The following is a 54937-nucleotide window of genomic DNA, read 5'->3' as shown; positions in this document are numbered from 1 at the left end:
GCGGTACAGCGCCGCTGCCGCGTCGTCGAAGCGGTAGGCGTCAAGGGCGGCATCCACCTCGGCGCGCACGCGGGCGGTCTCGCCGATGATCCAAAGGTTCACCGTCGCGGTGGCCTTGGGGATCCCGGCGCCTGGTGCGCGGGCCTCGAACACGCCGTTCATCTCGGCAAAGCGCGTCGCGTTCCAGAGCTTGGTTCCGAAGTTCCGGTAGCCGGCAAGCCGCTGCATGTCGAGTTTCAGCACACCGCCAAGCGACGCCATCGCCGCATTGGTGAAGCGCAGCGCATCCGCGCCGTATTCGTCAATGATCTCAAGGGGATCAACGACATTTCCCAAGGATTTGGACATCTTCTTGCCCTTGGCGTCACGCACCAGCCCGTGCAGGTAGACGTCCTGGAACGGCACCTGATCGACCACGGCAAGCTGCATCATCATCATCCGCGCAACCCAGAAGAACAGGATGTCCTGACCCGTCACCAGAACGCTGGTCGGGAAGTATTTCTGCAATTCCGGCGTGTCCTCGGGCCAGCCCAGCGTCCCGATCGGCCAGAGGCCGGACGAGAACCAGGTGTCGAGGACATCGGGGTCACGCCAGACCGGGTAGACCAGCCGTGTCGGATCCTGGTCATGCGCCTCGTAGTCGGCAAGGCTGGTCGCCAGCAGGTGCCGCGCCTCGGCGCGATCGGACACCTCGACCAGCCGCGCATGGTTCAGCGGGGTCGGCAGGGTCGACAGCACATCGCCGAACGCGTCCTGCAATTCTTCAAAGCTTGCAGCGGCGTGATGCGTCTCGGCGCCGCGCGCCAGCTTCTGCTCCAGCAGCAGGCGCCCCATCTCGACCTGGTCAAGCGCACCGTCGCCCTCGTCATCCACGAACCCGTCGCCGGACAGGTCGAACCCGTACCACACCGGGATCTGATGTCCCCACCAGAGCTGGCGCGAGATGCACCAGGGTTCGATGTTTTCCAGCCAGTGATAATAGGTCCGCTCGCCCGACTCGGGCACGATCCTGACGTCGCCCTTGCGCACCGCGTCGAGCGCCGGGCCGACGATCTTTTCGGCGTCCACGAACCACTGGTCGGTCAGCATCGGCTCGATCACCACCTTGGAGCGGTCGCCGAAGGGCTGCATGATCGGCTTGGCCTCGACCAGCGGAACCAGCGTGTCGTCGCGCGCTTCGCCGCCCTCTTCCGGGGCCACGGGTGCCTTCGGGGACCCCAGCCGCGGATCGGTCGGCGGCACCATGACGGCCAGACCTTCGGCGGTGATTTCCTCGACCACGCGCGTGCGCGCCTCGAACCGGTCCAGCCCGCGCAGGTGATCGGGAACGAGGTTCAGGCCATCGACCTCGATCTCGTCCAGCGTGCGTTCGCCGCGCGCGACGCTTCCCGCGACCTCGGCCGCGTCGGCATAAGGCGCGCCGTCGTCGCGCATATGCGCCTTGGTGTCCATCAGCCGGTAGCACGGAATGCCGCCCCGCTTGGCGACGCCATAGTCGTTGAAGTCATGCGCACCGGTGATCTTGACCGCCCCCGAGCCGAACTCGGGATCGGGATACTCGTCGGTGATGATCGGGATCAGGCGGCGGTGCTCTTTCGGCCCAACCGGAATCTCGCAAAGCTTTCCGACGATTGGGGCGTACCGTTCATCCGACGGATGAACCGCAACCGCGCCGTCGCCCAGCATGGTTTCGGGCCGCGTCGTCGCGATGGAAATATAGTCGCGCTGTTCTTCCAGCACGACGTTCCCGTCTTCGTCTTTCTCGATATAGGTATAGGTCGCCCCGCCGGCGAGCGGGTACTTGAAGTGCCACATGTGGCCCGGCACCTCGGTGTTCTCGACCTCGAGATCGGAAATCGCGGTCTCGAAATGCGGGTCCCAGTTGACCAGCCGCTTGCCGCGATAGATCAGGCCCTTGTTGTACATGTCGACGAAGACCTTGATCACCGCGTCATGGAAATTGGGCGCGCCGCTGTCCTTGTCGGGATCGCCAGATGCACCCCCCATGGTGAAGGCCTCGCGCGACCAGTCGGCCGACGCGCCAAGCCGCTTGAGCTGCCCGATGATCGTGCCGCGCGACTTGACCTTCTGTTCCCAGACGCGGGTCAGAAACGCCTCGCGCCCCATCTCGCGCCGCGTCGGCTCGCCATTGGCGGCCATCTCGCGCTCGGTCACCATCTGCGTGGCGATGCCCGCATGGTCGGTGCCCGGCTGCCAGAGCGTGTCGAAACCACGCATCCGGTGCCAGCGGACCAGAATGTCCTGCAGCGTGTTGTTGAAGGCGTGACCCATGTGCAGGCTGCCCGTGACGTTGGGCGGCGGGATCATCACGCAGAACGTGTCATCGCGCGAGGCATTGGCCCCCGCCTTGAAGGCGCCACTGTCTTCCCACGCCTGGTAGAGCCGCGCTTCGGCGGCCTGCGCGTCGAATGTCTTGTCCATAGCCATGGGGTCTCGTCCCGATCCTGATGCCGCCCGAGGGGCCGCAGATAAAGTGCTGCGCCTCATCTAGCGAATGGACAGGGAAAGGAAAACCCGGGCGGTGTCGGAAAATCGCGTCGGCCGGGCGAAGGTCCTTCGAAGGACCTTGCGCACGGGATTTCGAAATCCCGTTCCGCGCGTGGCTGTCCTCCGGACAAAGAAAAACGGTGGTGCCAAGGGAGGAGAGGCACCACCGCTTCCAGTTCACGACATCCAGGGAGGAGGAGAGGATGCCGAGCACGTTCGGGTCCGAAGACCCAGATAGGGTGACGGTGACACCAGGGAGGAGGAGAGGTGCCACCGTCTTATTCGGAGCGCCCAGGGAGGAGGAGAGGGCGTCCGATCCTGTGTGGCAAGGGGCCCGGTCGGGGCCATGCTCGCCGGAATTTCGTCAGCTTTCGTAAGCTGCCTGGTATGCAACGCGCCGAATCTCGGATTTGTTCATTCCGAGATCCTGCAGATCGCGGTGCGACAGCGCGTCGAGTTCGCGCAGCGTGTTGCGATAGACCTTGCGACGCGCGACATTGGCGCGATACTCGGTGACCAGCGTGGACAGCCGAGCCATGAGGCCGGTGCCTACGCCGCTGATGCTGGTTGTTTCATATGCCATTGTGTCTGCTCTGTTCGAATTTGTGTGTTTCCGTTCGCTTGAGACAAAGATAGGCGAATGCTGCACGTGCACAATCCTTTTTTCGCTCAACGCTGCTATGCAGCAAATGCATAGATTCAAAGATTCATTTTTGTGCGATCTTTACATGCGCCGCTAATATTCGGGCAGATGGTTGAAGGTTTTCGCGCGCGCTGCCATCTCCGTTACACAATGATGAAAGGTTGAGCATGTCGGTAACTTCCGAAGAGATTCGCGCCGCCCTGTCCCGCGTGGCGATTCCCGACGGGAAGGACCTGATCTCGGGCGATCTGGTGCGGGCGGTCCAGGTGGACGGATCACGGGTGCGATTCGTCATCGAGGCGCCATCGCCCGAAATCGCCCGCCTGATGGAGCCCGTGCGCAAGGCCGCCGAGGCGGTGGTGCGCGATCTGCCCGGCGTGTCGGATGTGTCTGTCGCGCTGACCGCGCACGGGCCGGCGAAAGAGCCGCCCAAGGGGCTGAAGATCGGCGGACATCCGAAACCGCAGGCGGGATCGCTGAAACCGGCGGGGGTCCGGCACATCCTCGCCATCGGGTCGGGCAAGGGGGGTGTCGGCAAATCCACCGTGTCGTCGAACCTTGCCGTGGCGCTGGCCCGGGCCGGGCGGCGCGTCGGGCTGCTCGATGCCGATATCTACGGCCCCAGCCAGCCGCGCATGATGGGCGTGTCGCAGAAACCCGAAAGCCCGGACGGCCAGACGATCATCCCGCTGAAGGCGCATGGCGTGACGGTCATGTCCATCGGCCTGATGCTGCCCGCGGAAAAGGCCGTCGTCTGGCGCGGTCCGATGCTCATGGGCGCGTTGCAGCAGATGCTGTCGCAGGTCGCCTGGGGTGATCTGGACGTGCTGCTGGTCGACCTGCCGCCGGGCACCGGCGATGTGGCGATGACGCTCTGTCAAAAGGCCAACGTGTCCGGGGCGCTGGTGGTCTCGACGCCGCAGGACGTGGCGCTTCTGGACGCGCGCAAGGCGCTCGACATGTTCGAGACGCTCAAGACGCCGGTGCTGGGCCTGATCGAGAACATGGCGGTCTTCACTTGTCCCCATTGCGGCGGGCAAAGCCACATCTTCGGCGCGGGCGGCATGGTGGCCGAAGCCTCGGCGCGGGACATTCCGCTGCTGGCGCAACTGCCGCTCGATCTCGACACGCGGTTGGCGGGCGATGGCGGCGCGCCGGTGGCGGCGGGCGAGGGTCCGATGGCCGAGGCCTATGCCCAACTGGCCGAGAGGCTGATCAAGGACGGTGTGGCCTGAGCCGGGCGACGATGCGTCGACGCATCGACACGCTCGGTCGACCGAGCGTTCACCGCGCGACGGTCAACCGTTGGCTGAACCGGTAGCTGGATTTCGTCAGTCCCTCGGGCGCCCTTGGAAACCGCGCCCGTCTGACTGCGGCCAGCGCCGCCTGGTCCAGCCGTGGATTGCCCGATGACGCCGCCAGCGACACGCCAGTGACCTGTCCCGCCGGGGCGACGGCGATCACCAGTTGCACCGTTCCCTGCAACCCGCGCGGCGGTCGATGCGCGCGACGCAGGGCCGAGGTGATCTGAGCGCCCCATTGCTGTTCCAGCCGGGCCAGTTGCGCACCGGATGGTCCGCGCGGCGCGGGGGCTTCGACGGATTGCCTGGGGCTGGACGAAGAAGCGGATCCCGATCCCTGCGCCGTTTGTTTGGGCTGCGCCGCGCCTTGCGCGGGCTGTGGTTCGGGAGCGGTACGCGGCGCGGGTCTGTCGGGGCGCGGTTGCGGACGCAGCGACGCGACGGGCGCAGCCCGGCGGGCGGGTGGTGTCGTGTCGATCTCCGGGGCAGCCCGGACGGTCTCGGCCAGTGTCGGTCGCGCAGGCGCGGCGGGACGCGGCGTGTCTTGCGGTGCGGGCAGGTCGGGTGCGTCGTCTGCCCTCTGTGTGAGGGGCAGCGGCAAGGCCTCGGGCATGGTCTGGGCCAGGGGGATCGGCGGCGCCGGCAGGCGCGTTTCGGCCTGTGGCAGGCTCGGCGCCGGGCCGGGGGCGGCAAGGGCCGTCATGGCTGGGCGTCGGGCCAAGGGCGTGTCCTGCTTCGGGCGGACGGGCGCTGCGGCCGCATCGGGCTCTGTCAGCCTCGGCGCATCGCTCACCTCCGGCGCGCGGTCCCAGTCCTGCACCATAGCGGCCAGCGTGGGCGTTGCGGCCTGCAGGGTCATTTCTGCAGTGCCGCCTTCGACACCGCTGCTGCCGCCGGGTTGCAAGGGGGCGATGGCCAGCGTTGCGGCGTGAAGCGCGCCGGAGAGGGCGATGAACGCGATGACTTCGAAAACCCGCATCAGCCGCCCTCCGTCACGATCTCGACGCGTGTTGCGCCAAGTGCCGTCAGCTGCGCGAGGATTTGCGCAAGGGTCGCGGCGGGCAGGGTGGCATCGGCGTGCAGGCGCAAAGGCGCGTCTTCCGTCGCGGCAACAGCTTGGGCCAGAGCCGCGTCACCGCGCGCCGTGTCGAAAGCGATCTCTCCCTCCGCACTTATGTAAAGGGCGGCCTGGCCCGTGTCCTCGTCGCCGCTGGCGTTCGGCAGGGTCAGGTCGAAGGGCGCGGGGGGGACGATCTGCGCGGTCATCAGGAAGAAGATCAGCAGCAGGAACACCACGTTGATCATCGGCACGACGGGTTCACGTGCGGCGCGACGGGGGCGCGGCGATATGAGCGCGCGGCGTGTCATTCCAGCACCACGAGGTTGGACCAGCCCGCCGCGCGCAGCAGGCCCATCGTGTCCAGCAGGTGTTGCACCGACGCACCGTCGCGCGGGCGCAACAGGATGATGTCATCGTCGCTCTTCATCAGCGGGGACAATGCCGCGACCGGGTCGGTTGTTTCAATGCCGTTGATGCGCAGACCGTCCGGCAGGACGCTGAGCAGTCGGGGTGGGCCGTCATAGGGCTGTGCCGCGCCGCCAGAGAGTGTGACCGGGATCGCGTCGGTCACACCGAACCGTGCGGCAAGCATGAAGAAGACCAGCAGCAGGAACACGACGTCGATCATCGGGGTCAACCCGATGCGGCGGCGGCGTGTCTGGTGGCTCAGGTCAAGCATGTCAGTCCCGTCTGCTCCGGGTCAGAACGCGGGTGGCGAGATCGTCGAAATCATGTGCGAGGCGGTCGTTGATGCTGTCGAACCAGCTGAGCGCCATGGAGGCCGGGATTGCCACGGCCATGCCTGCGGCGGTGGTCAGAAGCGCCTCCCAGATGCCGCCGGCGAGGGCCGAGGGGTCGGCGCGGGCACCGCTGTCCTGAAGCGCCTGAAACGCGTCGATCATGCCCAGAACGGTGCCGAGCAGGCCGACCAGCGGCGCGATGGTGGCAATGAGGTCCAGTGCGCGCAACCCGCTTCCCGCGTCCATCAGCGCGCCACGCGCGACGCGGGCGGTCTCGTCGCGGGCATCTTCGATGGGCAGGGTGCGCGCGGCCTGCATGGCGGTTTTGACCACGCGGGCGCGCAGGCCGGTGCGATTGTGCAAATTGGCAAGGGCATTGTCATATTGGCCAATCTGCCACTGACCCACGGCAGCCTCGGTCGCGTCGCGCCGCCATGCGCCCATCAGCGTCAGCCGCCAAAGCTTCCACAGGATCAGGCCCAGCGTCACCACGCTCAGCCCGGCGATGACCCAGAGGGCGGGGCCGCCGATGTTCAGGAAATCGGTGATCCGGGTCAGCATGGCGGAACGTCCTTGGGGAAGATGGCGGCGATCATGGCGTCAAGCCCGTCGCTGAGGGCGGCGGGGCCGGGTTGCAGGATCAGCGGCGATTTGATTTCGACGATGCGGCCCTGCGCGACAGCCGGGATCATGCCCCAGCCGGGGCGCGCGGCGATCTTTTCCGGTCTCACCTTCTTGCCACACCATGAGGCGACAATGATATCCGGTGCGGCGGCGATCACGTCTTCAGACGTCACAATGCGGTCTTTTGCCGACGCCTCATGGCGCAGATGGGCGAAGCAATCGGTGCCGCCCGCGATCTCGATCAGGTCGGAGGCCCAGCCGATGCTGGTGATCATCGGGTCGTCCCATTCCTCGAAATAGACGCGCGGGCGGTGGTCGGGCGCGTTGGCGCGCAGGGTGGCGATGCGGGTTTCGAAGCCTTGGGCCAGTGCCTCGGCGCGGTCGGTGCAATCGGTCAGCCGGCCCAGCATGCGGATCATGCGCAGGATGCCCGCCACATCGCGCTGGTTGAAGGCCATGACCTCGATCCCGGCGCGGATCAGCTCGGCGGCGATGTCGGCTTGCAGGTCCGAGAAGGTGAGCACCAGATCGGGGCGCAGCGCGAGGATCTTGGGGATGTCGGCAGAGGTGAAGGCGCCGACGCGCGGCTTTTCCTGCCGCACGCGCTTGGGGCGCACGGCATAGCCGGTGACGCCGACGATCCGGTCTTCCTGCCCCAGCAGGTAGAGCGTTTCGACCGTTTCCTCGGTCAGGCAGACGATGCGCTGCGGGGCACTCATTGGATCACTCCCAAAGGTTGGACCAGCGGGCCGTTTGGCGTGGGCACGATATTGGCGCGCAGGTGGAACACCTCTTCCAGACGGGCGGCCGTCAGGATCTCGTCCGGCGTGCCATCGGCCACGATGCGGCCTGCGCCCATCATGATGAGCCGGGTGCAGTAGCGCCCGGCCAGCGACAGGTCATGCAGAGAGGTCAGCACGGCGCGGCCTTCCTGGGCCAGGGTCTCGAACACCTGAAGCGTGGCGATCTGGGCGGCGGGATCAAGCCCGGCGATCGGTTCGTCCGCCATCAGGAGCGGCGTGTCCTGCGCCAGCGTGCGCGCGATCAGCACGCGCGCCTGTTCGCCACCCGAGAGCGCTGTGGCCAGACGGGTGCGGAAATTCTGCAGCCCCATGCGGGTGAGGGCGGCATCGACCGCGTTTTGATCCGTAGGGCTGAGCCGTGCGCCGCGTGCAAGGTAGGGCAGGCGGCCAAGGGCGACGATCCTCTCGACGCTCATCGGCCACGCGATTTCGCGGGTCTGCGGCAACCAAGCGGCCTGCCCCGCGCGCTGTCGCGGAGGCAGGGCGGCAAGGCTGCTGGTCCCCTCGAACGGCAAGAGGCCCAGAGCGCCGCGCAGAAGCGAGGTCTTGCCCGCGCCGTTGGGGCCGATCAGGCCGACACATTCGCCGGGGCCGATGCTGAACGAAGCCGCATCCACCACGGGGCATTCGCCGCGCCGCACAGTGAGGTTTTGCACCGACAGGAGCGTCATGCAAACTCCCTCCGTGTCTTGTATATAAGGTGCAGGAAGAGCGGTGCGCCGATCAGGGCCATCACGACGCCGAGTTTGAGGTCGCGCTCCGGCAGCACCAGCCGAGTCACCAGATCGGCGGCAAGGACCATCGCAGCGCCGCCTAGGGCCGAAGCCCAGAGCAAGGTGGACGGACGGCCATGGGCAAAACGGCGCAGGATATGCGGCACCACCAGCCCGACAAAACCGACAGCGCCAGCCACAGCGGTGGCGGCGCCGACCGCAGCGGCGGTGCCGAAGAGCAGTTGCACGCGCAGGCGCGAGAGCGAGATGCCCATCGCCTCGGCGGCGTCTTCGCCCAGCGTCAGCGCATCGAGGCCACGCCCCAGACCGGCCAGCGCGACCCAGCCAAGCGCCATGATCGGCAGCGCCAGCCAGACATGGCTCATCGCGCGGTTGGCGACGGAGCCCATCATCCAGAACATGATCTCGGACGCGGCATAGGGGTTGGGCGACAGGTTCAACGTCAATGAGGTGAGGGCTGCGGCAAAGGCCGACACGGCGATGCCCGCAAGGATCAGGGTGAGCGACGATCCGCGCGGACCGGCGAGCAGCAGGATCAGCGCGACCGCCACCCCGGCAAAGCCAAGCGCGGTGATCGGCAAGGCAAGGAAAAACGCAGCGGCAAACCCGGTTTGCAGTGCGATCACGGCACCCAGCGCGGCAGAGCCGGAGACCCCGATCAGCCCCGGTTCGGCCAGCGGGTTGCGCAGGAAGCCCTGCATCGCGGCACCGGACAGGCCCAGCGACACGCCGATCATGGCGGCAAGCAGGGTGCGGGGCAGGCGGATCTCCTGCATGACGGTCACGTAAAGCGGATTGCCCCGCCCGAAGAGCGCCGTCAGACCGTCGGGAATTGAGATCGCCGCATAGCCGACGAACAGCGATGCCAGAAACATCGCCCCCGTCAAAACCATCAGCGCACCAAAGAGCTTCACCGCCCTGCCTCCCGCGCATCGAACATATCAAGCCTGAGGGCTGCGCCCAAAGACGGTGACTGTCACCACACCGGAGTACCGTCACATCCCGCGCGCCCCGCGCGGGTGTAGGGTGATCTGTCACGGCAGGTCTCCTGACTTGCGGGTCTTTGCGTGGCTCGGGCCTTCCCGGTTTCCCAGTGGCATATGCCGAACACGCTCGCCGCTTACAGTTGCGGGGGCAGTCGTGGGATTTCACCACGTTCCCTTTTCACCGGGTTTGGCCCGGACCATGACGGATTTCGGCGTACAACCGGCGGGTCTTCATTGCAAGCGTTGCCGTCCAGAGGCATGGCATGGGAAATGATGGGACAATCGGTGCGTACGAGCCTGGTGTCGGCGAATCAAATCCGTGATTCCCAGCGAATTAAAAGGAAATTCGGGTGGGTTGCGGCTTTTCAAAAGCTGCCATTTGCGGATGTTCTTGGTTTGTTTGTTCTGCGTTCGGGAAATTATGGGCAAACGTGATTGGTGTCAGAAGTTACCATATATTGTATCCTGTTGAGAGCTTTGTGGTGCATATCGTTTCGGATCGGCGAATTTGATACCAAATCCAGTGCTGAAAAGGCTGTAGTGCCAGCGTCTGGTGCCGGTTTCCCATAAAAAACTGTTGCGACCCATGAATTCCCATGGCATCCATGTTTCACGAGATGAGAGCAGGAACGGCAGACGAGGCAGCAAGACCTCACCGCGGTATCCAAACAATAAAAAAAGCAGGTTTCATACAGGCACCCGCTTTCATCGAACACAGAGATCCGGCGCGCGGGCGAGCAGACATCCCCCCAGGTGGCGCGCGCAGTCGGACATTCCCGGAAACGGGACACGGGCGGCGGGTTGATCAGTGGCAGCAGATCAACCCGCCGTTTCCGTTTCCAGGGATCAGAGCAATGAAGGGACCGGTAGGGCAGTGACCCGAAAGCTGAGGTTCAGAGGTGAAAGCCATCACAAGGTCGATGGCAAGGGCAGGGTGTCCATCCCGGCCTCGTTTCGCCGTGTCCTCGAGGCGGGCGATCCTGCCTATACTGAAGGTCTGAACCCCGAACTGGTCATTGTCTACGGCGACAAGCGCCGCAAATACCTTGAATGTTACACGATCACTGCCATCGAAGAGGTGGACGAGAAGATCGAGGCGCTCCCGCGTGGGTCGGTCGAGCGCAAGATGCTGCAGCGCCTGTTCAACGGGCAGTCCCATGCGACCAGCGTCGACGAGACCGGACGGCTGGTGCTGCCGGCAAAGCTGCGCCAGAAGATCGGGCTGAGCGCCGAGGCGTTCTTCATCGGCGCCGGCGACACGTTCCAGATCTGGGAACCCGGAACCTTCGAGGCCGAGGAACAGGCCGCGACCGACGAGTGGCTCGAAGAGCTGCCGGACGATGTCGACCCGCTCATCTACCTGGACAAGCAGCCGGGGAGCTGATCGGACATGTCTGCTGCCGCTGCGACGCCCCCTCGAGACCCCCACATTCCCGTCCTGCTTGCGCCGCTGTTGCGAACGGTTGCGCCAGTCGGCGGCGTTTGGGTCGATGGCACCTTCGGCGCGGGCGGTTATGCGCGTGGGCTGATCGAGGCAGGGGCCGACAAGGTCATCGGCATCGACCGCGATCCGCTGGCGCTCGAGATGGCGGCGGCCTGGTTGCCCGAATATGACGGCCGGATCGAACTGCACCAGGCAAACTTTGCCGAGATGGACCAGATCGCGTCGGACGTGGACGGGGTTGTGCTGGACCTTGGCGTGTCGTCGATGCAGCTTGACCAGGCCGAGCGCGGGTTTTCCTTCATGAAGGACGGCCCGTTGGACATGCGGATGGGGCAGGACGGACCGTCGGCGGCGGATATCGTGAACAATGCGGATGCCTTTGATATCGCGGACATTCTCTATACCTACGGCGAAGAGCGCGCGTCGCGCCGGATTGCCAAGGCGATCGTGGCGGCACGCAAGGTGGCGCCGATCACGCGGACATTGCAGCTGGCCGGGATCATCGAGACCTGCCTGCCACGCCCCAAGCCGAACCAGAGCCATCCCGCCACGCGCAGTTTCCAGGCGCTGCGGATCGCGGTGAACGACGAATACGGCGCGCTGATGCTGGGGCTGATGGCGGCCGAACGCGCGCTCAGGCCCGGTGGCCTGCTTGCCGTGGTCAGCTTTCATTCCGTCGAGGACCGGATGGTCAAGCGGTTCATGCAGGCGCGCGGCGGGCAGGCGGGGCGCGCCAACCGCTATGCGCCCGAACTCGAAGCCGAAACACCTGCATTCGAGATCGTGACCCGCAAGGCGGTGGGTCCGGATGATGATGAACTGGCGGTCAATCCGCGTGCCCGGTCGGCCAAGCTGCGGGTGGCGCGGCGCACCGAGGCCCCGGCGGGCGAGATCGACGCGGGCCAGATCGCCTTGCCGCAACTGAAGGAAGACCGTTGATGCGTTCGCTACTTTATGTCCTGACGTTCATGACCGTCATCGGGGCCGCGTTCTGGGCCTATCACGAGAACTACAAGACGCAGGCGGCGCTGGGCGAGGCGCAGGCGGTGCGCGCCGACCTGCGCGATGCACGGGCGCGGTTGGCCGTTCTGAAGGCGGAATGGGCCTATCTGAATCGCCCGGATCGTCTGCGGGACCTCGCCGAGGTGAATTTCGAGCGTCTGGGCCTGATGCCGTTCGAGCCGGACCAGTTCGGGCGCGTCGACCAGGTCGCCTATCCGCAGCCTCCCGAATTGCCGATCACCGATCCGGTCGAGGTGTCCAGCGCCGGAGCAGGAGAGCAAGAGCCATGATTCGCACACCGCTGCGTCCGCTGGCGCGCATTCTGGACGCGCGCCGCAAGGGCGAGAACCCCGACGCCATCGAACGCGAAAACCTGCGCATCCGGCATGAACAGATGCGCGACAAGGCGCGGTCGCGGGCCGAGGGGCGGCTTCTGGTCATGGCGGTGATGTTCTTTTGCGCCTTCGGCGTGATCGGCGCGCGCATGGGCACGCTGGCTGCCTCCGAAGCTGAAGAGCCGCGCGCGCAGGCCACGGGGGCGTCGATCATCGCCAGCCGGGCCGATATCGTCGACCGGCAGGGGCGGATCCTCGCAACCAACATGGAGACGTTTTCGCTTTATGCCCATCCGCAGCAGATGATCGACCCGATCAAGGCGGCACGGGAATTGGTCGCGATATTTCCGGAACTTGACGAAGACCGTTTGCGCAAGGACTTCACCGGCAAGCGCAAGTTCATGTGGGTGCGCAAGAAACTCAGCCCCGAGCAGAAGCAGCGGGTGCATGACATCGGCGAGCCGGGCCTGTTGTTCGGCCCGCGCGAGATGCGGCTTTATCCCAATGGCGCGCTGGCGGCGCATATCCTTGGCGGCGCGAGCTTTGGCCGCGAAGGCGTTCATTCCGCTGAAGTCATCGGGACCGCGGGCATCGAGAAATTCTTCGACGACGCGCTGCGCGACCCGGCCCGCGAGGGCGCACCACTCGAACTATCGCTGGACCTGACCATCCAGGCGGCGACCGAACGGGTGCTTCAGGGCGGCATGAGCCTGATGAATGCCAAGGGCGCGGCCAGCGTGCTGATGGATGTCCATACCGGCGAGGTGATCGCGATCGCGTCGCTGCCGGATTTCGACCCCAATGACCGCCCGCGTCCGTTGACCCAGGGCGAGGCGGCGGACAGCCCGCTGTTCAACCGCGCGGTGCAGGGCGTATACGAGCTTGGCTCCACCTTCAAGGTGTTCGCCTCGGCCCAGGCGCTCGAGTTGGGGTTGGTCAATCCCGAGACGGTGATCGACACGAGTGGACCGCTGAAGGTGGGCGGATTCCGGATCGGGGAATTCCAGAACAAGAATTACGGACCGCTGTCGGTGTCGGACATCATCGTCAAGAGTTCGAACCGGGGCACAGGCCGCCTGGCCCTGGCGATCGGCGCGCAGCGGCAGCAGGAGTTTCTCAAGGGGCTCGGCTTTTTCGAGCCGACGCCGCTGGAAATCGTCGAGGCCAAGGGGGGTCAGCCGCTCTTGCCGCAACGCTGGACCGACCTGTCGAGCGTGACGATCTCTTATGGCCACGGGTTGTCGTCGAGCCCGCTGCACCTGGCGGCCGGATACGCGGCGATCGCCAATGGCGGCTACAGGGTCGAGCCGACGCTGCTCAGGCAGAACGGCCCAAGGCTTGGATCGCGCCTGATGTCCGAGAGGACCGCGCGGCAATCGCTGGACATGCTGCGCAAGGTGGTCACCGAAGGCACGGCGAGCTTTGGCGAGGTGCCGGGCTATTCGGTGGGCGGCAAGACCGGCACGGCCGACAAGCCAAAGGCGCGGGGCGGCGGTTATTACGATGACAAGGTTATCAACACCTTTGCATCGGTCTTTCCCACGCATGATCCGAAATACGTGCTGATCGTGACGCTTGATGAACCGGTCGAGACCAGTGGCACCAAGCCGCGCCGCACCGCCGGCTGGACGGCTGTGCCGGTCGCGGCTGAAATGATCCGTCGCGTCGCACCGCTTCTGGGCTTGCGCCCCGAGGTGGAAACGCGGCATCTGACAGGCATCATCAACACCTCGAACTGAGGGCATCCGCCCTTTGCGAGGCCAGGAAAACAGGGAGAGCGTCATGGGGGCAGACGCCAAGAGCCTGACCGAGCTGGGTCTGACGGGGCGCGGCGGTGCCGACGCCTTTGTCACCGGTCTGGCCGTGGACAGCCGCGATGTCAGGGAGGGCTATCTTTTTGCCGCGCTGCCGGGCACGCGCATGCATGGCGGCGAGTTCATCCAATATGCGTTGCGCATGGGGGCCGCGGCCATCCTCACCGATGTCGAGGGGGCCCGGATCGCCAAGGACGTGCTGGACGGGTCATCGGCCGCATTGGTGATCGCCGCGGATCCGCGGCAGACGCTGGCCTTCACGGCGGCGCTGTGGTTCGGCAACCAGCCCGACACGATGGTCGCCGTCACCGGCACCAACGGCAAGACCAGCGTCGCCAGTTTCGTGCGGCGGATCTGGCAATTGCTGGGCCATCCGGCGGTCAACCTGGGCACCACGGGTGTCGAAGGCGACTGGCAGGCGCCGCTGGCCCATACCACGCCGGAACCGATCACGCTGCACCGGGCGCTTGCGGGCGCGGCGGAGGCCGGGATCGAACATGCGGCGATGGAGGCGTCGTCGCACGGGCTGGCGCAGCGGCGACTGGACGGCGTGAACCTGCGCGCGGCGGGGTTCACCAATTTCACCCAGGATCACCTGGACTACCACGAAAGCTTCGAGGCCTATTTCGACGCCAAGGCGGGGCTGTTCGCGCGCGTGTTGCCGGAAGACGGCATCGCGGTGATCAATATCGACGACGCGCGCGGCGTGGACATGCTCGCCATCGCGCGGGCGCGCGGGCAGGAGGTCATGACCGTGGGCCGTGACAGCGCCGCCGACATGGCATTGCTGGCGCAGCGGTTCGACGCCACCGGGCAGGACGTGCGAATCAGGTTCGGCGGCGAGGCCTTCCAGACCCGGCTGAACCTCGTCGGCGGCTTCCAGGCCGAGAACGTGATGGTGGCGGCCGGGCTGGTGATCGCCAGCGGCGCGGCGCCCGACCGGGTGTTCGCGGTGCTGCCGGAACTGGAAACCGTGCGCGGGCGGATGCAGCTCGCGGCGACGCGCGCCAATGGGGCCGCGGTCTATGTCGATTATGCCCATACGCCGGCAGCGGTGGCGACCGCCTGCCAGGCGCTCCGCCCGCACGTGATGGGGCGGCTGGTGGCCATCGTCGGCGCGGGCGGCGACCGCGATCCGGGCAAGCGGCCCCTGATGGGGGCGGCGGCGGCAGAGTTCGCCGACCACGTGATCGTCACCGACGACAATCCGCGCACCGAAGACCCGGCGACGATCCGGGCGGCGGTGCTGGACGGCGCGCCGGACGCGATCGAGGTCGCGGACCGCGCCGAAGCGATCCTGCGCGGCGTCGATGCGGTCGGGCCGGGGGACGCGTTGCTGATCTGCGGCAAGGGACACGAGACCGGGCAGATCGTGGGAACGACGATCTATCCGTTCGACGATGTGGAACAGGCCAGCGTGGCGGTCGCGGCCCTTGACGGAAAACTGGCATGACCCTTTGGACATCGGCAGAGGCGGCCGCAGCCACCGGCGGCACCGTGACAGCCGAATGGCAGGCGCAGGGCGTGTCCATCGACACGCGGACGCTCCGGCCCGGCGATCTGTTCGTGGCCCTGACAGCGGCGCGGGACGGGCATGATTTTGTTGCACAGGCGCTGGACAAGGGCGCGGCGGCGGCTTTGGTCAGCCGGGTGCCCGACGGCGTGGCGGGTGATGCGCCGCTGCTGATCGTCGACGACGTGCAGGCCGGGTTGGAGGCGTTGGGGCGTGCCGCGCGGAGCCGGACAGGGGCCAGGGTGGTCGGTGTCACCGGGTCGGTGGGCAAGACCTCGACCAAGGAGATGCTGCGCACGGTGCTGGGCGCGCATGGTCAGGTGCATGCCGCCGAAGCCAGTTACAACAATCATTGGGGTGTGCCGCTGACCCTTGCGCGGATGCCGCGTGACGCCGATTTCGCGGTGATCGAGATCGGCATGAACCATCCCGGCGAGATCGCCCCCCTGAGCAAGCTCGCCCGCCCGCATGTGGCGCTGGTGACGATTGTCGCGCCGGCGCATCTCGAGGCGTTCGAAGACATCGACGGGATCGCGCATGAGAAGGCGTCGATCTTTGACGGGCTGGAACCGGGCGGGGTGGCGATCTGGAATGGCGATCTGCCGACCAGCCCGATCCTCAAGGCGCGGGCCGCAGAGAGGGCGGCCGTCAGCCTGTCCTTCGGCACGACCGAGGGCTGCGACATGCGCATCACCTCGATACGGGACACCGAGGGCTACAGCGTCGCGCAGGCCGCGTTCGAGGGCGCTCAGCTGCTCTACAAGATCGACGCGCCGGGGCGGCATTTCGCGATCAACGGCGCCGCGGTGCTGGCGGTCTGCGAGGTGCTGGGCCTCGACCGCGCGCTGTCACTGGCGGCGATCGGGCGCTGGCATCCGGGGGCGGGGCGCGGGGCGCATGTCACGATCCGGCTTGATGTCGCCGATCCCGATGCGACCCTGGCGCTGTTCGACGACGCCTACAACGCCAACCCGGCCTCGGTTGCCGCGGCGCTGGCGGTTCTGGCGGCAGCACCCGTTCAACATGATACAGGCCGGGTTCAGAAGGGCCGCCGGATCGCGGTTCTGGGCGACATGAAGGAGCTTGGCCCGACCGGACCGGCGCTGCATGCCGCGCTGGCCGATCTGGACGCGCTGCGGGGGCTTGACCGGGTGCATTGCGTCGGGCCGCTGATGCGTCATCTGCATGAGGCGCTGCCCGAATTGCAGCGGGGCCTGTGGTTCGAGACCGCGCGCGACATGGCCGACCGCCTGCCCCGGTCGCTGGATGCGGGCGATGTGATCCTGGTCAAGGGATCGCTGTCGATGGGGCTCGCGCGTGTGGTTGACGCGATCCGCAATATGGGCGAAGGCAACGCCCGCGGCGTGGTGGAAGGATAAGAGCATGTTGTATTGGCTGACCGCGCTGTCGGACGGTGGAGATTTCTTCAACCTCTTTCGCTATATCACCTTTCGCGCAGGCGGGGCGTTTCTGACCGCGCTGCTGTTCGGCTTCTTCTTCGGAAAGCCCCTGATCAACGTGCTGCGCAAGCGCCAGGGCAAGGGCCAGCCGATCCGCCATGACGGGCCCGACGGGCATTTCGCGAAGGCCGGCACGCCGACCATGGGCGGTCTGCTGATCGTCGGGGCGCTGCTGACCTCGACGCTGCTTTGGGCACGGCTGGACAATCCGTTTGTCTGGATGGTGCTTTTCGTCACGATGAGTTTCGCGCTGATCGGTTTTGCCGACGATTATGCCAAGGTGAAGAAACAGAATTCGGACGGTGTCTCCGGCAAGGTCCGCCTGTTGCTGGGCTTCGTGATCGCGGCCATCGCGAGCTACTGGGCCGCGCAGTTCCATCCCGAAGAACTGACCAACCAGCTTGCCTTTCCGGTGTTCAAGGACACGCTCTTGAACCTTGGCTATCTGTTTGTGCCCTTCGCGATGATCGTGATCGTCGGCGCGGCCAACGCGGTGAACCTGACCGACGGTCTTGACGGGCTGGCGATCATGCCGGTGATGATCGCCGCAGGCACGCTGGGGGTGATCGCCTACGCGGTGGGGCGGGTCGATTTCACCGAATATCTGGATGTGCATTACGTGCCGGGGACAGGCGAGATCCTGATCTTCACCATGGGCATCTTCGGCGGCGGGCTTGGATTTTTGTGGTACAACGCGCCGCCCGCGGCTGTCTTCATGGGCGACACCGGGTCACTGGCGCTGGGTGGCGCGCTGGGCGCCATCGCGGTGGCGACAAAGCACGAGATCGTGCTGGCCATCGTCGGCGGTCTGTTCGTGGTCGAGGCGCTGTCGGTGATCGTCCAGGTGCTTTATTTCAAGCGCACCGGCAAGCGCGTCTTCCTGATGGCGCCGATCCATCACCATTACGAGAAGAAGGGTTGGGCCGAGCCGCAGATCGTGATCCGCTTCTGGATCATCTCTCTCATCCTCGCGCTGATCGGCCTGGCGACCCTGAAGGTGCGCTGACAGGCTCGTTCCGGAACGACGGAACCGGTTTTCAGGCAGATCGAGCGCAATGGGATTGCGCGCTTTATGTCTCGTCCTTGCGCCTTCGGCGACGTCCTCGGGCAAGTGTCTGCGCGACGCGGTCGATGAGCGGTGCGCGCGCGTTGGATGGTGGATTTGCATATTTGGAAAGAGAAGAAGTCCGGACTGGTTTTTTGCCGGTGTGTCAACTAAACCTGACACAATGCGCAAGATGGAGGCGGAGATGGATGGGGGACGGATCGGTCTGACGGTGCCGGAGATCGGCGGCGCGCCCCGTCCGGGCCTGTGTACCGATTGCGGCGTGTCGCGCATGGGCGACGGCCGCGCCTGCGGGCGGGCCTGTCAGTTTATCCAGCCGGATTACGAGAGCCTTGAGAGATCGGTTCATGGGCGTGTGGCCGGGGCGGGGGACGAGGCGTTTTTCGGGGTGACACACGCCATGTACCGTGCACGGCTGGAGCCTGCGGCCGAGGGCGCGCAGTGGACCGGGTTGACCACGGCGCTGGCGGCGGAATTGTTGCGCGCCGGTGCGGTGGACGCGGTGCTCGCGACGGCACCTGACCCCGAGGACCGGTGGAAGCCGTTGCCGGTGATCGTCACACGGGCCGAGGAAATGGCGCAATGCCGGGGCATGCGGATGGGGTACGGGCCGCTTCTGGCGCTGCTGGAACCGGCGCGCGCGGCGGGGCATCGGCGGATCGCGGTGGTGGGCATTCCCTGCCAGGTCTACGCGCTGCGGGCGCTGGAGGCGGAACTGGGGTTCGACGAGATCACGGTGATCGGCACGCCCTGTTCGGACAACACCACGACCGAGAATTTCCATGCCTTCCTGGCGCGGCTGGATGACCGGCCCGAAACCGTGTCCTACCTGGAGTTCCGGGCGGATTACCGCGTGGAATTGCGGTTCGACGATGGGCGCAAGCCGCGCTTTGTGCCGTTTCTCAAGCTGCCGCTGTCCGATCTGCCGGCGGATTTCTTTCCGATGACCTGCAAGACCTGTGTCGATTACACCAACCGCCTGGCGGATATCACCGTGGGCTACATGGGCGGCGATGGCGACCAGTGGCTGATCGTGCGCAACGCGCGCGGGGCGGCGATGCTGGACCGGCTTGGTGACAGGGTGGTGCGGCGCGGCCTGACGGACAAGGGCAAGCGCGCGGCCGCGGTGAAAGGCTTCATGGCCAACACCGAACGCGCCGCCGGTGGGTTGCCGCTGCGCCGGATGCCGGACTGGGTGCGTCCCATCGTGGCATGGCTGCAACCGCGCACCGGGCCACGCGGGTTGGAATTTGCCCGTGCGCGGGTCGAGATGAAGGCGATCGAGACAATTTTGCATCTGCGGCGGGCGCATCCCGCGCGGATCAAGAACATGGTGCCCGATCATGTCTGGCGCGTGGCCGCGCGCTATGGTCTGATGCCCGGCAAGGACGAAACGCGCGGTTAGGCCAAAGGTCAGATTGCGCGATATCTGAACCCGCGTTAGGGAGGGGCGCAGATCAAGGAAGACTGCCCATGACACGCATTGCCCATATCAAGCTGGACGACGGCAATCTGCCCCCGCCCACCCCGGAAATCGAACAGGAGCGCCGTGTGGCGATGTTCGACCTGATGGAGCACAACACGTTCGCGCTTCCCGACCGCGACGACAAGCCGGTGCCTGCCGGGCCGTACCATGTGGGCCTGTCGATCAAGGACAAGCGGCTGGTCTTCGACGTGACCACCGAAAGCCATGACAAGGCGGCGGAATTCCACCTGTCGCTGACACCGTTCCGGCAGGTGGTGAAGGATTACTTCCAGATCTGCAAATCCTATTTCGATGCGGTCAAGACCCTGCCGCCCAGCCAGATCGAGACCATCGACATGGCGCGGCGCGGCATCCACAACGAGGGTGCGCGCATCTTGCAGGAACGGCTCGAGGGCAAGGTGACGGTGGATGATGACACCGCGCGGCGGCTCTTTACCCTTGTCTGCGTCCTGCATTTCGGGGGCTGAGCCTTGGGGTCGTTGCCGCAGTCGATTCTGTTCTGCTGCGACCACAATGCCGTCCGGTCTCCGATGGCCGAAGGAATCATGAAGAAGCTTTACGGCTTCGAGACCTATGTGCAATCCGTGGGCGTGATGAACGATCTGGAGATCGACGGGTTCGCCATCGCGGTCTGCGAAGAGATCGGTGTTGCGCTGAACCGCCATCGGTCGCGCAGTTTCGACGAGATGGAGGAAAACGGCGAGGCGTTGTCGGGGTTCGACCTGATCGTGGCGCTGTCGCCCGCGTCGCAGCGGCGGGCGCTGGATCTGACGCGGTTCTACCATCTGAAGGTGGAATACTGGCCGATCATGGACCCGACGGGCCTTGGCGAGACCCGTGAACAGAAGCTGAATGTCTATCGGCAGACACGCGATCAGTTGGTGGATCATCTGAAACGGAAATGGGGAGCGCAGCCATGAGCCATGCAACGATCACGCGGTATTTCGAGGCGTTCAATGCCAAGGATATCCCGGCCATGCTGGAGTGTCTGACCGACGACGTGGCGCATCACGTGAACGAGGGCAATATCCGTATCGGGCGCGACGCGTTCGAAGCGTTTTGCCAGCACATGGCGCAGTGTTACGACGAGACATTGACCGAACTGGTCGTGTTCGTGGCCGAAGACGGTGGGCGCGGCGCAGCGGAATACATGGTGAACGGAACCTATCTTGCCACCGATGCAGGGCTGCCGGAGGCCAGGGGGCAGGGATACCGCCTGCCTGCGGGATCGTTCTTTTCGCTGACCGAGGGCAAGATCAGTCGCGTGGTGACCTATTACAACCTCAGTGACTGGGTGCAGCAGGTCTCGTGATGCGGATCGAGGTGCTGACCGGCGCGGCGCTGGACGCTGCCCTGGATGACGTGGCGGGCTTGCGCATCGGCGTGTTTCGCGAATGGCCGTATCTCTATGATGGCGATCTGGACTATGAGCGCGGGTATCTCGAGACCTATCGCGCCTCCAATGCGGCGATCCTTGTGGGGCCTTCGATGGATCGCGGCTTGTCGGGGCGGCGACGGGCACACCGATGAGCGACCACGCCGACGATTTCGTCGCAGCGTTCGACGGAACCGGGATGGCGCTGGAGGAGATATTCTATTGCGCCGAGTCGGTGCTGTTGCCGGAATATCGCGGGCAGGGCATCGGGCATCGGTTCTTTGATCTGCGCGAGTCGCATGCACGGGCGACGGGGGCGCGTGTCTCGGCCTTTTGTGGCGTCGTGCGACCTGACGACCATCCGTTGCGGCCACCGGGCTACCGACCCTTGGACGGGTTCTGGCGCAAGCGGGGCTATGCGCCTTTGGACGGGGCCGTGGCGTGGTTTTCGTGGAAAGACATCGATCAGCCGCAAGCCACCAGGAAGCCGCTCCAGGTCTGGACGCGGGATTTGACAGGGGATGAAAGATGAAAGTTGCAGCCGCCGCCTATCCGATGGATTTTCTTGACACCTGGCGGGCTTACGAGGACAAGTTGACGCGCTGGGTGAGCGAGGGCGCCACTGCCGGGGCCGATCTTCTGGTGTTTCCGGAATATGGCGCGATGGAGCTTGCGACGCTCGCGGGGCGCGATGCGGCACTTGATCTGGAGGCGTCGCTGCGGGCGGTGTCAGACCGGATCCCTGAGGCAGATGCGTTGCATGCGAAGCTGGCGCAGGCGTTCGGGGTGCATATCCTTGCGGCCTCGGCACCGGTGTTTGATGCCGATATCGACGACCGCCCGGTGAATCGCGCCCGATTCTTTGCGCCGGATGGCAGCATGGGCCATCAGGACAAGCAGATCATGACGCGATTCGAACGCGAGGAGTGGGGAGTGGTCGGCGGTGGACCGCTGCACCTGTTCGACACGGCTTTGGGCAGAATCGGCATCCTGATCTGCTATGACAGCGAATTTCCGTTGCTGGGTCGCGCGATGTCCGAGGCCGACCTGATCCTTGTGCCGTCCTGCACCGAGGCGCGGGCGGGGTATTCGCGCGTGCGGATTGGCGCGATGGCACGGGCCTTGGAGAATCAATGTGTTACGATCATGTCTTCAACCGTCGGGTCCTGCGATTGGTCCGAGGCGGTGGATGAAAACACCGGCACGGGCGGCATTTTCGGACCGCCCGATACCGGTTTTCCGCCGACGGGTGTGGTCGCGGAAGGCATATTGAATCATCCGGGCTGGACCTGTGCAGAGGTCGATCTGGAGCGGATTGCGCATGTCCGGGCCGATGGTGTGGTGCTGAACCGGCGGCATTGGGACGAGCAATCTGGACGTGACGTGATTGCCGCAACGCGGAAACTGGGTTGAATAGGCCTTGATAAACGGGCCGTTTGGCCCCATTTAATAGCGCGCCCCGCACTATGTCGGGGGTTAACTCAGGAGAGACCATGGCCAAGGAAGATACGCTCGAATTTCCCGGTGTCGTTAAGGAACTCCTGCCTAACGCGACGTTTCGGGTCGAGCTGGAAAACGGCCATGAGATCATCGCGCATACGGCAGGCAAGATGCGCAAGAACCGGATTCGTGTTCTTGCAGGCGACAAGGTGCAAGTCGAAATGACACCCTACGATCTGACCAAGGGTCGGATCAACTACCGCTTCAAGTAAGCGCGCTTCATGCGCCTGGTACTGGGGTCCGGAAGCCCGCGCAGGCGGGAGCTTTTGGCGCAGATCGGGGTGGAGGCGGATGATATCCGCCCGCCCGACATCAACGAAGACCCGCGTCCCGGTGAATTGCCGCGTCCCTATTGTGTGCGTCTTGCACGCGAAAAGGCATTGGCGATTGCCGCAAGCGACGACGAGATCGTGCTGTCTGCCGACACCACGGTTGCTCTGGGTCGGCGCATTCTGGGCAAGCCCGAAGACGCGGCCGAAGCCGCGCAGTTTCTTTATGCGCTGTCCGGGCGCAGGCACCGGGTCGTGACGGCGGTGGCCGTGCGGCGGGGGGACCAAATCTGGGAACGCGACGTGGTCACGCAGGTGAAAATGAAATCGCTGAGCGATGCCGAGGTGAACGCCTATCTGGCCAGTCAAGACTGGCGCGGCAAGGCGGGTGGCTATGGCATCCAGGGCCCCGCCGGTGCCTTTGTGCCGTGGATCAACGGCAGCTTCAGTGCGGTTGTGGGCCTGCCGCTGGCGGAAACGGCCAACCTCTTGGTTGCGGCGGGCTATCCGCTTTACGGGGTGTCGACATGAAGGGGCGTCTGATTGCGCTGGACCATATCGGGGACCGCGAGGCGGCGGCGCTGATGGTGGACGGGCAGGTCGAGGATCTGTTCTTCGACACCGACCAACCCGCTCCCGGCACGATCTACCGCGCCATTGTCGACCGTCCGATGAAGGGGCAGGGCGGGATGTTCCTGCGCACGCCCGATGGCTCTGCTTTCGTACGGCAGGTCAAGGGGCTGTCCCCCGGTCAGACGCTGCTGGTGCAGGTCACCGGTTATGCCGAACCCGGCAAGGCGATTCCGGTCACGCACAAGGTGCTGTTCAAGAGCCGCTACGCCATCGTCACGCCGGACGCGCCGGGGATCAACGTGTCGCGCCGAATCAAGGATGACGATGCGCGCGAAAGCCTGTTGGAAATCGCGCATGACATCATGGACGCGGGCGGTTTCGGCCTGATCCTGCGGTCGTCCTGCGAAGGGGCCGATGCGGGCGAGATTGCCGACGACATCGCGGCGATGGCCGATCTGGCGTCCAAGGTGATGGCGGATGCCACGGGTGACGCGGAAACGTTGATGGAAGGCGATGGGCCGCATCTGCTGGCGTGGCGCGAATGGACCGATGATGCCGAGATCGACAGCGCCGATGGCAGCTTTGAGCGGCATGGCGTGTCGGATGTGCTCGACGGGCTGCGCGCCCGCGATGTGACGCTGGGCGAACAGGCGTCGATGGCGATCGAGCCGACGCGGGCCTTGGTTGCAGTGGATGTGAATACGGGTGGCGATACCAGCCCGGCTGCCGGTCTCAAGGCCAACTTGGCAGCGGTGAAAGACCTGCCGCGCCAGTTGCGGCTGCGCGGGCTTGGCGGGCAGATCGTCATTGATCCGGCGCCAACGGCCAAGAAGGACCGTCGCCAGATCGAAAGTGCGCTGCGGGCGGCTCTGAAACGCGACAGCGTGGAAACCGTGTTCGTGGGGTGGACTCCGCTGGGGCATGTCGAGTTACAACGCAAGCGCGACCGACTTTCCCTGAGCGAGGTGCTGACATGAGCTGTCCCATCTGCGGCAAAGACACAAACCCCGAAGCGCGTCCGTTCTGTTCGAAGCGCTGCGCCGACCTGGATCTGGCGCGGTGGCTGAACGGGCAATATGCCGTGCCGTCCGAAGACCCCGAGGACATCGAAGCGGCCATTGAGGCTGCCGAACAGGCGGCTGCGGCGTCGGACAAGATCCACTAGCATCTTGCCTCGACAGGTCGTCGTGATACGGCTTGCTCATGGATGCCGCGATCTCCAAATCCTTTGAGCCCCTGATCCGCCCGGCGGGGCTGGACGGCGTGCTGGTGAGTTTCGGCGATGCCTTGACGGAGCCGGCGAACCGCGCGGCCCTGGCCTTTGCGACCGAAGTCGAAAAAGCCGGGATTGACGGGGTCGAGGATTGCGCGCCGTCGCTGGTGTCTGTCCTCGTGCAGTTCGACCCGGTGCATCTGGAGTTCGAGGCTCTGGTCGAACGGCTGGAGGCGTTGTTGCGAGACCGGACCTGGTTTGACGCCGCGATGCCCGAGGGGCGGCGGTTTATCCGTGTGCCGACGGTCTATGGCACTGATCTTGCGCCACAACTGGACGAGGCGGCCAAGGCGGCCGGGCTGTCGTCCGAGGAAGCGATCGCCCAATTGGCAGAGTCGCGTGTCCGGGTACAGACCATCGGTTTTGCGCCCGGTCAGCCTTATCTGGGTCTCTTGCCCGAAGTCTGGGATATTCCGCGCCAGACCGCGCTGACCAAGGCGGTGCCGGAAGGAGCTCTGGTGGTGGCGATCCGTCAGCTGGTGCTGTTTTCCGTCTCAAGCCCGACGGGATGGCGCCATGTGGGGCAAACAGCGTTGAAGCTGTTCCGTCCCGACAGCGACACGCCGTTTTTCCTGCGCCCGGGGGACGAGGTGCAGTTTGTGCCCGCCACGCCGGATGTGCTGAAACATCACGCGGATGATCCGAACGGCGGTGCCGAGATCGAGGCGATCCGGTGACCCGCGCGCTGAACGTGCACCGGATTGCGCCCGGCGCAACCGTGCAGGACAGGGGCCGTACCGGGTATCGCGCATTCGGTGTGTCATGCGGTGGCGCGGCGGACAGGCTTGCCCTTGCCGAAGGGGCGGCGCTTCTGGGCCAATCCATCGACTGCGCGGCATTGGAATTGCCGGGCTCGGGCGGTGTCTTCGAGACGACTGCCCCGTTGCGCATTGCCCTGACCGGTGCGCCGATGCGGGCGCAGATGGACGGTGCGCCGATGCGGGCGCAGATGGACGGTGCGCCGCTGGCTTGGTCCGCGTCACATGCCGTGCCTGCGGGCGCGCGGATTGAAATCGGCGGCGCCTTGGCGGGCAGCTATGGCTACCTGCATGTGGGCGGCGGGTTCCAGACGCCGGTGCGGCTTGGGGCGCGATCCGTGCACCTTGCCGCGGGCATCGGCTCTGCGGTGCAGGCGCAGGATGTCTTGCCCGTTGCAGAGGACACGGGCACCGAGGTCGGTCTGTGCCTGCCCCAGGACACCCGCTTCGAGGGTGGTATGCTGCGCATGGTCGAGAGTTTTCAGACCGGCTTTTTCGACCCGCCGACGCGGGACCGGTTCACGCAGACCATTTTCCGCCGCGATGCGCGGGCCAATCGCATGGGGATGCGGCTTGAATCCGAGGGGGCCGGCTTTTCGACGAGCGAGGGGCTGAACATCCTGTCGGAATCGATCCTGCCCGGCGACATCCAGATCACCGGCGATGGCACGCCCTATCTGCTGTTGGTGGAAAGCCAGACGACCGGCGGGTATCCCCGTCTCGGGACGGTGATTCCCGCCGATTTGCCACGCGCGGTGCAGACCCCTGCGGGCGGTACAATGCGGTTTCGGTTCGTGTCGCGGGACGAGGCGGTTCAGGCGCAGCGGCGGATGCAGGACCATCTGGCGCAGCTTTCCAAGCTGTGCAGACCGCTGGTGCGGGACCCATCGCAAATGCGTGAGCTTCTGAGCTATCAACTGATCAGCGGCGTCACAGCGGGCGACGCGCCTTTTTCCGAGGAGTAGACAATGCATGTCGATCTGAATGCCGATATGGGCGAAAGCTTTGGTCCGTGGCCGATGGGGTCGGATGCGGCGTTGCTGGAGGTCATCACCTCGGCCAATGTCGCCTGCGGCCTGCATGCCGGCGACTGGGACGTGATGGCGCAGACGATGGCGCTGGCTGTGGCCAACGATGTGGGAATCGGTGCGCATCCGGGGTTTCCCGACCTTCAGGGCTTTGGCCGCAGACGCATGCATCTGAGCCATGACAGCTTGCGAAATCTCGTGCGATATCAATTGGGTGCGGCACAGGCGATGGCGCGGTCCGTGGGCGGCACGGTGCGGCATCTGAAGCTGCATGGCGCGTTGGCGAACATGGCATCCGAGGATCTGGCGATGGCGACCGCCTGTTACGAAGGCGCGCTGTCGGTTGATCCTGACATCATCATCATGGTTCTGGCCGCGACACGGCAGCAGGCGGCGGTCGAAGCGTTGGGCTGTCGCTGGGCGGGCGAGATTTTCGCGGACCGGGCCTATAATGACGACGCGACGCTTGTGGATCGAAGCCTGCCCGGCGCTGTCATCCATGACGCGGAGCTGGCGGGACGCCGCATGGTCGAGATGGTCAAGGCGGGCGCGATCCTCACCGAGAGCGGCGCACATATCCCGGCGCCGGTGGACACGATCTGCCTGCACGGCGATGGCGCGACGGCGGTGCAAATTGCCCGCACGGTGCGCGCCGCTCTGGCCGAGGCTGGCGTGTCGTTGCAGCGGTTCGATTGGCGTCAGGGTGAGATGATCAAGGTCTGAACATCGGCAACATTGGTGCCCGTGGCGCGCGTCATCAGCAGATCGCCACCGGCGGCCAGGGCGGCGTAGCTGTCATTGTTGGCCAGCAGGGCGGTGACGTCCTGGCCTGCCGCCGCGATCCGGGGCAGGGTGCCCGCGTCCACCACGCCGCCCGCGGCATCGGTGGGGCCATCGCGACCGTCGGTGCCACCGGACAGAAACACCCAACGCGCGTTCAGTTCGGGCGCGCGCAGGGCGACGCGCAGGGCCAGTTCCTGATTGCGTCCGCCGCGCCCCGTGCCGGCGAGTTTCACCGTGGTTTCGCCGCCGAACAGCAGCGCGGTGGGTTCGGGCCGCGCAATCAGTTCCGCGAGCACCTGATCTGCGGCGTCGTTCACGTCCCCGATCAGGGCATCGCTGACGATGCGGGGCGTCAGACCGATGCGTTGCGCTTCTTCCGCCATCGCTTCGAGGGACAGGCGGTTCGATCCGACCAGTGTGTTTGTCGCGTCCGGCAAAGGGTCAAACGTCTGATCCTTCTGCGTTTCCAGATGGTTGCGGATCGACTCCGGGGTCATGTCCCAAATCCCGGCTGTCCTGAGCGTGGTGATGGCGTCGGTCGCCGTGCCAATCGGGCTGACCGTCGGGCCGGACGCAATGGCGCGCAGATCGTCGCCGATGACGTCGGACAGCAGGTAGGCAAAGACTGGCGCAGGTGCGGCCAGCCGAACGAACCCACCGCCCTTGAGCAGGCTGACCTGCTGGCGCACAAGGTTCATCTGCACGATGTCGAGCCCGGCCGAGAGCAGCAGGTCGTTCAGCCGCGCCTTGTCCGCGAGGCTGATACCCGGCGGCGGGGCGGGGAGGAGCGCGGAGCCGCCACCGGAGATCAGTGCAACGACACGGTCGTTCTCGGTGGCTTCGGCCAAAAGTTCCATCACGCGCTGGGCGGCCCGTGCGCCGGCCTCGTCGGGGACGGGATGTCCGGCGCGCAAAAGCTCTGCACCCTTCAGTGTCGCGTCGTTCTCGTGATGGGTCACGGCCAGGGCCGCATGGGCATCCGGTATGGCGGCCATCGCTTCGCCCAGCATCGAAGGCGCGGCTTTGCCGATGGCGATCAGGAATGTGCGCCCGCCGGAATTCTGCGGCGGCAGCGGGGTGTGTGCAAACCCGTGCCGCACCGCCCGCGCCGGATCGGCGGCGGTGACGGCTGCGTCGAACAGGAGCCGGGCTTGGGTGCGAAGGCTTTCGATCTGTGTCATGTGACGATTAGCCGTGCGAATCCCATGAAAGTCAATTGTTTGCACAGCAGAGCTGATGCACTGCGTTCACTGTGATCTTGCGCAATCGACTTGGAGTAAGTGGTGGGCGACCCTGGAATCGAACCAGGCGTGCGTCTCCGCGAGGGAGTTACAGTCCCCTGCCACACCTTGCGGCCTGTCGCCCACTTTTGCCAAGGACCCTGCCCGTGGCGTGAGCGGGTGATTACAATTGCCCCCTTGCGGCGTCAACAGGAAAATCCCATCAAGCGGGAGCGTTTTCTGCAAGGCAATCAAGGGGGCTGTGATGGTCAAGAAACCGAAATGGGTGGTGGCCAAGGAACAGTCCAGGAAGGCTGCGGCGGCCGAGACAGTGTGGCTCTTCGGGTTGCACGCGGTGCGGGATGCGCTGGTCAATCCGAACCGCGACCGGCTTCGTCTGGTGGTGACGCGCAATGCCATGGACAAGCTGGCCGATGCCATCGAAGTGGCTGGAATCGAACCGGAAATGAGCGATCCGCGTCGGTTCGATGCCCCCATCGAGCCGCAATCCGTGCACCAGGGGGCTGCGCTGGAAGTCAAGCCGCTGAACTGGGGACGTCTGGAGGATGTGGCGCTTGGCGGGCCTGCCGGCCCACCGCGTATCGTCATGCTCGACCGGGTGACCGACCCTCACAACGTCGGGGCGATTCTGCGGTCGGCAGAAGTGTTCGGCGCGTCTGCCGTTGTCGGCACGCTGCACCATTCCGCGCCGGAGACAGGCGCCTTGGCGAAAACCGCCTCGGGCGCGCTGGAGCGTCAGCCCTATTTGCGAGAGCGCAACCTTGCCGACGCGATGGAGCGTTTACGGTCAATGGGTTACGTGATTTTCGGACTGGATGGCGAGGCCGAGCAGAGCATCGACGACGCCGTGGCGCCGGTGCGCGACAGGCCGATTGCGCTGGTGCTGGGGGCCGAGGGGCCGGGGCTGCGCCCCAAGACCAAGGAAACCTGCGACGCGCTGGTGAAAATCCCGTTTGCGCAGGCGTTCGGGTCTCTCAACGTGTCGAACGCGGCGGCGGTGGCGCTTTACGCCGCACGGAGCTAGGCTTGCGGTTGGCGGGTCGCGTGCCAATATTCGGTCCGAAGGAGAGGCCATGCCCCACGGAACCAAGATCGCGACCTGCTGCTACTGCGGAACCCGCGCAGCCCTTGTTTTAAAAGGGGAAACCCGCCACGAACTGAGCTGTTCGGCCTGCGGTGCGCCGCTGCATGACATGAAGATGCTGCGCGCCGACATGGTGCAGACACCGGTGTCGAGCGCGCGGGTGAACACGCACCGGCCCAAGGCCAAACAGAGGAAAGGTTCCGTGACGCCGCTGCCAGCCTGGGAACGGGAAGCGGTCTTTTCCAACCGGAAGAAAAAGAAGAAGCGCAAGACATTGGCGAAACGGTTCTTCGAGGAAGCTTTCGACGTTCTGGAAGACATTTTCGACTGACCCGTACGACTCTACCACACGAAGCGTACGGCCCGGAGCGAGAAAAGCTGGGTTTCGATGTCCCTGCGTCGATTTGGGCGCAGTTTTCAGCGAACCGTACGAATAGCCAGGTCGAACCGTACGGTTGATCGGTACGGGACGTTTCACTGGTCAATTCCCGCGCGCTGATTTAAGTGCGCAGAGGCAAAGACGGAGGCCCGCGTGAGCACATTTGAAAACCCCGGTCCGGTCGAAGAAAACTGGAAAGACGCAATTTCTTCGGTCGAGGAAATCATCGAGGATGCCCGCAACGGCAAGATGTTCATTCTTGTCGATCACGAGGATCGCGAGAACGAGGGCGATCTGGTGATCCCCGCGCAATGGGCGACGCCGGACGTGATCAATTTCATGGCGACACACGGGCGCGGGCTGATCTGCCTGGCGCTGACGTCGCAGCGGATCGAGGCCCTGGGACTGGAGTTGATGTCGACCAACAACTCGTCGCGCCACGAGACCGCCTTCACGGTGTCCATCGAGGCGCGCGAAGGGGTCACGACGGGGATCTCGGCGGCGGATCGCGCGCGGACGGTGGCGGTGGCCATCGACGGCACCAAGGCGGCGCAGGACATCGCGACGCCGGGGCACGTGTTCCCGCTGCGTGCCAAGGATGGCGGCGTGCTGGTGCGCGCCGGGCATACCGAGGCCGCGGTGGATGTGTCGCGCCTTGCCGGGCTGAACGCGGCGGGGGTGATCTGCGAGATCATGAACGATGACGGGTCGATGGCGCGGCTGCCGGAACTGGTGGCATTCGCGCAGCGGCACAACCTCAAGATCGGTACGATCAGTGACCTGATCTCGTATCGGCGTCGGCATGACAACCTCGTGCGGGTGCGCACCGAAGAGACCATCACCTCGGAATTCGGCGGCGAATGGCAGATGCGAATCTATACCGACGAAACCCATGGCGACGAACATATCGTGCTGACCAAGGGCGATCTGTCGGGTGACGCGCCGGTGCTGGTGCGGATGCACGCGATGGACCCGATGCTGGATGTCGTGGGCACCGGGCCGAAGGGCCGGGCGGATGAATTCCAGGACGCCATGCAGGCGGTGGCCGACGAGGGGCGCGGTGTCGTCGTGCTGCTGCGCGACACGTCGATGAAGATGGATGTGGGCGACGAGGTGTCGCCCAAGACCTTGCGGCAATACGGGTTGGGGGCGCAGATCCTGTCGTCGCTTGGATTGTCGAAACTGACGCTGCTGACCAATTCTCCGACCCCCAAGGTGGTGGGGCTGGAGGCCTACGGGCTTGAAATCGTCGGCACGCGCAAGATCTCGGAGTTGGGCTGATGGCGTCATCCGAAGCGCATCACACGCTGGACCGGCCGGAATTCGACCGGCCCGTCAAGCTCTTGATAGTGGTTGCACCGTACTACCGGCATATCGCGGATCAGCTGATCGCCGGGGCGCAGGCCGAGATCGAGGCATGTGGCGGCACGCATGACCTGATCGAGGTGCCGGGCGCTCTTGAGGTGCCGACGGCCATCGGCATCGCCGAGCGGCTGTCGAATTTCGATGGCTATGTCGCATTGGGATGTGTCGTCAGAGGGGAAACCACGCATTACGAAACGGTGTGCAACGACAGTTCGCGGGCGATCACCCTTCTGGGGTTGCAGGGGCTGTGCATCGGCAATGGCATCCTGACGGTCGAGAACATGGCGCAGGCGCAGGCGCGTGCCGACGTGTCGGGCCAGAACAAGGGTGGCGGCGCGGCTGCAGCGGCCTTGCACCTGATCGCGCTCAGCCGTAAGTGGGGCGCGCAACGCAAAGGTGTCGGATTTGTCCCGCAACGGGATGAACTCAAGATCGCAGGCACCCCGAAGGACCCGGACATCGCATGAGCCCCGCTGCCAAGCCCCGCAAGGTGGACGAAAAACGCCAGAAGCGCTCTGCGTCGCGGCTTTATGCCGTGCAGGCGCTGTTCCAGATGGAACAGTCCGGACAGTCGGTGGACCGGGTCGCGGTGGAATTTCTCGATCACCGGTTCGGGCTGGCGCAGGACGAGGACGGGACCGCCCTTGTCGAGGGCGACGTGGACCTGTTCCGCCGGATCACCGACGAGGCCGTCAACTGGCAGGGAAAGATCGACCAGATGACCGACCGCGGGCTGGTGGCGAAATGGCCCATAGCGCGAATCGATCCGACATTGCGGGCGCTGTTTCGCGCCGCCGGAGCCGAACTTGTGGCCACCGAAACGCCGCCCAGGGTGATCATCAACGAATATGTCGATGTGGCACGGGCGTTCTTTCCCGAAGGCAAAGAGCCGAAATTCGTCAATGCCGTGCTGGATCACATGGCGCGCGAGGCGCGGCCCGAGGCTTTTTGAGGTCTGGTTTCGAGGTCTGGACGACCTGCGGCTTCGAGGCGCTTTGAAACCCGATCCGGTCCTCCTACGTTACCCTTGAGGAAAGCGAGGCGAACCCATGCCGGACCTGATCAAGATGTATATCCACCAAAGCGTGATCGGGTTTGCCCTGTCCGCGATTTTCGTCGGTCTTCTGCTCTATTTCAACGTGGTCAATCTATGGCACCTGGTGACCCACACCGATGTCGGGTTCCTGGCCGTGTTCCTGCTCTGGCTGTTCAACGGCATCGTCTTTGCCGGTGTCCAGTTCGGCATTTCGATCATGTTGATGACCTATGACGACGAGGATGACGATGATGACGATCATCGCGGCATGCCGATCGGCCTGACGCCGATCCGCGCCGAGGCGCATGCGCCCCGTGGGCAAATCCGAAAGTTTTCAGGGAAATAAGCGGCGGGAACCACGCCAACCGTGTGGTTCTCTCATTCCCGAGGACCTGTATGTACAGGTGGGCGTCGGGTAACCGGACCAGGGCCCGGACAGAGCCAACTCCCTCGGAATTGCTTAAGGCCACCGGAATGCAACCTAGCACGAGAAGGGCAGAACCCGCCTGTCTCTGAGGTAGGCGGGGCAGGGCCGTCTGACAAGGGGGTATTTGCGATCAGGCGCTGCGGCGTCTTGATTTTTGTTCTCACTTTGTTCATCTGTGTCCGGTATGACCTCTGTATTCGATCCACACGCCGGTCGGGCCGGCGATGTTCTGCCCGGACAGCTTTTGGCCCGCGGGGTGTGCCGTCACCTTGCGAGCCACGGATTCGCGGTGGTCGAGGAATTCGTGCCGGACCGCGGTCTTCGGGTCGACGTGATGGCATTGGGGCCGAAAGGCGAGATCTGGGTTGTCGAATGCAAATCCTCGCGGGCGGATTTTCAGTCGGACCAGAAATGGGAGGGCTATCTTGACTGGTGTGACCGCTATTTCTGGGCGGTCGATCTCGACTTTCCGTCGGAACTGCTGCCGGTGGAGACCGGTCTGATCATCGCCGATGGCTATGACGCCGAGATCGTGCGGATGGCGCCCGAAGACAAATTGGCGGCGGCGCGGCGCACCAAGCTGATCCGCAAATTCGCGGTGCATGCGGCGCGCAGGCTGCAGGCGCTGCGCGATCCGGAGGCGATGCTCAGCGCTTGGGCTTGACCTTGCGGGCGGCGGTGGCGGCGAGCTTGATTTCCTCGGCGATCTCGTCGGCTTCCTCGGGGGAAAAATCCATCGGGATCTCGAGGCCGTCGGCCAGAATGAAGAGACGCACCATGCCCAGGTCGGTCGGGCCGATCTGAAGGTTGGCTTCGATGTCGCGTTCTGTGTTGATGCCCATGACAGGTCTCCGGCGGATTGCGGGTCAGGACACGGGCCATAGCGCCGGGGGGCTTGTTTTGCAAGGTCGTGCCGGGGCAGGATCACGGCATGTCTGACGGTGTAACCTTGCGGGACTATGGCCCCGGCGACTTTGACTGGCTGGTCGACCTGCATCGCCGCCACTATGCCGAGGTCGAAGGGTTCGACGCCACCTTCGCAGCCTTGGTGGCGACGATCCTGCGGGATTTCGAGGCGCATCGGGACCCGGGTTGCGAACGCGGCTGGGTGGCGGTGTCCGGGGGCGCGCGCCTTGGCAGCATCTTTTGCGTGCGGCTCGACGACCGAACCGCGAAGCTGCGGCTGTTCCTGCTGACCGCCGAGGCGCGCGGGAAGGGGCTTGGGGCCTTGATGCTGGAGACCTGCATGGGATTCGCCCGCGACAGGGGCTATGCGCGGATGCAGCTCTGGACCCATGAAAGCCACGCAGCGGCCTGTGCGCTTTACCGGGCGAAGGGCTGGCGCTGTACCGCGTCGAGGCCGGTGCGCAGCTTTGGGGTCGATCTGGTCGAACAGGCGTGGGAAGTCGCGTTGTAGGGGCAGATGGGTCTTGCAATGGCCGGAGCCTGCCGTTATTTCGCCACCCAGTGCCGACATAGCTCAGTAGGTTAGAGCGCTTGATTGTGGATCAAGAGGTCCCCCGTTCGAGCCGGGGTGTCGGTACCATCCTCACTCTGTTTCGATCTGGATGGTTTGCATCAGGCGGCCTGTGTCGCGCGCGAAGATCAGGATGCGGTCATCTTCGGTCACCACCGCGTACCAGTTGCGCGCCTGGGTGAAGGCGGTGGCCGTGGTGCCGTCGGGCAGGGTGATCGTGTCGGGCAGCGGTGTCGCGGATTGATTGTAGCGGATGACAATCAACGCGGTGATGAGTATGACCCCGGCGATCATAGTTGCGGTCAGGACCGTCACCAGCCGCCGCAGGAATCGCAGGTTGGCCGGTTCGGGGACCTGATCTTCGGGGGCGTTGTCCATGTCTGACTCCATCTTGCGCGTGACCATCGGGGCCGCGCCACCGCCGCGCCTTGATAAGGCCTTGGCACGGGACGTGCCAGAGGAAGCGGCACTGTCGCGGACGCGGCTGGCCCGGCTGATCGACGCGGGTGCGGTGCGGTGCGCGGGCGAGGTCCTGAGCAACCCCAAGGCCAGCGTGGCGGAAGGCGACGTGATCGAGATCGCGGTGCCTGCCATGGTCGAAAGCCATATCGAGGCGGAAGCGCTGCCGCTGGATATCCGGTTCGAGGATGAGGATCTCATCGTGGTGATGAAGCCCGCGGGCATGGTGGTGCATCCCGCGCCGGGCACGCCGACGGGCACGCTGGTCAACGCGCTGCTGCATCATTTCGGCGGGCGGCTGTCGGGGGTCGGCGGTGTCGGGCGCCCGGGAATCGTGCACCGGATCGACAAGGACACAAGCGGGTTGCTGGTGATCGCCAAGTCCGACCGGGCGCATCACGGGCTGGCGGACCAGTTCGCGGCGCATTCGGTGGAGCGGCTTTACCAGGCGCTGGTGCACGGTCATCCCGATCCGGGCGATCCGCGTCTGCGCGGGGTGCGCGGCGTGTCGATCGAACCCGGCGCGGTGATCAAGATCACCAGCGATCTGGCGCGGCACAAGACCGACCGCCAGCGGCAGGCGGTGTTCTTCGGTCACGGTCGGCACGCGATCACGCGGGCGCGGGTGCAGGAGGTCTATGGCACGCCGGCGCAGCTGTCGCTGGTGGAGTGCCGGCTGGAGACCGGGCGCACACATCAGATCCGGGTGCACATGGCGCATGCGGGGCACGGATTGGTGGGAGATCCGGTCTATGGCGGGCGGCGCAAGGTGGCCAAGGGCGCGCTGTCGGAGGCGGCGATGGCGGCCGTGGCGGCGTTCGACCGGCAGGCGCTGCATGCCGCCGTCCTGGGGTTTGACCATCCCGTGAGCGGCGAAACCATCCGGTTCGAGGCTGCGTTGCCTCAAGACATGGCTGATCTGATCTCGATATTGCGTGCTTGAAACAATCGTCCCATGTGCGTGAGTGCACTGACACTCGGGTTACACGCGGCTCCTTGTGCGTTAAATTGGACTCAGCAAGACGATTGAAACTTGAAATCCGCGGGGTTGAGTCCCAAATAGGATGTTAAGCCCGTAAACATTGGAGGGACAAGGGTATGGCCAATTATGCGAATCTCCCGGCCCCGTCACCGGAAGCCGGACTGAGCCGATACTTGCAGGAAATCCGGAAGTTTCCGCTTCTGGAACCGGAAGAGGAATACATGCTCGCCAAGCGGTGGGTCGAGCAGGAAGACACCGAAGCGGCGCACCGGATGGTGACGAGCCACCTGCGACTCGCGGCGAAGATCGCCATGGGCTACCGCGGCTACGGGCTGCCGCAGGCCGAGGTGATCTCGGAGGCGAATGTCGGCCTGATGCAGGCGGTCAAGCGGTTTGACCCGGAAAAGGGCTTTCGGCTGGCAACCTATGCGATGTGGTGGATCCGCGCTTCGATCCAGGAATACATCCTGCGGTCCTGGTCGCTGGTGAAGCTGGGCACGACAAGCGCGCAGAAGAAGCTGTTCTTCAACCTGCGCAAGGCCAAGTCGCGGATCGGTGCCCTGGAAGACGGCGATCTGCGGCCCGAGCACGTGGCCAAGATCGCGCATGACCTGGGCGTCAACGAGGACGAGGTCATTTCGATGAACCGGCGTCTGTCGGGCGGCGATGCGTCGTTGAATGCGACGGTCGGGTCCGAAGGCGAAGGCACGATGCAGTGGCAGGACTGGCTTGAAGATGAAAGCGCCGATCAGGCCACGGATTACGAAGAGAAAGACGAGCTGGATGCGCGGCGCGCGATGCTGGTGCAGGCGATGGACGTTCTCAATGACCGCGAGAAGGATATCCTGACGCAGCGGCGGCTGGCGGACAAGCCGGTCACGCTCGAAGACCTGTCGGGGCAATACGACGTGAGCCGCGAGCGGATTCGCCAGATCGAGGTCCGGGCCTTCGAGAAATTGCAGAAGCGCATGCGGGACCTGGCCAAGGAGCAGGGGCTGCTGGCAAGCGCCTGATCCCGAACCGAGATTGCGACGGGAACGCCGGGCCTGTGCCCGGCGTTTTTCTGTGCTACGCAAGGGCGGATCACAGGGAGGTTTCGATATGTCGGCAATTCGGTGGGGTATTCTGGGCGCGGCGACATTCGCGAGGGAGCAGATGGCCCCGGCGATCCACGCGGCGCGGCGATCGGAACTGGCGGTTCTGGCCACGTCCGATCCGGCCAAGGCGGCCCCGTTCCAGGAGATCGCGGCGGGGGTGCGGGTGGTCGACAGCTATGAGGCTGTTCTGGCCGACCCGGAGGTGGATGCGGTCTATATCCCGCTGCCCAACACGCTGCATGTCGAATGGACGCGCAAGGCGCTCGATGCGGGCAAGCATGTGCTGTGCGAAAAGCCGATCGCGATGCAGGCCGACGAGATCGAGGCGCTGATCGCGCTGCGAGACCAGACCGGACTGATGGCGGCCGAGGCCTACATGATCGTGCATCACCCGCAGTGGCAACAGGTGCGCACATGGCTGCAGGAGGGCGCGATCGGTGACCTTCTTCGGGTGAACGCGACCTTCACCTATGACAATTCCGGTGATCCCGGAAACATCCGCAACAGCGTCGAGACCGGCGGCGGGAGCCTTCCGGATATCGGCGTCTACACTCTGGGATGCACGCGGTTCGTCACCGGCAAGGAGCCGGAGAAGGTGCTGTTCGCGGATATCCGGCGCGAGAATGGCGTGGAAGTGCGGACCGAGGCGCTGGCGCAGTTCGACGGGTTCACGCTGACGTCGCTCACGTCGATGCGGATGACGCCCTATCAGAACGTGTCCTTTCACGGATCGAAGGGTGTGATCGAGGTGGTGACCGGGTTCAACCCGCTGGTGCATTCGGACGCCGAACTGAGGGTGACGCGCCAGGGGCAGCTGACCGAAACGCTGCGCTATCCCGGCGCGAACCATTACGTGTTGCAGGTCGAAGCCTTTGGCGCGGCGGTGCGCGGCGAGGCCGATTTTCCCTGTCCGCTGGAATTCAGCCTGGGGACGCAGCGGTTCATCGACATGATCTGGGCGGCGGAGGGATAACGGCCCCGCGACTGCGCCTTGGCGCTGTCTGATCGGAATGCGCCATGCCCGCGCGGCGGGCGCTTTTTGGCGCGGTGCTCTGGCTTGCGAGCGGTCGCCCGATACGGTGCGGACCAAAAAGAAGTGATCCAAACCTGGTGCCTTGCGTATCACCCTTAAAGACTTGGGGTGACGCAAATCCATGGACATCACATCAGTAGAGTTTTCTGCTGCGTTTCTTAATTCTCTGGGTGGCAGTGGCGAGAGCGAAACCGAGAGCCTCATCGACGGCATTTCGTTTGAGGTCTCGGAAGGTCCCATAGACCCATCCGCACCGCTTGCAACGGACGACGGAATCGTTGGACGGATGGCTGTCCGTCTCGAGGACGGTTCCACCGCAGTCTTCGCACTCAAATGTGACTCTTATTAGGTCCATTGCCGCCGCCGTTACCGCATTTTTACAGGTTATCCATGCAGGGCATGGCATATGTCAACATTTGGTGACGCGTTACGTGTCGGTATGCGCTGACAGATTTCCGACCTGAGGTGTGGTTGGGCCGGTCCTGTCGGGGCTTCGGGGCATGGACCATCACGAGCCGTCAAGGCCGGAGCCCTGCGTTGTCTGACAGGACAGAGTGGTCCGGCCTGCGCAAACGAAAGGGGCCGATCCCGGGATCGGCCCTTCGTGTCTCATGCGGCGTTGGTGTTCGCCGGTTTGGCTTTCTTCGCGGTGTCGGGTCCGGCCGCGTTGCTGTCGATGAAGTCGAGCACCAGCGGGCGGATGTTGTTGCGCCAGCTTTTGCCGGCGAAGATGCCGTAATGGCCAGCGCCCGGTTCGACATGGCTGGCCTTCTTGTCGTCCGGCAGGCCGGTGCAGAGGCCGAGGGCTGCGATACACTGGCCGGGGGCCGAGATGTCGTCATTCGCGCCTTCGACGGTTTTCACCGCGACCCGCGTGATCGCGCCGAAATCGACCTTGTGCCCATCGACGACAAATTCGTTCTTGGCGATTTCGCGCTTCTTGAAGATGCGGTCGACGGTGGAGAGGTAAAATTCCGCCGGCATGTCCATCACCGCCAGGTATTCGTCGTAGAAGCGGTTATGCGCATCATGGTCCGACGCATCGCCGCGCATGACGTTCTGGATCTGGTTCGAGAATGCATCGGCGTGCCGTTCGCCATTCATCGAGATGAAAGAGGCCAGCTGCAAGAGGCCGGGATAGACCATGCGGCCGACGCCCGGGTATTTGAAACCGACCCGCTGGATCATGGTTTCCTCGAGCTGGCCCATGGTCACACGGGCGCCGAAATCGGTCACGTCGGTCGGCGTCGCGTCGGGATCGACGGGGCCGCCGATCAGGGTCAGCGTGCGCGGCTGCGCGTCCGGGTCCAGTTCGGCCAGGTAGGCGGTTGCGGCAAGCGTCAGCGGCACCGGCTGGCAGACCGCGACGACGTTGATGTCGGGACCCAGCTCGCGCATGAAGTCCATCAGGTAGAGGGTGTAGTCCTCGACGTCGAACTTTCCGGCGCTGACGGGAATGTCGCGTGCATTATGCCAATCCGTCACGTAAACTTCGCAGTTCACGAGTAGGGATTTCACCGTGGAGCGGAGGAGCGTTGCATAATGCCCGGACATCGGCGCCACCAGCAGGATCTTGCGGGGCTGTTCCTTGCGTCCGACGACGTTGAAGTGGATCAGATCCCCGAAGGGACGTTCGACTATGGTCTCAATCTCGACGAGGTGGTCCTTGCCGTCTTCATGGGTGAATGTCCGAATCCCCCAGTCGGGTTTGACGACCATACGCTCGAATGTGCGTTCGGTGACCTCGCCCCAGGCGGCCATCCACTGAACCGCCGGATTGGGCAGCATGGCCCAGGCCGGGTACGAGGCCATGGTGCGCGCTGTCGAGCCAAGCCATTGATTCGTATTGCGAAAAGTTTCCATGAGATCGTATGTCATCATGTGGCGCATAGAGGCGTCTCCTTAAAGCCGGCCCGGGATCCGGGCCAATTCGTCGCTTTGCCTCCCAACGCAGGCGACTGTATTCTGCATGGCAGCATATCTAGGGGGGAATATTGGTCATGACAACCAACGACGTTGCCGCACCAGAAATGAGCGCGGAACTTGAGGCCAATTTGCAAAAGATCGAGACGCTCACGCAGCGGCTCATGTCTGCGCTCTCCAGCAAGAAGAAGGTCAACCCGTCGCTGAGCGCGCCGGACTCGATGTTGTTCGGGCACGCGATGCAGGCCTATTGGCAGGAATGGGTGCAGAACCCGGCAAAGATTCTCGAACATCAGATCGAATTCTGGGGCAAGTCCGTCACCCATTACGTCGAGGCACAGCAGGCGCTGGCCAAGGGCAAGTTGCAGGCTCCGGCGGATCCCGGCCCCAAGGACCGGCGGTTCAAGAACCCGCTGTGGGACGAGCATCCGTATTTCAACTTCATCAAGCAGCAATACCTGATAAACGCCGAGGCGATCCGCACCGCGGTGGACGATATCGAGGACATGGACGCGACCGAGAAGAAGCGGTTGCGCTATTTCGCCCAGCAGATCGTCGACATGTTCGCACCGACGAATTTCCTGGCGACCAATCCGGATGCGCTTCAGAAGGCGCTGGAAACCGAGGGCGAGAGCCTTGTGAAGGGTCTTGAGAACCTGGTGGCGGATCTCGAAGCCAACAATGGCGAGCTGGTGGTCCGGCTGGCCGACGAGGGCGCGTTCGAGATCGGGACCAACATCGCCACCGCCGAGGGCGAGGTGGTGTATCGCAACCACATGATGGAGGTGATCCAGTACAAGCCGACCACCGAAAAGGTGCGCGAAACACCGATCGTGCTCTTCCCGCCCTGGATCAACAAGTTCTACATTCTCGATCTGAAACCGGAAAATTCCTTCATCCGCTGGGTCGTCGATCAGGGCTACACGCTGTTCGTGGTCAGCTGGATCAACCCGGACGAGTCGTACAAGGATGTCGGGCTGGATACCTATATCGAGGATGGCTACCTGCGGGCGGTCGACGAGGTGAAGGCGATCTGCGGTGTCGAGAAGATCAACGCGATCGGCTATTGCATCGCGGGCACCACGCTGAGCCTCACGCTGTCGTTGATGAAGCAGCGCGGCGACAGTTCGATCAAGTCCGCCACCTTCTTCACGGCGCTGACCGATTTTTCGGACCAGGGCGAATTCACGCCGTTCCTGCAGGATGATTTCATCGACGGGATCGAGGCCGAGATCGGCGAGACCGGCATCCTCAAGTCCTTCATCATGGCGCGTACCTTCAGCTATCTGCGGTCGAACGACCTGATCTACGGACCCGCGATCAAGAGCTACATGATGGGCGAGACCCCGCCCGCCTTCGATCTTCTGTACTGGAACGGTGACGGGGCGAACCTGCCGGGCAAGATGGCGATGCAGTACCTGCGCGGGCTGTGCCAGGACAACAAGTTCGCCGAGGGCGGGTTCGACCTGATGGGTCACACGCTGAACCTTCGGGACGTGGACGTGCCGCTGTGTTCGATCGCCTGCGAGACCGATCACATCGCGGCATGGAAGGATTGCTACAAGGGCGTGCAGGCGATGGGGTCAAGGTCGAAGACGTTCATCGTCTCGGAATCGGGCCATATCGCGGGCATCGTCAATCCGCCGACCAAGAAGAAATACGGCCATTACACCAATGCCGACCTGTCCTTGCCGCCGTCCGACTGGCTGGCGCAGGCCGAGTACACCGAAGGGTCGTGGTGGCCGGTCTGGGAAAAGTGGATCGCCAAGCGGTCGGGCAAGTGGGTGCCTGCGCGCGATGTGGGCGACACCGCCCATCCGCCGCTTTCCCCCGCGCCGGGGACCTATGTGCGGATCAAGGCCACCGCCTAGGCGTTCGGCGGGCTTTGCCTGACCCTAGGGAAATTTTTTTGCTGCAGTGCAGAAAAAGACTTGAAATGCTGCGGTGCAGCATGTATCTGTTTGTCATCTGCAAGAGACAGCGGGGTGGGCCCGCAGAGCAGGAAAGGATTTGAACAATGGCTAAGACACCTGACATGACCGCGACCATGAAAGAAATGATGGGCGCATTCCCGGTCGACACGAAAGCAATGGAAGACGCTTTCAAGACAACAGCGACCCTGAACGAAAAGCTGTCCAGCGTTGCCCTGGAAGCCGCCGAGAAGTCGAGCGAGATTTCCGCCAAGTGGACAAAAGACACCCTGTCCAAGCTGAGCGACATGTCGAAGGCGAAGACCGAGCCGGCCGACTATGCAAAAGCGATGACCGATTTCGCGTCCGCGCAAGCTGAAGTTGCTGCCGAGAACATGGCCGCCTTCGCCGAGATCGCGAAGAAGGTCCAGATGGACACGGTCGAACTGATGATGGCTGCTGGCAAGGACCTGTCGGAAGACGCGACCGCCGCAGTCAAGAAAGCCACTGCCGACGCGACGACCGCTGCCAAGAAGGCAACAACTGCCGCGAAGTAAGCTTTTCATGAATTAGCGTTCTCTCCTCCCAAATTGGAACGCTATATTCTGGCCGGGTCCCTCGTGGATCCGGCCTTTTTTGTTCGTGGATGCCTGCATGACGTCAGCAACGCTTTCTTTTTGTTTTGCATGTGCGTAGGCTGCAATGCAGCAAAGACATTCCGGGGGAGGGAGACACCTTGGCCGAAGACCAGAAACCGTTGCTGATCAAACGCTACGCGAGCCGGCGTCTCTACAATACCGAAACATCCGACTACGTGACCCTCGAAGACATCGCCAGCTTCATTCGGGGCGGGCGCGAAGTGAAGATCGTCGATCTGAAATCGGGGGATGACCTGACGCGGCAATACCTGTTGCAGATCATCGCCGAGCACGAAAGCCGGGGCGAAAGCGTGTTGCCGACCAACGTGCTGAACGACCTGGTGCGCAGCTACACGACGCAGGCGACCAGCGTCGTGCCGCAATTCCTTGCCGCCAGTTTCGAGATGTTCCGCGACAGCCAGTCGAAATGGGTCGAGAACATGAGCAAGGCGAACCCGATGTCGAACGTGCCGGGCTTCGAGGCCATCCAGGCGCAGCAGGAAGCGTTCCTCAAGGCGATGACGGGCAAGGTGTCGCCGGGCTGGTCGGGGCCGTCGCCAGACGATTCCGACGCGGGCACGACCGACAAGACCACGACGGAGGGCGAGGATCTGGACGCGATCAAGACCCAGCTCGCCGAGCTTCAGAAAAAGCTGTCGAAGCTCGACAAGTGATCAGGCGGTGGCCTGGACCGGCTGCTGCATGACATGATCGATGGCCGACAGGATGACGTCGGCCACAGCATCGCAATCCTCCAGCGTCAGGCGCGCGGGCAGGCGGCAATCGCAGGCGCGTGACAGCATCTGGCGGGTCTTCGGCAGGTCGGGGGCCGGGCCAAGGAATTCCCAGTTCCAGAAGGCCCGCGCGTTGTCGGTGCTGCGGCCGAAGACCTGGATCGTGACCCCCATCGTCCTGGCGACCTCGACAAAGGCATCGACCGATGCATCATCCATCCCGGTCAGGCTGAATTGCAGCGAATCCGGCGCACGCTCTTCCTTGGGCAGGGCGCTGGGCACATCGATCCAGGGCGACCGGCGCAGAAGATCGGCGACATGGTCGTGGTTGCGGCGGCCATTGGCCACGCGGCGGTCCAGTTCATCCAGCTGGGGCCGGATGACGGCGGCCGAGAGGTTCGACATGCGCAGGTTGTAGAGCGGCAGCTTGTTCTGCCATTTCGCAAATGCCTCGTGCAGGACCGGGTGTTTCTTCCAGTTGTGCTCGTAGGCGCCCGACAGGATCACCGCACGGGCGATCAGGTCGGCATCGTCGGTCAGCAGGATGCCGCCTTCGCCGCCATTGAGCATCTTGTAGCTCTGGAAGCTGAAGCAGCCGACCGCGCCCAGCGTGCCGACAAGCTGCCCGTTCCAGCGGGTGCCCAGCGAATGCGCGGCGTCCTCGATCACCGGGATGTCGCGCGCCGCGGCCAGCCGCAGGATTGCGTCCATGTCCGAGGTATGCCCGCGCATGTGGCTGATCATCACCGCGTCGACGTCGTCGAGCCTGGCTTCGAAATCCGCCATGTCGATGCGGTAGCTGTCATCGACCTCGCACAGGACCGGGACGCAATCGGCATGCACGATCGACGACGGCACGGCGGCAAAGGTGAAGGCGGGGATCATGACCCGCGCGTCGCGTGGAAGGCCCAACGCCTTGAGCGACAGAAACAGCGCCGCCGAACAGCTGCTGACCGCAAGCGCGAAGCGTTTGCCCATCCATGCCGCGAACTCTTCCTCGAGCAGCGCCACCGGCGATCCCTCGGACGCGGTGTAGCGGAACAGATCCCCGGAGTGCAGCAGCCGCTCGATCTCGCCGCGGGCGGCGTCGGGGATGGGTTCTGCGTCGTGCATGTTCGGAAGGTCTGGCATATCTGCGCCCCGTTTCTTGCTGTCACGTTCAATACGCGGTGTCACGACAGTATGACAGAGGCATGACGCCGTGGCGACGAAATTTGCAGGAAAATCATGCGGCGTGGCGACACCCGGAGGCTCAGACCCCCAGCCGGTCGCGCATCGCGAACCAGGACATGGCGAGTTTCAGGATCGGCGTGCGCAGCAGCCCTCCGCCCGGGAAGCGGCCATGCGGGATCGCGTTGAAGGCGTCAAAGCCCGTCGAGGCCCCGCGCGTCGCTTCGGCCAGCAGCTTTCCCGCCTGGATCGCGTTGCCGACACCGTGGCCGGAATAGCCCGAGGCCGACAGGATGTTGGGGCGCACGCGGGCAAGATAGGGCATGCGCCGGAGCGTGATGGCAAGCGTGCCGCCCCAGGCGTAATCGACCCGGACATCCCGGAGATGCGGAAACACCTTGGTCATCGGCCTGCGCACGAGCGCCGCGATGTCGGCCGGAAAGCGGTAGCCATAGGTTTCGCCGCCCCCGAAGATCAGGCGCCTGTCGTGGCTGAGGCGGAAGTAATTGACCACGAACCGCGAATCGGCGACCGCCACGTCCTGCGTCAGCACGCGCGCGGCGTCCTCGCCCAACGGTTCGGTGGCGACGACGTAATTGTTGATCGGCATGACCCGCGCGGTGACCTGGCGGTCGAGCCCGCCAAGATACCCGTTGGCGGCCAGGATAACCTGGTCGGCCACCACGTGCCCCGCATCGGTGCGGATCGTGACCTTGGGCCCGTGCCGGATGTCATGCACATGACTGCGCTCGTAAAGGCGCGCACCGGCCCTGGCGGCGGCGTCGGCCAGTCCCAGCGCCAGCCGCAGCGGGTGCAGATGCGCCGCCCCCATGTCGAGCATGCCGCCGACATAATCGGGCGACGGGCAAAGCGCGTGAAACGCGTCCCGGTCCAGCGGCGTGACCTTGTCATGGCCGTAGCGTTTCTGAAGATGTTCGGCATAGCTGTGCAGGTCGGCCACGTCCGCCGGTCGCGACGCCGCCCAGGCGATGCCGTCGCGGATGTAGCAGTCGATGCCATGCCGCGCGATCAGCCCGCGCACCAGCGCCTTGGCGTCCTCGCCCAGATCCCACAGATGACGCGCGGCGTCCTGCCCGACCATCTTCTCCAGCGTGACCTGGTCCTGCCGCTGGCCGGACCCCAGCTGCCCGCCATTGCGTCCCGACGCGCCAAAGCCGACGCGATGGGCCTCGAGCAGCACCACGTCCGCGCCCATCTCGGCCAGGTGCAGCGCCGCCGACAGCCCGGTATAGCCGCCGCCGACGATACAGACATCGGCCCGCGTCTCACCCTGAAGCGGCGCGAACGGCGCCAGCGGCGTCGCGGTCGCGGCGTACCAGCTTCGGGGATATTCCCCGCGTGTGTCATTGCTGAACAATAGGTTCACGGGCGCGGTCCTGATCTTCTCTGGTTCAAAAATATCCCGGGGGGTTCGGGGGGCTGGCCCCCCGATCGGTCGGACCGGCGAAGCCGGTCCGAAATCCCGGATCAGACGTTCAACAGAAGGTGTTCGCGTTCCCACGGGCTGATGACCTGCAGGAACTCCTCGTATTCCGCCCGCTTGACGATCGAATAGACGCGGCAGAAATCCTCGCCGAGGATCTTGTGCAGGTCCTCGGCCTCTTCGAACACCTGAAGCGCCTGGCCCAGCACCTGCGGAATGTCCGCCTCACCCTCATAGGCATCTCTCTTGAGCGGCTTGGACGGCCATTTCTCGTTCATCAGCCCGAGATAGCCGCAGGCGAGCGAGGCCGCGATGCCGAGATAGGGATTGCAATCCATCCCCGCGAGGCGGTTCTCGACCCGGCGGCTGTCGGGGCCGGACAGCGGAATGCGGATGCCGGTGGTGCGGTTGTCGCGGCCCCAGGCCAGGTTGATCGGGGCGGCATGTTCCTTGACATAGCGGCGGTAGCTGTTGACGTAGGGTGCCAGCACCGCGATGGCCGAGGGCGTGTAGGTCTGCAACCCGCCGATGAAGTGGAAGAACGCGTCGGTTTCTCCGCCCTGCGGTCCGGAAAAGATGTTGCGGCCGGTTTCGATATCCATGATCGAATGGTGGATATGCATGGCGCTGCCGGGTTCGTTCTCGATCGGCTTGGCCATGAAGGTGGCGAAACAATCGTGGCGCAGCGCGGCCTCGCGGATCAGGCGCTTGAAATAGAACACCTCGTCGGCGAGCTTGACCGGGTCGCCGTGGCGCAGGTTGATCTCGAGCTGTCCCGCGCCGCCTTCCTGGGTGATGCCGTCGATCTCGAAGCCCTGGGCTTCGGCGAAATCGTAGATGTCATCGATCACCGGGCCGAATTCGTCGACCGCGGTCATGGAATAGGCCTGGCGCGCGGCCGCCGGACGGCCCGACCGGCCCATCATCGGCTCGATCGGCTTGGCCGGGTCCAGATTGCGGGCGGTGAGGAAGAATTCCATCTCGGGCGCGACAACCGGTTTCCAGCCCTGGTCGCGGTAAAGCTGCACCACGCGTTTGAGCACGTTTCGCGGCGCATAGGGCACCGGGTTGCCCTTGCGGTCATACGCGTCGTGGATCACCTGCAACGTCCAGTCGCCGGTCCAGGGCGCGGCCGTCGCGGTGCTCATGTCGGGCTTCAGGATCATGTCGCGTTCGATGAAGCCGCCATCGTCCTCGTCTGCGGCTTCGCCCCAATCGCCGGTGATGGTCTGGAAGAAGATCGAATCCGGCAGGTGGAAATAGGCTTGCCGCGCGAATTTCGACGCCGGCACCGCCTTGCCGCGGGCAATGCCCGGCAGGTCGGCGATGATGCATTCCACCTCGTCCAGCCGGCGGCCTTCGAGAAAGGCGCGGGCGGGATCGGGCAGGGCATCGGTCCAGTCGGTCATGAGAGTGTCCCTTCACGGAAGAAATGGGCGAACTGGTCGGCCAGGCGCGCATTGTCGAGCGGATTGCCCATTTTCGCGGTCGCGTCCTGCAAAAGCTCCTCCGGCACGAGCCCCTTGCCGCGATAGGTGATCAGGCCCTTGATGAAATCGTCGTTGTATTCCGGGTGGGGCTGCACGGTGAAGGCCTTGCCGGGATAGAGCAGCGCCGCGTTGGCGCAATGGCTGCCATGCGCCACGACCTCGGCCCCCTTCGGGGCCTCGATGACCTGGTCCTGGTGCCAGGCGTTGATGGTCAGGGTTTCGGTGCCGAACACGTAATCCTGCTGGCCGATGACCCAGCCGCCGTCGTATTTCGTGACCTTGCCGCCCATCGCCTGCGCGATGATCTGGTGGCCGAAACACACCCCGATCAGCGGGCGATCAGCGGCGATGATGTCGCGGATCAGCTGTTCCAGCGGCGGGATCCACGGGTGATCCTCGTAGGCGCCGTGTTTCGACCCGGTGATGAGCCAGCCATCGGCATCCTCCGGCCCGTCGGGAAAGTCGTTTTCGACCACCGACCAGCTTTGGAAGGTGAAGCCGTGACCGGCCAGCAGCCGTTCGAAGAATCCGGGATATTCCCCGAACGATCCCTTGAGTTCGTCCGGGGCCAGACCCGTTTGCAGTATTCCGATTTTCATGAAGCACCAAGGTGTTTGTGGTCTCAAGCTATGCGCTCGGCCCGTGGCGGGCAAGATGTGCGTCAGACCGTATCGAGGTATATTACGACGCGTTCCGCCGGAGTGAGCTCTTCCATGTAGTGGCGTTCCTGCTTCTTGGTCAGGACCAGGTTGCGGATCAGTTCCTCGTGGAAGATGCGCGGGATGATCGTGCTGTTTTCGAACGCCGCTATCGCCGGGGCCCATTCGTCGGGAATCTGCGGCAGATCCAGCGCATAGGCGTTGCCCTTGACCGGCTCGGGCGGCGCCTTGCCGTCTTCGATGCCGGTCAGGGCCGCGCCGAGGATCGCCGCCAGCGTGAGATAGGGGTTCACGTCGCCCCCCGCGACCCGGTGTTCGATGCGGCGCGCCGACGCGCTTCCCGAGGGCACGCGGATCGCGGCGGTGCGGTTCTCGTAGGCCCAGGCAATGCCGGTGGGGGCGTGGGCCTCGGGCACCAGCCGGTCATAGCTGTTCCAGTGCGGCGCAAACAGGAGCGTGCTGTCATACATGCCGTTCAGGCAGCCCGCGATGGCGTGGTGCAGCATGTCGGTGCCCTTGGGGCCGCCATCGTCGAAGACGTTCTTGCCGTTCTGATCCAGCACCGAGAAATGCGTGTGCATGCCCGAACCGGAGTAATCCGGATAGGGTTTCGCCATGAAGGACGCGGCAAAGCCGTGGCGGCGGGCCAGGCCCTTGACCAGCATCTTGAAGAGCCACGCATCGTCCGCGGCGCGCAGGGCGTCGTCGCAATGCATCAGGTTCATCTCGAACTGGCCCAGCCCGGCCTCGGAGATCACCGTGTCGGCGGGAATGTCCATCGCCTCGCAGGCATCGTAGAGATCGGTGAAGAAGCGGTCGAACTGGTCGATCAGCCGGATCGACAGGATCTCGCCCGCCTTGCGGCGCTTGCCGGATCTGGGCGAGGCGGGCACTTGCAGGTTGCGGGTGCTGTCGTCGATCAGGAAGAATTCCAGCTCCATCGCCACCACCGGAGTCAGGCCGCGCGCCTTGTAGCGCTGCACCACGGAATTCAGCGCATGGCGCGGGTCGCCCTCGTACGGCTCGCCGGTTTCGCGGAACATCCAGAGCGGCAGCAATGCGCTGGGCGCTTCAAGCCACGGCATCGGCACGAAGCCGCGCCCGGTGGGCCAGAGCACGCCATCGGCGTCACCCGCCTCGAACACCAGCGGGCTGTCATCGATGTCTTCGCCCCAGATGTCGAGGTTCAGAACAGACAGCGGAAAGCGGGTGCCGCCGTCCAGCACCTTGTCTGCAAAGCGCGCCGGCACACGTTTGCCGCGCGCCTGACCGTTGAGGTCGGATGCCGCGACACGGATCGTGCGGACCTGCGGATTCTTGCGCAGCCAGTTGCGAATATGGGTGTCCATCGGAGCCCCGTTTGATGAATTTGATCAAATTAATGGATATGCGGGGCGCATGCGCATTAGCAAGCGAAATTCACCGAATGACGTTCAGTTTCAGCTTCATCTTCGTGCGGACCTCTTGCGGCAGGTGCCGGTTCAGGCGGCGATTGATCAAACCGAAAAGGCTGATGATCAGCAGCGTCAGAAGGATGAAATAGAACGCCAGGATCGGATAGGGGATGAACGGGTTGAAGGTCTTGTCGGCAAAGAAATTCGCGTAGTAAAGCGCGTCACCGCGCTGCTGCCAGGCCGGGAAGCCGGAAAAATAGACCAGCGTCGTGGCGTGAAACAGAAAGATCGCCTCGTTGGTGTAGGCGGGCCAGGCAAGGCGCAGCATGGTCGGCCAGGTCACGCGCCTGAACCGGGTCCAGCCGGTCATGCCATAGGCGTCCGCCGCCTCGATATCGCCGCGCGGGACCGATTGCAGCGCGCCGTAGAAGATCTCTCCGGAATAGGCGGCGGTGTTGAGGAACAGCACGATCAGCGCGCCCAGCCAGGCAGCGGTGAACGGATCGAAGATCGGCGAGACCGGTTTCAGCGTGAGGAACAGGAAATAGGCGAAGAAGAACTGGATGAAGAGCGGCGAGCCGCGGAAAAGGAAGATGAACCACGCGCTTACCTTGCGAACGGCCCAGATGTTCGAAGCCTTGCCAAGGGCCACGGCCGTCGCGAGGAAGAACCCCGCGCCAAGCGCCAGCACGCCGAAATAGATGTTCCAGATCATGCCCGAGCCGATCAGGGTGAATTGCTGGCACAAGGTAAAGCCGTCACGCGGCAGCAGGCGTTCGCCGATCCCGATCGAGCGCAGGCCATAATCGGCGATGGTTTCCCAGCAGCTCATGCCCGCTGGCTCCGAAGCAGGCGGCGCGCCGGAGGCAGCGTCCGCAAAGCGGGCGCGTTCCGGCACCAGCGGGATAGCACGCAGACCATGATCATGCCGCCTTCCTCTGGGCTTCGCCGCCCATCGTGGCCTGTCCGTGGGTGAGCCTGAGCATCACCTTGTCGAGGACGATTTCGGAAACGCGGGTGAAGGCGAGATAGAAGATCAGCAGGAACAGGAAGTACCACATGCGCCAGTCGGGATGCGGGTAATCGGTAAAGCGGGGCGTCTTGGCGCCGCCCAGTTCGCGCGCCCAGTAGACGATGTCTTCGACACCCAAGAGGAACAGCAGCGGAGTCGCCTTGATCAGCACCAGCCAGAGGTTGGACAGGCCGGGCAGGGCAAAGACCCACATCTGCGGCACCAGGATGCGCCAATAGACCTGCCGGCGCGACATGCCGTAGGCTTCGGCGGTTTCCAGCTGGTTGTGGGGCACGGCGCGCATGGCCCCGTAAAGGACGTTGGCCGCGAAGGCACCGAAGACGATGGCGAAGGTCAGCACCGCCAGCATGAAGCCGTAGGTTTCATGGATCCATTGCGGCGCGTTGTTCATCGGCAGCTTGGCCGCCGCGCAGACGACAAAATCATTGCCCTGCCAGATCGACTGGTCCCAGTCGGGGCATTTGATCTCGTGGCGGATCCATTCGAAGAAGATATCGAGCGCCAGAACGAAAAACAGGAAGAACGCGATGTCGGGCACGCCGCGCACGATGGCGATATAGCCCTTGCCGAACCAGCGCAGCGGCGCGATTTTCGACCGCGCGGCAGAGGCGCCGCCGAACCCGAAGGCCAGCGCGGTGGGCGCGGTGATGGCGAGCAGAAGCAGGACCGTGCCGAAGGACCAGTAGAGGCCCATATGCTTGCCGGTCGTCAGGTAACACGCATACCAGCGGAGGGTGCCGAGCGTGTCAGGATCTGTGCAAAAGCTGAAAATGGCGCGCCTCTGGGGAGGTTGGAATGTGCATATTTGGAAAGAGAAGAAGGGGGCAGGCGGGCCGCCCCCTTCTCGAGTGGGCTCAGAACGTGGCCGAGCCGGGCAGCCACTTTTCGATCAGCGCGTTGAGCGAGCCGTCTTCCTTCATCGACTCGATCGCGGCGGTGAACCTGTCGCGCAGCTCGGTGTCGCTTTCGCGGATGCCCATGCCGATGCCGCCGCCCAGCAGGACGTCGTCGCCGACCAGCGCCACGTCGGCGTTTTCCTCGGCGATGGGCTGGAGATAGGCCTTGTCGGCCAGTACCGCGTCGGCCTCGCCGCTGCGCACGGCGGCGATGGTCTCGTCGGGGGTGGCGAATTCGACCAGCGTGGCCCCCGAGGACGCGATGTGGGAGGCCTGGATGGTGCCGGCCTGGGCGGCGATCACGCCACCGTCGAAATCGACATCCGAACCGTCGAGCGCGAGATAGGCCGAGGGGTCGGGCTGGGTGTAGTTGGTCGTGAAATCAATGACCTCGTCGCGTTCGTCGGTGATCGACATGCCGGCGATGATGGTGTCGTAGTTGCCGGCCACGAGGTTGGGAATGATGCTGTCCCATTCGTTGGTGACCCATTCGCAGGTCAGTTCGGCGCGGGCGCAGAGCTCGTCTCCGAGTTCGCGTTCGAAGCCATCGACCTCGCCGGCATCGTTGATGAAGTTGTACGGAGGGTAGGCGCCTTCGGTGCCGAGGCGGATCACCGTGTCGTCTTGTGCGACGGCCATCGAGGCGGTCAGCGCGAGGGCGGCAGTGCCGAGGATGAGGGTTTTCATGGGTGTGGTCTTCCTGTTTCTTGAGTGGTTATTCGGCCATTGTCGAGGATAGGAACCCCCGCAGCCGTTCTGATTTGGGCGCCCCGAACAGGGTGTCCGGCGTGCCTTCTTCCTCGATCAGGCCCTGGTGCAGGAACACCACGTGATTGCTCACGTCGCGGGCCATTTTCATGTCATGCGTGACGATCAGCATGGTCCGGCCCTCGGAGGCCAGATCCCTGATCACCTTGACGACCTCCTGTTCGAGTTCAGGATCGAGCGCCGAGGTCGGTTCGTCGAACAAGAGCGCCTCGGGTTCCATGCAGAGCGCACGGGCAATGGCGGCGCGCTGTTGCTGGCCGCCCGACAGCATCGCCGGGAAGGCGTCGCACTTGTCGCCGATGCCGACCTTGTCGAGATAGCCGCGTGCCGCCTGTTCGGCCTCGGCCCGGTCGCGGCCGAGCACGGTGACCGGCGCTTCCATCACGTTCTGCAGGATCGTCATGTGGGACCAGAGGTTGAACTGCTGGAACACCATCGACAGGTTCGTGCGGATGCGCAGCACCTGTTTCGGATCGGCGGGGTGGCGGCCCAGACCGCTGCCTTTCCAGTGCACGGCTTCGCCCTTGAACAGGATATCGCCCTGCTGGCTGTCCTCGAGCAGGTTGGCGCAGCGCAGGATGGTCGATTTGCCTGACCCGGACGATCCGATCAGCGAGACCACGTCGCCGCGACGGGCGGTAATATCGACGCCCTTGATGACCTCAAGGCTGCCGTACTGCTTGTGCAGGTTGACTATTTCGAGAACGGGCGTGTCTGTCACAAGGCGCTCTGGCGGGTTGGGTCAAGGATGGATGGCAGGATGAGGCCAAAATCGGGCGCGATGCAACGAGGAATCCGTGACTCGGGCGCTGTTCCGCGCCGGTGACGGTACGTAAGCCTGTCAGATCGGCGGTGGGGGCACCGCGAGATAGGCGCTTTTGGGCAGATCCGCGAGGCCGTAAAGCCCAAGCGTGTCGCGGTCCTCGGCATCGAGGCCCGAGAGCGCGGCGGTCAGGGCGGACCGGACAGCCTCGGGATCGGCTGCCTGGCCGCAGATGAAGGGCATCGCCGGGGTGGGCGGTGTTCGGGCGATCACGGTGAGGCCGCTGGCCCACTCGTCCCAGCGGGCGATCATGCGCCATGTGTTGGCGTCGATCGCGGCGATTCCGGCCTGGCCTGCGGCCACGGCCTGTGCCGAGGCCCGGTGGCTGCCGCTCTCCGCCGGATCGACCAGACGCGCGCCGTGGGTCTGGGCAAAGACGTGGAGCGCGTTGTGACCGGATTGGCTGTGGCGGTCGTTGAGGATCGCGTGGTCGCGCAGGAGTTCGCGCAGGCGGCGCGTTTCTTCGGACCGGGTGACGATCACGCTGCGGTAATATCCCGGCGGACAGCCGTCGAGCCGGAAATCGGGGCTGGCCACCAGCGTGACCTGTGCATGCAGCCCCAGCGCATAGGGCAGGCCGCAGGTCTGCGACAACATCAGGTCGGGATCGGTCCACAGCGCGTCAAGCGGCAGATCGCGGGTCAGGTCGCGCGGCGCTTCGGTGAGCCGGTCCGCGACCGCCGACCAGAGGCGATCATTGGCGGCCCGCGTCTCGGGCCGGTCATACATCGGCAGGGCTGCGATCAACCTGCGCTGTCCACGCGTTGCCGGGCCAATGCGCTGTCGCGATCGTTGATGCCGAGAAGCTTGGACACCAGGCGCAGCAGGGCGTCTTCCTCGGCCTCGCGCACGCCATCGGCAAGGACCACCGCCCAGAGCGCCTCGATCACCGCGATGCGGTCCTCATAGGGCACCGCGTCCTTGATGGCCGAGGTGAAGCGGACGGTATCGGGGGCTTCGGATTCGAGCGTTTCGGCCTCGCCGCGCAGCTTGGTCGCCTCGAACGGCGACAGGCCATAACGGGTGGCTGCGATCCGGTCGATCCGGGTCTTCTCGCTCTCGTCATAGACGCCATCGGTGCGCGCGACGCGCACCAGCAGGGCGGTGAGGGCCAGACGGGCGTCGCCATCGGGCAGGGGGGCGGGGTCGGGCGCGGTGAGCCGCTTGAGGAAATCTGCAAACATGGGGAGGGATATATGTCCTTGGATGGGCTTCGCCAATGGGGTCAACCCGAGAGGTCCGCCACGTCGTAGAGAATGTCGTCAAGCGCGATGCCGCCCGGATCGGTGTTCTGGATGGTCAGGGCGGCCACACCTTGGCCGCTGCGCCACGCCAGCGAGATCACGCCGTGCCCGAGCGGCAGGACGATTTCGGCGATCCGCCGCGCGTCGGCGTCGTAGAACGCAACCTGGGCGGTTTGGGGCATCGGACGCTGGCCCAGCGGATCGGGATATTCGGCGTGCAGGCGCAGGCCGAAGGCGAATTGCGGATCGTCAAAGGCGATCGCGATGCTGCCCTCGCCGCGCCCGTCCGCGCCGGTGTTGCCCACCGGACCCAGCGGGAAAAGCGCGTTGGAACCGAAGCCTGCGTGATGTGCGACGGTGAAATTCTGCCCCGGTGGGCCGGGGATCACGCGGAGCGGGGCGCTCGGCAGGCCCTTGAGCATATCGAAGCGGCCATGCGCGGTGTGGCTTTCTTCAAGCCGCTGGCCCAGCAGGTGTTCGGCAATCGACAGGCCCGGCGCGCGCCAGTGCTGGTGGAAATCGACCCCGGGTTCGGTGACCGAGGGCAGGCTGTCGAAAGTTCCGATCCGGTGCGGCAGGGCGCGCAGGGTGTCATAGGGTACGGAGCGTAATTCATTTGCGCTGGCCAGCCCGGGAAGGCAAAGCAGGGCGAGCGCGGCGCGGATCATGTCAGCTTGCGGAACATTGCGCCAAGCGCTTTGAGCGCGGATCCAAGGCCGTAAGGCGGGTTCACGATGAAGAGGCCCGACCCGGTCATGCGATGGCCTTCGCGGGCCGGGGGGAATGTGACCTCGTGGGTCAGCGCCTCGGGGTGGTCGGCCTGCAGCGCGCGCAGCATCGGGCGGTGCGCGCCGGAACTCAGGATCGGGTACCAGATCATCACCACGCCGACATTCCACTTGCGGGTGAGCGCGGCCAGCCATTTGGGGATCTGGGCATAGTCGGCCTTGATCTCGTAGCTGGGGTCCACCAGCATCAACCCCCGGCGCGGGGTCGGCGGGCAGAGGCTCTGGGCCAGCGCCAGCCCGTCCTGCTGGTAGATATGTGTGTTCGGCGCGCGCATCGTGTCGCGCAGCACGGCATGTTCCTGCGGGTGCAGTTCGGCCAGATGCAGGCTGTCCTCGGGGCGGAGCAGCGCCTGCGCGATGGCGGG

At 64.6% G+C, this 54937-nt stretch carries 60 protein-coding genes, 2 tRNA genes, 1 pseudogene and 1 riboswitch (1 of these 64 cut by a window edge); of the genes and pseudogenes, 36 read left to right on the top strand and 27 right to left on the bottom strand.

Annotated features, from left to right (window positions below; translation table 11 throughout):
- Both LCF60_RS11560 and LCF60_RS11555 read right to left on the bottom strand, forming a co-directional pair.
- Nucleotides 1–2448: the 5' portion of a valine--tRNA ligase gene (locus tag LCF60_RS11560; protein WP_292291917.1), read on the bottom strand. Its footprint begins 720 nt before the window's first position; only the first 2448 of its 3168 coding nucleotides appear in the window; its start codon is at nt 2446–2448; the stop codon falls past the left edge of the window.
- 424 nt (nt 2449–2872) lie between these two features.
- Nucleotides 2873–3091, bottom strand: a complete 219-nt coding sequence (locus tag LCF60_RS11555) for a DUF1127 domain-containing protein (RefSeq protein ID WP_292291916.1) — start codon at nt 3089–3091, stop codon at nt 2873–2875.
- Nucleotides 3092–3318: 227 nt separating this feature from the next.
- On the opposite strand from LCF60_RS11555, the gene LCF60_RS11550 reads away from it, so the two are divergent.
- A complete protein-coding gene (locus LCF60_RS11550; protein ID WP_292291915.1) occupies nt 3319–4386 on the top strand; it encodes an Mrp/NBP35 family ATP-binding protein in 1068 nt (355 codons plus the stop codon).
- Nucleotides 4387–4435: 49 nt separating this feature from the next.
- On the opposite strand, the gene LCF60_RS11545 is transcribed toward LCF60_RS11550, so the two are convergent.
- The 7 genes from LCF60_RS11545 to LCF60_RS11515 are packed head-to-tail and all read right to left on the bottom strand — an operon-like array spanning nt 4436 to nt 9306.
- Complete coding sequence (locus LCF60_RS11545) at nt 4436–5431, bottom strand: TonB family protein (protein ID WP_292291913.1); 996 nt, start codon at nt 5429–5431, stop codon at nt 4436–4438.
- Complete coding sequence (locus LCF60_RS11540; RefSeq protein ID WP_292291912.1) at nt 5431–5820, bottom strand: biopolymer transporter ExbD; 390 nt, start codon at nt 5818–5820, stop codon at nt 5431–5433. The genes LCF60_RS11545 and LCF60_RS11540 overlap by 1 nt, the downstream gene beginning before the upstream one ends.
- Nucleotides 5817–6191: a biopolymer transporter ExbD gene (locus tag LCF60_RS11535; RefSeq protein WP_292291911.1), complete on the bottom strand. Its 375-nt coding sequence runs from the start codon at nt 6189–6191 to the stop codon at nt 5817–5819. The genes LCF60_RS11540 and LCF60_RS11535 overlap by 4 nt, the downstream gene beginning before the upstream one ends.
- 1 nt (nt 6192) lies before the next feature.
- The gene (locus LCF60_RS11530) at nt 6193–6813 is read right to left on the bottom strand and encodes a MotA/TolQ/ExbB proton channel family protein (RefSeq protein WP_292291910.1); all 621 of its coding nucleotides are present in this window, start codon (nt 6811–6813) and stop codon (nt 6193–6195) included.
- Nucleotides 6807–7595: a cobalamin-binding protein gene (locus LCF60_RS11525; protein WP_292291909.1), complete on the bottom strand. Its 789-nt coding sequence runs from the start codon at nt 7593–7595 to the stop codon at nt 6807–6809. The genes LCF60_RS11530 and LCF60_RS11525 overlap by 7 nt, the downstream gene beginning before the upstream one ends.
- Nucleotides 7592–8350 (bottom strand): ABC transporter ATP-binding protein, encoded by a 759-nt coding sequence (locus LCF60_RS11520; RefSeq protein WP_292291908.1) that lies wholly within the window; start codon nt 8348–8350, stop codon nt 7592–7594. Before LCF60_RS11520 ends, LCF60_RS11525 begins: the two co-directional genes overlap by 4 nt.
- Nucleotides 8347–9306 carry an iron ABC transporter permease gene (locus LCF60_RS11515; protein WP_292291932.1) on the bottom strand — a complete coding sequence of 320 codons (960 nt, stop codon included), beginning with the start codon at nt 9304–9306 and terminating at the stop codon, nt 8347–8349. Before LCF60_RS11515 ends, LCF60_RS11520 begins: the two co-directional genes overlap by 4 nt.
- A 127-nt stretch (nt 9307–9433) precedes the next feature.
- Nucleotides 9434–9616, bottom strand: a riboswitch (cobalamin riboswitch).
- A gap of 657 nt (nt 9617–10273) precedes the next feature.
- Here LCF60_RS11515 and mraZ point away from each other — a divergent pair.
- The 20 genes and pseudogenes from mraZ to LCF60_RS11415 all read left to right on the top strand — a co-directional run bounded on the left by mraZ (nt 10274) and on the right by LCF60_RS11415 (nt 27018).
- Nucleotides 10274–10783, top strand: a complete 510-nt coding sequence (mraZ, locus tag LCF60_RS11510) for a division/cell wall cluster transcriptional repressor MraZ (RefSeq protein ID WP_292291907.1) — start codon at nt 10274–10276, stop codon at nt 10781–10783.
- Between the two features lie 6 nt (nt 10784–10789).
- Nucleotides 10790–11782, top strand: coding sequence for a 16S rRNA (cytosine(1402)-N(4))-methyltransferase RsmH (gene rsmH / locus LCF60_RS11505; protein ID WP_292291906.1), 993 nt, complete (start codon nt 10790–10792; stop codon nt 11780–11782).
- On the top strand, nt 11782–12135 hold the full coding sequence (locus LCF60_RS11500) for a cell division protein FtsL (protein WP_292291905.1): 354 nt from the start codon (nt 11782–11784) through the stop codon (nt 12133–12135). Before rsmH ends, LCF60_RS11500 begins: the two co-directional genes overlap by 1 nt.
- Nucleotides 12132–13919, top strand: coding sequence for a penicillin-binding protein 2 (locus LCF60_RS11495; protein ID WP_292291904.1), 1788 nt, complete (start codon nt 12132–12134; stop codon nt 13917–13919). Before LCF60_RS11500 ends, LCF60_RS11495 begins: the two co-directional genes overlap by 4 nt.
- A gap of 43 nt (nt 13920–13962) precedes the next feature.
- On the top strand, nt 13963–15447 hold the full coding sequence (locus LCF60_RS11490; protein WP_292291902.1) for a UDP-N-acetylmuramoyl-L-alanyl-D-glutamate--2,6-diaminopimelate ligase: 1485 nt from the start codon (nt 13963–13965) through the stop codon (nt 15445–15447).
- The gene (gene murF / locus LCF60_RS11485; protein WP_292291901.1) at nt 15444–16886 is read left to right on the top strand and encodes a UDP-N-acetylmuramoyl-tripeptide--D-alanyl-D-alanine ligase; all 1443 of its coding nucleotides are present in this window, start codon (nt 15444–15446) and stop codon (nt 16884–16886) included. The genes LCF60_RS11490 and murF overlap by 4 nt, the downstream gene beginning before the upstream one ends.
- Nucleotides 16887–16890: 4 nt before the next feature.
- A complete protein-coding gene (gene mraY / locus LCF60_RS11480; protein ID WP_292291900.1) occupies nt 16891–17973 on the top strand; it encodes a phospho-N-acetylmuramoyl-pentapeptide-transferase in 1083 nt (360 codons plus the stop codon).
- A 244-nt stretch (nt 17974–18217) separates the two neighbouring features.
- Nucleotides 18218–19438 carry a Coenzyme F420 hydrogenase/dehydrogenase, beta subunit C-terminal domain gene (locus tag LCF60_RS11475; protein ID WP_292291931.1) on the top strand — a complete coding sequence of 407 codons (1221 nt, stop codon included), beginning with the start codon at nt 18218–18220 and terminating at the stop codon, nt 19436–19438.
- A gap of 68 nt (nt 19439–19506) precedes the next feature.
- Nucleotides 19507–19986, top strand: a complete 480-nt coding sequence (locus LCF60_RS11470; RefSeq protein WP_292291899.1) for a UPF0262 family protein — start codon at nt 19507–19509, stop codon at nt 19984–19986.
- Nucleotides 19987–19989: 3 nt separating this feature from the next.
- Nucleotides 19990–20439 (top strand): low molecular weight phosphatase family protein, encoded by a 450-nt coding sequence (locus LCF60_RS11465; protein WP_292291898.1) that lies wholly within the window; start codon nt 19990–19992, stop codon nt 20437–20439.
- Nucleotides 20436–20831 (top strand): ketosteroid isomerase-related protein, encoded by a 396-nt coding sequence (locus tag LCF60_RS11460; RefSeq protein WP_292291897.1) that lies wholly within the window; start codon nt 20436–20438, stop codon nt 20829–20831. Before LCF60_RS11465 ends, LCF60_RS11460 begins: the two co-directional genes overlap by 4 nt.
- A pseudogene (locus LCF60_RS11455) lies at nt 20831–21426 on the top strand (GNAT family N-acetyltransferase). The gene LCF60_RS11460 and the pseudogene LCF60_RS11455 overlap by 1 nt, the downstream one beginning before the upstream one ends.
- Nucleotides 21423–22307 carry a carbon-nitrogen hydrolase family protein gene (locus tag LCF60_RS11450; protein ID WP_292291895.1) on the top strand — a complete coding sequence of 295 codons (885 nt, stop codon included), beginning with the start codon at nt 21423–21425 and terminating at the stop codon, nt 22305–22307. Before LCF60_RS11455 ends, LCF60_RS11450 begins: the two are co-directional and overlap by 4 nt.
- Before the next feature lie 80 nt (nt 22308–22387).
- A complete protein-coding gene (gene infA / locus LCF60_RS11445; RefSeq protein WP_005978431.1) occupies nt 22388–22606 on the top strand; it encodes a translation initiation factor IF-1 in 219 nt (72 codons plus the stop codon).
- Nucleotides 22607–22615: 9 nt separating this feature from the next.
- On the top strand, nt 22616–23194 hold the full coding sequence (locus LCF60_RS11440) for a Maf family protein (RefSeq protein WP_292291893.1): 579 nt from the start codon (nt 22616–22618) through the stop codon (nt 23192–23194).
- On the top strand, nt 23191–24213 hold the full coding sequence (locus LCF60_RS11435) for a ribonuclease E/G (RefSeq protein ID WP_292291891.1): 1023 nt from the start codon (nt 23191–23193) through the stop codon (nt 24211–24213). Before LCF60_RS11440 ends, LCF60_RS11435 begins: the two co-directional genes overlap by 4 nt.
- Nucleotides 24210–24401 (top strand): DNA gyrase inhibitor YacG, encoded by a 192-nt coding sequence (gene yacG / locus LCF60_RS11430; protein WP_292291890.1) that lies wholly within the window; start codon nt 24210–24212, stop codon nt 24399–24401. Before LCF60_RS11435 ends, yacG begins: the two co-directional genes overlap by 4 nt.
- 38 nt (nt 24402–24439) lie before the next feature.
- Nucleotides 24440–25186: an allophanate hydrolase subunit 1 gene (locus tag LCF60_RS11425; RefSeq protein ID WP_292291889.1), complete on the top strand. Its 747-nt coding sequence runs from the start codon at nt 24440–24442 to the stop codon at nt 25184–25186.
- Nucleotides 25183–26232: an urea amidolyase gene (locus LCF60_RS11420; protein WP_292291888.1), complete on the top strand. Its 1050-nt coding sequence runs from the start codon at nt 25183–25185 to the stop codon at nt 26230–26232. Before LCF60_RS11425 ends, LCF60_RS11420 begins: the two co-directional genes overlap by 4 nt.
- Nucleotides 26233–26235: 3 nt before the next feature.
- The gene (locus LCF60_RS11415; protein ID WP_292291887.1) at nt 26236–27018 is read left to right on the top strand and encodes a 5-oxoprolinase subunit PxpA; all 783 of its coding nucleotides are present in this window, start codon (nt 26236–26238) and stop codon (nt 27016–27018) included.
- Here the strand turns inward: LCF60_RS11415 and LCF60_RS11410 are convergent.
- Nucleotides 26994–28259, bottom strand: a complete 1266-nt coding sequence (locus LCF60_RS11410; protein WP_292291886.1) for a DUF4147 domain-containing protein — start codon at nt 28257–28259, stop codon at nt 26994–26996. The genes LCF60_RS11415 and LCF60_RS11410 overlap by 25 nt on opposite strands.
- A gap of 100 nt (nt 28260–28359) precedes the next feature.
- Nucleotides 28360–28443, bottom strand: a tRNA-Tyr gene (locus LCF60_RS11405).
- 120 nt (nt 28444–28563) lie between these two features.
- On the opposite strand from LCF60_RS11405, the gene rlmB reads away from it, so the two are divergent.
- The 7 genes from rlmB to LCF60_RS11370 all read left to right on the top strand — a co-directional run bounded on the left by rlmB (nt 28564) and on the right by LCF60_RS11370 (nt 33274).
- A complete protein-coding gene (gene rlmB / locus LCF60_RS11400; RefSeq protein ID WP_292291885.1) occupies nt 28564–29343 on the top strand; it encodes a 23S rRNA (guanosine(2251)-2'-O)-methyltransferase RlmB in 780 nt (259 codons plus the stop codon).
- Between the two features lie 49 nt (nt 29344–29392).
- Complete coding sequence (locus tag LCF60_RS11395) at nt 29393–29734, top strand: hypothetical protein (protein WP_292291884.1); 342 nt, start codon at nt 29393–29395, stop codon at nt 29732–29734.
- A gap of 201 nt (nt 29735–29935) precedes the next feature.
- Entirely contained in the window at nt 29936–31063 is a 1128-nt protein-coding gene (gene ribB / locus LCF60_RS11390) for a 3,4-dihydroxy-2-butanone-4-phosphate synthase (protein ID WP_292291883.1), read from the top strand.
- Nucleotides 31063–31614: a 6,7-dimethyl-8-ribityllumazine synthase gene (locus tag LCF60_RS11385; RefSeq protein ID WP_292291882.1), complete on the top strand. Its 552-nt coding sequence runs from the start codon at nt 31063–31065 to the stop codon at nt 31612–31614. Before ribB ends, LCF60_RS11385 begins: the two co-directional genes overlap by 1 nt.
- Nucleotides 31611–32099, top strand: a complete 489-nt coding sequence (gene nusB, locus LCF60_RS11380) for a transcription antitermination factor NusB (protein ID WP_292291881.1) — start codon at nt 31611–31613, stop codon at nt 32097–32099. Before LCF60_RS11385 ends, nusB begins: the two co-directional genes overlap by 4 nt.
- A gap of 97 nt (nt 32100–32196) precedes the next feature.
- Nucleotides 32197–32529 (top strand): hypothetical protein, encoded by a 333-nt coding sequence (locus tag LCF60_RS11375; RefSeq protein ID WP_292291880.1) that lies wholly within the window; start codon nt 32197–32199, stop codon nt 32527–32529.
- A gap of 265 nt (nt 32530–32794) precedes the next feature.
- Entirely contained in the window at nt 32795–33274 is a 480-nt protein-coding gene (locus LCF60_RS11370) for an MmcB family DNA repair protein (protein WP_292291879.1), read from the top strand.
- Here the strand turns inward: LCF60_RS11370 and LCF60_RS11365 are convergent.
- The gene (locus LCF60_RS11365; RefSeq protein ID WP_292291878.1) at nt 33258–33452 is read right to left on the bottom strand and encodes a DUF6324 family protein; all 195 of its coding nucleotides are present in this window, start codon (nt 33450–33452) and stop codon (nt 33258–33260) included. The genes LCF60_RS11370 and LCF60_RS11365 overlap by 17 nt on opposite strands.
- A gap of 89 nt (nt 33453–33541) precedes the next feature.
- On the opposite strand from LCF60_RS11365, the gene LCF60_RS11360 reads away from it, so the two are divergent.
- Nucleotides 33542–34027 (top strand): GNAT family N-acetyltransferase, encoded by a 486-nt coding sequence (locus LCF60_RS11360; protein WP_292291877.1) that lies wholly within the window; start codon nt 33542–33544, stop codon nt 34025–34027.
- A 52-nt stretch (nt 34028–34079) separates the two neighbouring features.
- A tRNA-His gene (locus LCF60_RS11355) sits at nt 34080–34156 on the top strand.
- Between the two features lie 3 nt (nt 34157–34159).
- Here LCF60_RS11355 and LCF60_RS11350 read toward each other — a convergent pair.
- Complete coding sequence (locus LCF60_RS11350) at nt 34160–34465, bottom strand: DUF6476 family protein (RefSeq protein WP_292291875.1); 306 nt, start codon at nt 34463–34465, stop codon at nt 34160–34162.
- Here LCF60_RS11350 and LCF60_RS11345 point away from each other — a divergent pair.
- The 3 genes from LCF60_RS11345 to LCF60_RS11335 all read left to right on the top strand — a co-directional run bounded on the left by LCF60_RS11345 (nt 34464) and on the right by LCF60_RS11335 (nt 37598).
- Nucleotides 34464–35489, top strand: coding sequence for an RluA family pseudouridine synthase (locus LCF60_RS11345; protein WP_292291873.1), 1026 nt, complete (start codon nt 34464–34466; stop codon nt 35487–35489). The genes LCF60_RS11350 and LCF60_RS11345 overlap by 2 nt on opposite strands.
- 155 nt (nt 35490–35644) lie before the next feature.
- On the top strand, nt 35645–36541 hold the full coding sequence (gene rpoH, locus LCF60_RS11340) for an RNA polymerase sigma factor RpoH (protein WP_292291871.1): 897 nt from the start codon (nt 35645–35647) through the stop codon (nt 36539–36541).
- A gap of 88 nt (nt 36542–36629) precedes the next feature.
- Nucleotides 36630–37598 (top strand): Gfo/Idh/MocA family oxidoreductase, encoded by a 969-nt coding sequence (locus tag LCF60_RS11335; RefSeq protein WP_292291870.1) that lies wholly within the window; start codon nt 36630–36632, stop codon nt 37596–37598.
- A 669-nt stretch (nt 37599–38267) separates the two neighbouring features.
- On the opposite strand, the gene phaZ is transcribed toward LCF60_RS11335, so the two are convergent.
- Nucleotides 38268–39548 carry a polyhydroxyalkanoate depolymerase gene (gene phaZ, locus LCF60_RS11330; protein WP_292291869.1) on the bottom strand — a complete coding sequence of 427 codons (1281 nt, stop codon included), beginning with the start codon at nt 39546–39548 and terminating at the stop codon, nt 38268–38270.
- Between the two features lie 110 nt (nt 39549–39658).
- On the opposite strand from phaZ, the gene phaC reads away from it, so the two are divergent.
- From phaC to phaR, 3 genes are all read left to right on the top strand, one after another.
- A complete protein-coding gene (phaC, locus tag LCF60_RS11325) occupies nt 39659–41452 on the top strand; it encodes a class I poly(R)-hydroxyalkanoic acid synthase (RefSeq protein ID WP_292291867.1) in 1794 nt (597 codons plus the stop codon).
- A 146-nt stretch (nt 41453–41598) separates the two neighbouring features.
- On the top strand, nt 41599–42048 hold the full coding sequence (locus LCF60_RS11320; RefSeq protein ID WP_292291866.1) for a phasin family protein: 450 nt from the start codon (nt 41599–41601) through the stop codon (nt 42046–42048).
- 179 nt (nt 42049–42227) lie between these two features.
- Complete coding sequence (gene phaR / locus LCF60_RS11315) at nt 42228–42803, top strand: polyhydroxyalkanoate synthesis repressor PhaR (protein WP_292291865.1); 576 nt, start codon at nt 42228–42230, stop codon at nt 42801–42803.
- On the opposite strand, the gene LCF60_RS11310 is transcribed toward phaR, so the two are convergent.
- From LCF60_RS11310 to rlmJ, 13 genes are all read right to left on the bottom strand, one after another.
- A complete protein-coding gene (locus tag LCF60_RS11310) occupies nt 42804–43994 on the bottom strand; it encodes an aminotransferase class I/II-fold pyridoxal phosphate-dependent enzyme (protein ID WP_292291864.1) in 1191 nt (396 codons plus the stop codon).
- Between the two features lie 121 nt (nt 43995–44115).
- On the bottom strand, nt 44116–45420 hold the full coding sequence (locus LCF60_RS11305) for an FAD-binding oxidoreductase (protein ID WP_292291863.1): 1305 nt from the start codon (nt 45418–45420) through the stop codon (nt 44116–44118).
- A gap of 101 nt (nt 45421–45521) precedes the next feature.
- Nucleotides 45522–46886: a glutamine synthetase family protein gene (locus LCF60_RS11300; RefSeq protein WP_292291862.1), complete on the bottom strand. Its 1365-nt coding sequence runs from the start codon at nt 46884–46886 to the stop codon at nt 45522–45524.
- The gene (locus LCF60_RS11295; RefSeq protein WP_292291861.1) at nt 46883–47566 is read right to left on the bottom strand and encodes a type 1 glutamine amidotransferase; all 684 of its coding nucleotides are present in this window, start codon (nt 47564–47566) and stop codon (nt 46883–46885) included. The genes LCF60_RS11300 and LCF60_RS11295 overlap by 4 nt, the downstream gene beginning before the upstream one ends.
- A gap of 62 nt (nt 47567–47628) precedes the next feature.
- Nucleotides 47629–48963: a glutamine synthetase family protein gene (locus tag LCF60_RS11290; RefSeq protein WP_292291929.1), complete on the bottom strand. Its 1335-nt coding sequence runs from the start codon at nt 48961–48963 to the stop codon at nt 47629–47631.
- Between the two features lie 82 nt (nt 48964–49045).
- Entirely contained in the window at nt 49046–49852 is an 807-nt protein-coding gene (locus tag LCF60_RS11285) for an ABC transporter permease subunit (protein ID WP_292291859.1), read from the bottom strand.
- Nucleotides 49853–49943: 91 nt separating this feature from the next.
- Nucleotides 49944–50825 carry an ABC transporter permease subunit gene (locus tag LCF60_RS11280; RefSeq protein WP_292291928.1) on the bottom strand — a complete coding sequence of 294 codons (882 nt, stop codon included), beginning with the start codon at nt 50823–50825 and terminating at the stop codon, nt 49944–49946.
- 82 nt (nt 50826–50907) lie between these two features.
- Nucleotides 50908–51636, bottom strand: a complete 729-nt coding sequence (locus tag LCF60_RS11275) for a transporter substrate-binding domain-containing protein (RefSeq protein WP_292291858.1) — start codon at nt 51634–51636, stop codon at nt 50908–50910.
- A gap of 28 nt (nt 51637–51664) precedes the next feature.
- Nucleotides 51665–52438 (bottom strand): ATP-binding cassette domain-containing protein, encoded by a 774-nt coding sequence (locus LCF60_RS11270; protein WP_292291857.1) that lies wholly within the window; start codon nt 52436–52438, stop codon nt 51665–51667.
- A gap of 120 nt (nt 52439–52558) precedes the next feature.
- Nucleotides 52559–53287, bottom strand: coding sequence for a PhnD/SsuA/transferrin family substrate-binding protein (locus tag LCF60_RS11265; RefSeq protein ID WP_292291855.1), 729 nt, complete (start codon nt 53285–53287; stop codon nt 52559–52561).
- The gene (locus tag LCF60_RS11260) at nt 53284–53724 is read right to left on the bottom strand and encodes a TerB family tellurite resistance protein (RefSeq protein ID WP_292291854.1); all 441 of its coding nucleotides are present in this window, start codon (nt 53722–53724) and stop codon (nt 53284–53286) included. The genes LCF60_RS11265 and LCF60_RS11260 overlap by 4 nt, the downstream gene beginning before the upstream one ends.
- Nucleotides 53725–53765: 41 nt before the next feature.
- Nucleotides 53766–54452 (bottom strand): hypothetical protein, encoded by a 687-nt coding sequence (locus tag LCF60_RS11255; RefSeq protein ID WP_292291853.1) that lies wholly within the window; start codon nt 54450–54452, stop codon nt 53766–53768.
- The coding region (rlmJ, locus tag LCF60_RS11250; RefSeq protein ID WP_292291851.1) for a 23S rRNA (adenine(2030)-N(6))-methyltransferase RlmJ at nt 54449–54937 on the bottom strand (489 nt) is incomplete at its 5' end. The genes LCF60_RS11255 and rlmJ, both read right to left, overlap by 4 nt.

Origin of the sequence: Marivita sp. (assembly GCF_020055635.1) — a bacterium.
GTDB lineage: Bacteria > Pseudomonadota > Alphaproteobacteria > Rhodobacterales > Rhodobacteraceae > Marivita.
Note: the sequence above shows the minus strand (reverse complement) of the source record. Positions and strands in the feature narration are given on the sequence as shown.

Coding starts and splice junctions, on each gene's coding strand:
- LCF60_RS11555 (WP_292291916.1), bottom strand. CDS start 3,091: ATGGCATATGAAACAACCAGCATCAGCGGCGTAGGCACCGGCCTCATG.
- LCF60_RS11550 (WP_292291915.1), top strand. CDS start 3,319: ATGTCGGTAACTTCCGAAGAGATTCGCGCCGCCCTGTCCCGCGTGGCG.
- LCF60_RS11545 (WP_292291913.1), bottom strand. CDS start 5,431: ATGCGGGTTTTCGAAGTCATCGCGTTCATCGCCCTCTCCGGCGCGCTT.
- LCF60_RS11540 (WP_292291912.1), bottom strand. CDS start 5,820: ATGACACGCCGCGCGCTCATATCGCCGCGCCCCCGTCGCGCCGCACGT.
- LCF60_RS11535 (WP_292291911.1), bottom strand. CDS start 6,191: ATGCTTGACCTGAGCCACCAGACACGCCGCCGCCGCATCGGGTTGACC.
- LCF60_RS11530 (WP_292291910.1), bottom strand. CDS start 6,813: ATGCTGACCCGGATCACCGATTTCCTGAACATCGGCGGCCCCGCCCTC.
- LCF60_RS11525 (WP_292291909.1), bottom strand. CDS start 7,595: ATGAGTGCCCCGCAGCGCATCGTCTGCCTGACCGAGGAAACGGTCGAA.
- LCF60_RS11520 (WP_292291908.1), bottom strand. CDS start 8,350: ATGACGCTCCTGTCGGTGCAAAACCTCACTGTGCGGCGCGGCGAATGC.
- LCF60_RS11515 (WP_292291932.1), bottom strand. CDS start 9,306: ATGGTTTTGACGGGGGCGATGTTTCTGGCATCGCTGTTCGTCGGCTAT.
- rsmH (WP_292291906.1), top strand. CDS start 10,790: ATGTCTGCTGCCGCTGCGACGCCCCCTCGAGACCCCCACATTCCCGTC.
- LCF60_RS11500 (WP_292291905.1), top strand. CDS start 11,782: ATGCGTTCGCTACTTTATGTCCTGACGTTCATGACCGTCATCGGGGCC.
- LCF60_RS11495 (WP_292291904.1), top strand. CDS start 12,132: ATGATTCGCACACCGCTGCGTCCGCTGGCGCGCATTCTGGACGCGCGC.
- LCF60_RS11490 (WP_292291902.1), top strand. CDS start 13,963: ATGGGGGCAGACGCCAAGAGCCTGACCGAGCTGGGTCTGACGGGGCGC.
- murF (WP_292291901.1), top strand. CDS start 15,444: ATGACCCTTTGGACATCGGCAGAGGCGGCCGCAGCCACCGGCGGCACC.
- mraY (WP_292291900.1), top strand. CDS start 16,891: ATGTTGTATTGGCTGACCGCGCTGTCGGACGGTGGAGATTTCTTCAAC.
- LCF60_RS11475 (WP_292291931.1), top strand. CDS start 18,218: ATGGATGGGGGACGGATCGGTCTGACGGTGCCGGAGATCGGCGGCGCG.
- LCF60_RS11470 (WP_292291899.1), top strand. CDS start 19,507: ATGACACGCATTGCCCATATCAAGCTGGACGACGGCAATCTGCCCCCG.
- LCF60_RS11460 (WP_292291897.1), top strand. CDS start 20,436: ATGAGCCATGCAACGATCACGCGGTATTTCGAGGCGTTCAATGCCAAG.
- LCF60_RS11450 (WP_292291895.1), top strand. CDS start 21,423: ATGAAAGTTGCAGCCGCCGCCTATCCGATGGATTTTCTTGACACCTGG.
- infA (WP_005978431.1), top strand. CDS start 22,388: ATGGCCAAGGAAGATACGCTCGAATTTCCCGGTGTCGTTAAGGAACTC.
- LCF60_RS11440 (WP_292291893.1), top strand. CDS start 22,616: ATGCGCCTGGTACTGGGGTCCGGAAGCCCGCGCAGGCGGGAGCTTTTG.
- LCF60_RS11435 (WP_292291891.1), top strand. CDS start 23,191: ATGAAGGGGCGTCTGATTGCGCTGGACCATATCGGGGACCGCGAGGCG.
- yacG (WP_292291890.1), top strand. CDS start 24,210: ATGAGCTGTCCCATCTGCGGCAAAGACACAAACCCCGAAGCGCGTCCG.
- LCF60_RS11425 (WP_292291889.1), top strand. CDS start 24,440: ATGGATGCCGCGATCTCCAAATCCTTTGAGCCCCTGATCCGCCCGGCG.
- LCF60_RS11415 (WP_292291887.1), top strand. CDS start 26,236: ATGCATGTCGATCTGAATGCCGATATGGGCGAAAGCTTTGGTCCGTGG.
- LCF60_RS11410 (WP_292291886.1), bottom strand. CDS start 28,259: ATGACACAGATCGAAAGCCTTCGCACCCAAGCCCGGCTCCTGTTCGAC.
- rlmB (WP_292291885.1), top strand. CDS start 28,564: ATGGTCAAGAAACCGAAATGGGTGGTGGCCAAGGAACAGTCCAGGAAG.
- LCF60_RS11395 (WP_292291884.1), top strand. CDS start 29,393: ATGCCCCACGGAACCAAGATCGCGACCTGCTGCTACTGCGGAACCCGC.
- LCF60_RS11385 (WP_292291882.1), top strand. CDS start 31,063: ATGGCGTCATCCGAAGCGCATCACACGCTGGACCGGCCGGAATTCGAC.
- nusB (WP_292291881.1), top strand. CDS start 31,611: ATGAGCCCCGCTGCCAAGCCCCGCAAGGTGGACGAAAAACGCCAGAAG.
- LCF60_RS11375 (WP_292291880.1), top strand. CDS start 32,197: ATGCCGGACCTGATCAAGATGTATATCCACCAAAGCGTGATCGGGTTT.
- LCF60_RS11370 (WP_292291879.1), top strand. CDS start 32,795: ATGACCTCTGTATTCGATCCACACGCCGGTCGGGCCGGCGATGTTCTG.
- LCF60_RS11365 (WP_292291878.1), bottom strand. CDS start 33,452: ATGGGCATCAACACAGAACGCGACATCGAAGCCAACCTTCAGATCGGC.
- LCF60_RS11360 (WP_292291877.1), top strand. CDS start 33,542: ATGTCTGACGGTGTAACCTTGCGGGACTATGGCCCCGGCGACTTTGAC.
- LCF60_RS11345 (WP_292291873.1), top strand. CDS start 34,464: ATGTCTGACTCCATCTTGCGCGTGACCATCGGGGCCGCGCCACCGCCG.
- LCF60_RS11350 (WP_292291875.1), bottom strand. CDS start 34,465: ATGGACAACGCCCCCGAAGATCAGGTCCCCGAACCGGCCAACCTGCGA.
- rpoH (WP_292291871.1), top strand. CDS start 35,645: ATGGCCAATTATGCGAATCTCCCGGCCCCGTCACCGGAAGCCGGACTG.
- LCF60_RS11335 (WP_292291870.1), top strand. CDS start 36,630: ATGTCGGCAATTCGGTGGGGTATTCTGGGCGCGGCGACATTCGCGAGG.
- phaZ (WP_292291869.1), bottom strand. CDS start 39,548: ATGCGCCACATGATGACATACGATCTCATGGAAACTTTTCGCAATACG.
- phaC (WP_292291867.1), top strand. CDS start 39,659: ATGACAACCAACGACGTTGCCGCACCAGAAATGAGCGCGGAACTTGAG.
- LCF60_RS11320 (WP_292291866.1), top strand. CDS start 41,599: ATGGCTAAGACACCTGACATGACCGCGACCATGAAAGAAATGATGGGC.
- LCF60_RS11310 (WP_292291864.1), bottom strand. CDS start 43,994: ATGCCAGACCTTCCGAACATGCACGACGCAGAACCCATCCCCGACGCC.
- LCF60_RS11300 (WP_292291862.1), bottom strand. CDS start 46,886: ATGACCGACTGGACCGATGCCCTGCCCGATCCCGCCCGCGCCTTTCTC.
- LCF60_RS11295 (WP_292291861.1), bottom strand. CDS start 47,566: ATGAAAATCGGAATACTGCAAACGGGTCTGGCCCCGGACGAACTCAAG.
- LCF60_RS11285 (WP_292291859.1), bottom strand. CDS start 49,852: ATGAGCTGCTGGGAAACCATCGCCGATTATGGCCTGCGCTCGATCGGG.
- LCF60_RS11275 (WP_292291858.1), bottom strand. CDS start 51,636: ATGAAAACCCTCATCCTCGGCACTGCCGCCCTCGCGCTGACCGCCTCG.
- LCF60_RS11260 (WP_292291854.1), bottom strand. CDS start 53,724: ATGTTTGCAGATTTCCTCAAGCGGCTCACCGCGCCCGACCCCGCCCCC.
- LCF60_RS11255 (WP_292291853.1), bottom strand. CDS start 54,452: ATGATCCGCGCCGCGCTCGCCCTGCTTTGCCTTCCCGGGCTGGCCAGC.